Origin of the sequence: Actinomadura sp. NPDC048394 (genome assembly GCF_040651755.1) — a bacterium.
In the GTDB taxonomy this organism is placed as follows: domain Bacteria; phylum Actinomycetota; class Actinomycetes; order Streptosporangiales; family Streptosporangiaceae; genus Spirillospora; species Spirillospora montaniterrae.
On sequence record NZ_JBEZJL010000018.1, the window covers coordinates 1 to 55,993 of the forward strand.

Here is a 55,993-nt window from a genome sequence, read left to right on the forward strand (position 1 = left end):
CCCCGGCCACCGCCACGGGCAGGCCCGCGGAGCGAGTGCAGCGAGCGCAGCGGGCATGCCCGCCGGCTGGCAGGCCGTTTCGCCGCGGAGCGCCAGCGGAGCGGGGAAACGGCCTGTCAGCCGTGACGGGGGGTTCCGGGGGGTCGCTCCCCCGGGAATTTTCTGAGCGCGGCGGCCATGGCCGCGGCGGCGGCGCCGGGGTCGGGGGCGGCGGTGATGGGGCGGCCGATGACGAGGAGGTCGGCGCCGGCGGCGAGCGCGGCCTCGGGGGTGGCGACGCGGGCCTGGTCCTGGGTGTCCGCGCCGGCGGGGCGGACGCCGGGGGTGATGAGGGTGATGCCGGGGCCGACCTCGGCGCGGACGGCGGCGGCCTCCTGCGGGGAGCAGACGAGGGCCTGGGCGCCCGCGCCGACGGCGAGGGCGGCGAGGCGGCGGACGGCGTCGGGGGCGGGCCCCTCGATGCCGACGGCGCGCAGGTCGGCGTCGTCCAGGGAGGTGAGGACGGTCACCGCGGCGATCGTGGTGGCGGGGGCCGCCTCGACCGCCTCGCGGATCATGGCGGGGCCGCCGGCGGCGTGCACGGTGAGGTAGGACGGCTTGAGCCGGGCGACGGCGCGGGCGGCGCCGCGCACGGTGGCGGGGATGTCGTGCAGCTTGAGGTCGAGGAAGACCTGGACGCGGCTCGCGCCGCGGACGCTGGCGACGACGTCGGGCCCGTACCGCAGGTACAGCTCGAGGCCCACCTTGACGGTGGAGACGTGCGGCGTGACCAGGGTGGCCCAGCGCGCGGCCGTGTCCAGGTCGGGCGCGTCCAGCGCGACGGCGATGGGGGCTGCGGTCACAGCTTCTCCTTCTCGGGCTCTTGGGGCCGCACCTGGGGCGGCACGTAGCCGGCGGGCTTGTGGGCGAGCCCGACGGCGTCGGCGAGGCGCCCGATGCGGCGGGCGGCGAGGGCCTCGTCCAGCTCGCGCAGGACGCGGGGGCCGGCCGCGGGGTCGTGGAACAGGGCGGTGCCGACGGCGACGGCGGACGCGCCGGCCAGGATGAACTCGAGGGCGTCGAGGCCGGTGGCGATGCCGCCGACGCCGATGATCGGGGTGCTGGGCAGCGCGGCGTGCACCTGGTAGACGCAGCGGACGGCGATCGGCCGGATCGCGGGCCCGGACAGGCCGCCGGACACGCCGGTGAGGGCGGGCCGGAGGGTGTGCGGGTCGATGGCCATGCCGTCCATGGTGTTGATCAGGGTGAGGCCGTCGGCGCCGGCGTCGACGCAGGCGAGCGCGATCCCGACGATGTCGGTGACGTCGGGGGCGAGCTTGGCGAAGATCGGGGTGCCGGGGCGGGCGGCGGCGCGGACGGCGCGGAGCACGGAGGCGGCGGCGGACGGGTGCCAGCCGAACATGCGGCCGCGGTCCTCGACGTTGGGGCAGGCGACGTTGACCTCGATGGCGGCGACGCCGGGGACGTGGCGGAGCCGGCGGGCGAGGTCGCCGAACTCCTCGACGCTGTTGCCGGCGATGGACACGATGGTGCGGACGTCCTGCTCGATGAGCCAGGGAAGGTCGCGTTCCAGGAACGTCTCGATGCCGGGGCCGGGGAGGCCCATGGCGGTGAGGAGCCCGCTGGGGGTCTCGGTCACGCGCGGTGTGGGGCGTCCCGCGCGCGCTTGGGGCATCACCGAGGTGGTGACGAACGCGCCGAGGCGGGTGAGGTCGAAGAACTGGGCGAGTTCGCGTCCGGTGCCGCCGCATCCGGAGGCCGTCAGGACGGGGTTGGGAAGCTCCAGGGCACCGAGGGCGGTCCGCACCCGGTCGCTCGCCCGGTCGCTCACTTGGAGCCTCCTTCGGTGACGCTGAGGACGCGCGGCGCGCCGAGCGCGTCGAACGGGATGGTGCCGAGGTCGCCCCAGCGGACGCGGTCGCCGCGCAGGACGGGCCCGTCGGCGCAGGCGCGGACCATGCGGGTGACGCCGTCCTCGCCGTGGACGGGCAGCATGCAGGTCATGCAGACGCCGATGCCGCAGGCGCCGGTGCGCTGCAGGAACTCCTCGACCGACACCTGGGACGGCAGCCCGAACTCGCCGGCGATCTGGGTGACCGAGCGCAGCAGCCCGGTCGGCCCGCAGGCGTAGACGACGTCGGCGCCGGTCTCCTGGACGACGCGGGGCAGCACGTCGCGCATGGTGCCCTTCTCGCCGAGCGAGCCGTCCTCGGTGACGACGGTGGCGGAGTCGCCGATGCGCTGCGCCATCCGGGACCCGAACACCTGCTTGGCGGACGGGCCGGCGAGCACGAAGTGGACCTGGCAGCCGCGCCGCACCAGCGTGTCGGCGAGCGCGAACACCGCGGCGCCGCCGGGGCCGCCGGCGGCCAGCAGGCAGCTGACGGGGTCGCGGGGCAGCCGGAACGGGCGGCCGAGGGGGCCGAGCAGGTCGAGCTGGTCGCGGGCGCGGCGGCCGGCGAGCCAGCCGGTGCCGGGCTCGGTGTCGGCGAACACGACCTCGACGGTGCCGCCGTAGTCGGACTGGACCTGGTGGACGCCGAAGCAGCGGCGGACCAGCCGGGCGGTGTGCTCGCCGCCGACGGCGACGGCCACGAACTGGCCGGGCCGGAACCGCTCGGCGATGGCGGGCGCCACCAGCGTCATCGCGTGGTAGTCCTGCACCTGGCGGACCGTGAGGACCGTCGCCGACGTCTGCACCGGCGTGTCGGACACCCGTCTCCCTCTCCTCGTCGCGTCCGCCGCGCGGGCGGGACCGCCGGCCCCGCCCGCCGCGGCGGCTGTCACCCGGGCGCCACCGTGCCGTCACCCGCCGGGGCGACCGCGCCGGTGCGCCCGTGGGCGCCGCTGAGCCGCTCGGCGTGCTCCTGGAGGGAGCGGACGCCGACCTGGCCGCCCGCGACGGCCTCGATGCCCTGGACGGCGGCGGCGAGCCCCTGGACGGTCGTCACGCACGGTACGCCCCGCAGCACGGCCGCGGTGCGGATCTCGTACCCGTCGAGCCGCGGCCCCGACTGGCCGGGGCTTCCGAAGGGAGTATTGACGATGAGGTCGACCTCGCCGTCCAGGACGCGCCGCACGATGGTGGGCTCGCCGTCCGGGCCCGGGCCTTCGCTGTGCTTGCGCACGATCTTGGCACGCACGCCGTTGCGGCGCAGGACCTCCGCGGTCCCTTCCGTGGCAAGAATCTCAAAGCCCAGGTCAGCGAGCCGCTTGACCGGGAAGATCATGTGCCGTTTGTCGCGGTTCGCGACCGACACGAACGCGCGGCCCTTGGTGGGCAGCGAGCCGTAGGCGGCCTGCTGCGACTTGGCGAACGCGGTGCCGAACACCTCGTCGATGCCCATGACCTCGCCGGTGGAGCGCATCTCGGGGCCGAGGATGGTGTCGACGCCCTGGCCGCGCTCGTTGCGGAACCGGTCGAAGGGCAGCACGGCCTCCTTGACGGCGATCGGCGCGTCCAGCGGCAGGGTGCCGCCGTCGCCGGCCTCCGGGAGCAGCCCCTCGGCGCGCAGTTCGGCGATCGTGGCGCCCATCATGACGCGGGCGGCGGCCTTGGCGAGCTGCACCGCGGTCGCCTTCGACACGAACGGGACGGTCCGGGACGCGCGCGGGTTGGCCTCCAGGACGTACAGGACGCCCGCCGACAGCGCGTACTGGACGTTCATCAGCCCGCGGACCCCGACGCCCTTGGCGAGCGCCTCGGTGGACTCGCGGATGCGGCGGATGTCGTCGTGGCCGAGGGTGATGGGCGGCAGGGCGCACGCCGAGTCGCCGGAGTGGATGCCGGCCTCCTCGATGTGCTCCATGACGCCGCCGAGGTACAGCTCCTCGCCGTCGTAGAGGGCGTCGACGTCGATCTCGATGGCCTCGTCCAGGAACCGGTCGACGAGCACCGGGTGCTCCGGGCTGGCCTCGGTCGCCCGCGCCATGTACGACTCCAGCGTGGTGTCGTCGTACACGATCTCCATGCCGCGCCCGCCGAGCACGTAGGACGGCCGGACGAGGACGGGGTAGCCGATCTCGGCGGCGATCTCGAGGGCCTCCTCGTAGGAGGTGGCGGTGCCGTGCTTGGGCGCGAGCAGCCCGGCGCGGTGCAGGACGTGCCCGAACGCGCCGCGCTCCTCGGCGAGGTGGATGCTCTCGGGGGACGTCCCGACGATCGGCACGCCGGCGTCCTTGAGCTTCTGCGCCAGGCCGAGCGGGGTCTGCCCGCCGAGCTGGACGATGACGCCCGCGACCTCGCCGGACTGCTGCTCCGCGTACACCACCTCGAGGACGTCCTCCAGGGTGAGCGGCTCGAAGTAGAGCCGGTCGGAGGTGTCGTAGTCGGTGGAGACGGTCTCGGGGTTGCAGTTGACCATCACGGTCTCGTAGCCGGCGTCGGCGAGCGCGAACGAGGCGTGGACGCAGGAGTAGTCGAACTCGACGCCCTGGCCGATCCGGTTGGGCCCGCTGCCGAGGATGATCACCTTGGGCTTCGCGCCCGGCGGGACCTCGGTCTCCTCGTCGTAGGCGGAGTACAGGTAGGGGGTCTGCGCGGCGAACTCGGCGGCGCAGGTGTCGACGGTCAGGTAGACGGGGCGGACGCCGAGCGCGTGCCGCAGCTCCCGGACGACCTCCTCCGACAGGCCCCGCAGCTCGCCGATCTGCGCGTCGGAGAACCCGTGCCGCTTGGCGCGCAGGATCTTGTCGCGGGTGAGCGCGTCGTCGGCGGTGCGGATCTCCTCGGCGATCTCGTTGATCGCGGCGATCTGGTCGAGGAACCAGGGGTCGATCCCGGTCGCCTCGTAGACCTCCTGGATGCTCGCGCCGGCCCACAGCGCCCGCTGGACGTCGCGGAGCCGCCCGTCGTGCGGCCGCCGGGCCGACTCCAGCAGCTCCCGGTCGTCGGCGGCGCCGGCCCAGCTGAACGACGAGCCCGTGCGCTCCAGGGACCGCAGCGCCTTCTGCAGCGCCTCGGTGAAGCAGCGGCCGATCGCCATCGCCTCGCCGACCGACTTCATGTGGGTGGTGAGGGTCGGGTCGGCGCCGGGGAACTTCTCGAACGCGAACCGCGGCACCTTCACCACGACGTAGTCGAGGGTCGGCTCGAACGACGCGGGGGTCTCGCGGGTGATGTCGTTGGGGATCTCGTCGAGGGTGTAGCCGATGGCGAGCTTCGCGGCGATCTTGGCGATCGGGAAGCCGGTCGCCTTGGAGGCGAGGGCCGACGAGCGCGACACCCGCGGGTTCATCTCGATGACGATCATCCGGCCGGTGCCGGGGTGCACGGCGAACTGGATGTTGCAGCCGCCGGTGTCGACGCCGACCTCGCGGATCACCGCGATCGCGACGTCGCGCATGTTCTGGTACTCGCGGTCGGTCAGCGTCATCGCGGGCGCGACGGTGATCGAGTCGCCGGTGTGCACGCCCATCGGGTCGAGGTTCTCGATGGAGCACACGATGACCACGTTGTCGGCGCGGTCCCGCATGACCTCCAGCTCGTACTCCTTCCAGCCGAGGATGGACTCCTCGAGGAGCACCTCGTTGGTCGGCGACGCGTCGAGGCCGGCGCCGGCGATGCGGCGCAGCTCGTCCTCGTCGTGGGCGAAGCCGGAGCCGCGGCCGCCCATGGTGAACGACGGCCGGACGACGAGCGGGTAGCCGAGCTCGCCGGCCGCCGCGATGATCTCGTCCATCGTGTGGCAGATGACGGACCGGGCGGACTCGGCGTTCAGGCCCTGCTCGCGCGCGACCTTGGCGACGATCTCCTTGAACCTCTCGCGGTTCTCGCCGGCCTGGATCGCGTCCACGTCGGCGCCGATCAGCTCGACGCCGTACTTGGCGAGGACGCCGCTCTCGAACAGCGCGATGGCGGTGTTGAGGGCCGTCTGGCCGCCCAGGGTGGGCAGCAGCGCGTCCGGCCGCTCCTTGGCGATGATCTTCTCGACGACCTCGGGGGTGATCGGCTCGACGTAGGTGGCGTCGGCGAACTCCGGGTCGGTCATGATCGTGGCGGGGTTGCTGTTGACCAGCGTCACCCGCAGGCCCTCGGCCTTCAGCACCCGGCACGCCTGCGTGCCGGAGTAGTCGAACTCGCACGCCTGGCCGATGACGATCGGCCCCGAGCCGATGACCAGGACGGACTTCAGGTCTTCGCGGCGCGGCATTACTTCGACGCCTCCATGATCTCGCAGAAACGGTCGAAGAGCCCGGACGCGTCGTGCGGGCCCGCCGCGGCCTCCGGGTGGTACTGGACGCTGAACGCCGGGCGGTCCAGGAGCCGCAGCCCCTCGACGCAGCCGTCGTTGAGGTTCACGTGGCTGACCTCGGCGCGGCCGTACGGGGTGTCGAACGGGCCGTCGGTGGGCGCGTCCACGGCGAACCCGTGGTTGTGCGCGGACACGTCGACCTTGCCGGTCGCCTTGTCCTGGACGGGCTGGTTGATGCCCCGGTGCCCGAACCGCAGCTTGTAGGTGCCGAGGCCGAGCGCGCGGCCGAAGATCTGGTTGCCGAAGCAGATGCCGAAGAACGGCTTGCCGGCGTCCAGGACGCCGCGCAGCGCGTCGACCGCGTACCCGGCGGCGGCGGGGTCGCCGGGGCCGTTGGAGAAGAACACCCCGTCGGGGTTCAGCGCGAGGATGTCCTCGGCGGTGCTGCCCGCGGGCAGCACGTGCACCTCGCAGCCCCGCTCGGACATCCGGTACGGCGTCATCGCCTTGATGCCGAGGTCGACGGCGGCGACGGTGTACCGCTTCCCGCCCTGCGCCGCGACGACGTACGGCTCGGCGGCCGAGACGTCCCGGGCGAGGTCGGCGCCCTCCATCGACGGGCTCTGCCGCACGCGCTCCACCAGCGCGTCCTCGCCGGGCGCGACGGCGTCCGGGCCGCTGAAGATCGCGGCGCGCATCGCGCCCTTGTCGCGCAGGTGCCGGGTCAGCGCGCGGGTCCCGGGGATCGCGATGCCCACGATCCCCTGCTCGCGCAGCGCCGACCCGAGCGAGCCGGTCGCGCGCCAGTTGGACGCCACGCGGGCGGGCTCGCGCACCACGTACCCGGCGACCTGGATGCGCGCCGACTCCGGGTCCTCGGTGTTGACGCCGGTGTTGCCGATGTGGGGGGACGTCATCGCGACGATCTGGCGGGCGTACGAGGGGTCGGTCAGGGTCTCCTGGTAGCCGGTCATGCCGGTGTTGAAGACCATCTCGCCGAAGGTCTCCCCGGTGGCGCCGTAGGCGGTCCCGCGGAAGACCCTGCCGTCTTCCAGAACGAGCAGTGCAGGGGTCACTGAAGCTTCCCTTCCAGGACGGTCGGCTCGCCGCGCAGGAACGTCGCGACGACCCGGCCCGGCAGCTCCAGCCCCGCGAACGGGGTGTTGCGGCTCTTGGAGGTCATCGCCGACGGGTCCACCGCGCGGCGCGGCGACGGGTCGTACAGCGTGATGTTGGCGGGCGAACCTGCCTCCAGCGGACGACCCTGTCCGGTAAGGCGGCCGATCTCGGCGGGACGGTACGACATCCGGTCGGCGACGCCGGCCCAGTCCAGCAGGCCGGTCTCCACCATCGCCTCCTGGACGACCGGCAGCGCCGTCTCCAGCCCGATCATGCCCATCGCGGCGACCGCCCACTCGGTCTCCTTGGCCTCGACCGGGTGGGGGGCGTGGTCGGTGGCGACGCAGTCGATGGTGCCGTCGGCGAGCGCGTGCCGCAGCGCGGTGACGTCGTCGGCGGTGCGCAGCGGCGGGTTGACCTTGAAGATCGGGTCGTAGGTGCCGGCCTTGGCGTCGTTCAGCAGCAGGTGGTGCGGGGTGACCTCGGCGGTCACCGGGCAGCCCTTGCTCTTCGCCCAGCGGATGATCTCCACCGAGCCGGCGGTGGACACGTGGCAGACGTGCAGCCGCGACCCGACGTGCTGGGCGAGCAGCACGTCCCGGGCGATGATCGCCTCCTCGGCGACCGCGGGCCAGCCGCGCAGCCCGAGCGCGGCCGACATCTCGCCCTCGTTCATCTGCGCGCCCTCGGTGAGCCGTGGCTCCTGCGCGTGCTGCGCGACGACGCCGTCGAACGCCTTCACGTACTCCAGCGCCCGCCGCATGATCACCGCGTCGGACACGCAGTGCCCGTCGTCGGAGAACACCCGGACCGCGGCGGCGGAGTCGGCCATCGCGCCGAGCTCGGCGAGCTGCTCGCCGGCGATCCCGCGCGTCACCGCGCCGACGGGCTGGACGTCGCAGTACCCGGCCTCGCGGCCGAGCCGCCACACCTGCTCGACGACGCCGGCGGTGTCGGCGACCGGGTCGGTGTTGGCCATCGCGTGGACGGCGGTGTAGCCGCCCATCGCCGCCGCCTTCGTGCCGGACTCGACGGTCTCGGCGTCCTCGCGCCCGGGCTCGCGCAGGTGGGTGTGCAGGTCGACCAGGCCGGGCAGCGCGACGAGGCCGGCGGCGTCGATGACCTGCGCGCCCGCCTCGTCCAGCCCGGCGCCGACCTCGGCGATGACGCCGTCGCGGACCAGGATGTCGGCGGGCTCGCCGCCGAGGATCCGGGCGCCCTTGATGATGTACGTGCTCACTGGGAGACCTCCTGGCCGATCGCGGGCTCGGAGCCCCCGAGCAGCAGGTACAGGACCGCCATGCGGGCGCTGACGCCGTTGGCGACCTGCTCGACGATCGTGGAACGGACGGAGTCGGCGACCTCCGCGGCGATCTCGACGCCGCGGTTCATCGGGCCGGGGTGCATGACGATGGCGTGGTCGGGGAGCGCCGCCATGCGCTCGGCGTCGAGGCCGTAGCGGCGGCTGTACTCGCGCACCGTCGGGAAGTACGCGGCGTTCATCCGCTCCTGCTGGACCCGCAGCATCATGATCACGTCGCTCTTGGGGAGCACGCCGTCGAGGTCGTAGGAGACCGAGCAGGGCCAGGTGTCGATCGCGACCGGCAGCAGCGTCGGCGGCGCGACGACGGTGACGTCCGCGCCGAGCGTGTTGAGCAGCAGCACGTTGGATCGTGCCACCCGGCTGTGCAGGACGTCGCCGACGATCGTGACGCGGCGGCCCTCCAGGTCGCCGAGCCGCTTGCGCATCGTGAACGCGTCCAGCAGCGCCTGCGTCGGATGCTCGTGCGTGCCGTCGCCGGCGTTGACGACGCTGCCCTGCACCCAGCCGGCGAGCCGGTGCGGGGCGCCGGACGCGCCGTGCCGGATGACGACGCCGTCGGCGCCCATCGCCTCCAGGGTGAGCGCGGTGTCCTTCAGGCTCTCGCCCTTGGACACGCTCGACCCCTTCGCCGAGAAGTTGATCACGTCGGCGGATAGCCGCTTGGCGGCGGCCTCGAACGAGATCCGGGTGCGGGTGGAGTCCTCGAAGAACAGGTTGACGACCGTCCGGCCGCGCAGCGTCGGCAGCTTCTTGACGGCGCGGCTCGCGATCTGCGCGAGCTCCTCGGCCGTGTCCAGCACCAGCAGCGCGTCGTCGCGGGTCAGGTCGGCCGCCGAGATCAGATGGCGTTTCACTTGGCTCCCTCCGCGGGGACGGGCGCCCCTGCCGCGGGGCCGAGCAGGACGGCGTCGCGGCCGTCGTTCTCGGCCAGCAGCACCTTCACGTTCTCGCGCATCGAGGTGGGCAGGTTCTTGCCCACGTAGTCGGCGCGGATGGGCAGCTCCCGGTGCCCGCGGTCCACCAGGACGGCGAGCTGCACGGCGCGCGGCCGCCCGAGGTCGTTGAGCGCGTCGAGCGCGGCGCGGACCGTCCGGCCGGAGAACAGCACGTCGTCGACCAGCACGACGACGCGGTCGTCGATCCCGTCGGACGGCAGCTCGGTGCGGCCGAGCGCGCGCGCGGGACGCATGCGCAGGTCGTCGCGGTACATGGTCACGTCGAGGGAGCCCCACGGCACCGGCCGGCCCTCGACGTCGTGCAGCAGCCCGGCGAGCCGCTCGGCGAGCGTCACGCCGCGGGTCTGGATGCCGAGGAGCAGGACGTCGTGCCCGCCCTTGGTGCGTTCGAGGATCTCGTGCGCGATCCGGGTCAGCGCCCGCCTGATGTCGGGACCCTCCAGAACGGCCTTGGGCCGGGGGTCCGTGTCCGGGCGCGCCCCCGCAGGCCGGTCCGGCCTGGAGGCAGCATTCACCACCGGAACCTCCTTTCCCGCCTCACGGGACGGGTCTTAAAGGACGTCTTGTCCCCGACACGGTAGCAGCCGGGCGCGGCTGCCCCGCACCCGGGCCTCCCGCGTCTTGCCTGGTGAGAGGGGTCACACTCGGCCCGCGCGGGAGGCCGTCCGGCGCCCGCCGGCGGGCCCGCGCGGCCCTGCCCGGCAGGGGCTGCGGGGATCCGGACGGCCCGGATCGAGACCTGCGGATTCGACCGCTTTTTTCCAATCAGCTTGACCTAGGGCCCTCACCGTTTTACCGTCACTGTCCGTAACCATCCCTGGGGACAGGGTCTTGGGCCCGAAAGGCTCCGGGAATCTGTCTCCCCCCGGCATCCGCCGGGGTCCAACGACGACGAAAGTGAGCCTGGGGGGCCGCAGAATGCCGTCTGAATACGCTAAGGCTCTCGGCGCGCGCCTGCGCGCCATCCGCACCCAGCAGGGGCTGTCGCTGCACGGTGTGGAGGAGAAGTCCCGCGGCCGCTGGAAGGCCGTCGTCGTGGGTTCGTACGAGCGGGGCGACCGCGCCGTCACCGTTCAGAAGCTGGCCGAGCTCGCCGATTTCTACGGCGTGCCGGTTTCCGAGTTGCTGCCCGGCGGAGCCGCGCCGAGCCCGCTCGGGCCCACGCCCAAGCTCGTCATCGACCTTGAGCGGCTGCAGCAGCTTCCGAAGGACAAGGCCGGTCCTCTCGCCCGTTACGCCGCGACGATCCAGAGCCAGCGGGGCGACTACAACGGAAAGGTCCTGTCCATCCGCCAGGAAGACCTGCGCTCCCTGGCGGTCATCTATGACAAGTCCCCGACCGAGCTGACCGAAGAGCTCATCACCTGGGGCGTGCTCGACCCGGAGGCGCGCCGCGCCGTCGAGTCGTTCTGATCGACCGCACCACCGGTTCCACGTACCACCGGTTCCACGCACCACCGGTTCGACGCATCACCGTGACGGGGCCCGGCTCACCGCCGGGTCCCGTTCCGTTTCGCCCGCGCACGGCCGGCCGGGCGCGGGCGGAACTCGATAGCGATTCCGCCCGGATTCCCCCGGGGCAGCGAATTTCCCCGAAAAGCGCGGCGGTCCCACCCGCACGCGCGCGGTTCCCGCGGCCCGCGGGCCGCAGCCATCACTCTGCGTCCACCCCGCCGCGTCACGGCACGGGGGCGGCCCGGCGCTCCTCGCCGCAGGACGGGACGCGGCCGTCCGGGCGGCGGCCCCGGCGCGGGACGAGCAGGGCGAGCGGGAGCACGGCGACCATGACGGCGGCGCTGACCGCGAACCCCGACGAGAAGCCGCGCTCGCCCGGCAGGCCCGCCACGATCACGGCGCTGACCTGCGTGCCGAGGGACGCGCCGACGGTGCGGATGAGGGTGTTGATGCCGGTGGCGACGCCCGTCTCCCCCGCCGGGACGGCCGCGACGACGAGGTTCGCGACGGCGGCGTAGGCGAACCCGAGGCCGATGCCGCGGCCGAGCCCGCCGACGTAGAGCTGCCACATCGCCGCGTGCTCGACGACCACGAACGCGTAGCCGGCGGCGGTCAGCACCGCCCCGCCGAGCAGCACCAGGCGGGACCCGATCCGGCGGTCGAGGAGCCCGGCGGTCATCCCCGCCGCCGTCATCCCGACGCTGGCGGGCAGCTGCAGCAGGGCCGCCTGCGTGGCCGTCCCGCCGAAGCCGTACCCGGTGCTCGCGGGCAGCTGGACGAGCAGCGGGAACAGCAGCCCGCCCGCCATCAGCGCGTACCCCGACAGCAGCGACGCGGCGTTCGCCGTCCAGACCCCGCGGACGCGCATCAGCCGCAGGTCGACGAGGGGTTCGGCGACGCGGGCCTCGACCCGCAGCCACGCCGCCGCCAGCACCGCGGCGAGGCCGAGCAGGCCGAGGACGCCCGGGGACGTCCAGCCCCAGTCCATCCCCTCGGTGAGCGCGGTCAGCGCCGCGACCAGCCAGCCGGCGAACAGCGCGGCGCCCCACCAGTCGACCCCGGCGGCCTCCCGGGGCTCCGAGGCCGGAACGATCCACCAGGCGAGCAGGACGCCCGGCAGCAGCCCGGCCACCGGCACCCAGAGCAGCCAGCGCCAGCCCAGCAGGTCGATGATCGGGCCGGCCAGGCACCACGACACCGCGCCGCCGAGGCCCAGCATGGACGACATCAGGCCGACCGCCGACGCGGTCCGGGCGGGCGGGAACACGTCCCGGATGATCGTGTAGGCGAGCGGGAAGACGCCGCCGCCGATCCCGCTCAGCATCCGGCCGAACAGCATCAGCGGGAGCGACCCGGCCGCCGCCGCGATCACCATGCCGACGGTGGCGATGGCCAGGACCGCGAGCAGCACGCGGCGCGGCCCGTACAGGTCGCCGAGCCGGCCGACCACGGGCGTCGCCACGGCCGCCGACAGCGTCATCGACGTGATCGCCCAGGCGGCGCCGGCCGCCGTGGTGTGCAGGCCCTGCTGGATCAGCGCGAGCGCGGGCGTCACGACCGCCATCGACAGCGAGTACGCCATCACGCCGAGGAACGCCAGCAGCGGCACCAGCCCGCGCCCGCCCCGCGCCCGCACCGCGCCCTCCCTTACTTCGCCGCCCTAACGATCTCACATCCCCCCAAAAGCGACATCGGCGGCCCGCCGCTCCGTTGACGCGCGGCGTGTCAGCGTGGCCGGGCCTCGCCCGCTATGCCGCGGGACTGGAGGGACGCGATCTCCGCGTCGGGCAGGCCCAGCACGTCGCGGAGGATCTCGGCGGTGTGCTGGCCCAGCTCCGGGGCGGGCGCCGGGACGGGCTCCTCGTCGCCCAGCCGCATCGGGGACGCCGGGGCGAGGTGGCGGCCGATGCCCGGCTGGTCGATCTCGCCCATGAGCGGCTCGTCGTGCAGCCCCGCGGCGACCTCGGCGAAGTCGCGGTACCGGGAGCACAGCACGGATGTGCCCTTCAAGGCGTCCTCGACCTCCGCGGACGTGCGGGACGCGAACCACGGGGCGAGGACGCCGCCGAGCGCGTCCCGGTAGGCGTAGCGGTCGCCCGCGGTGCGGAAGTCGGCGCCGAGCGCGCGCTCCAGGGCGTCCGCGACCTCGGTGAGGCCGGTGGCGGCGACCAGGTCCCGCCAGTGGCGGGCGGTGAGGACGGCGACCATGACGCGCCCGTCGGCGGTGGCGAAGTCGCGGCCGAAGTCGCCGAACAGCTGGTTGCCGAGCCGCGGCCGGACCTGCCCGAGCTGCGCCTCGGCGAGCATGCCGAGGTTCCCGGCGGTGGCGAGCGCCACGTCGGACAGCGCGACGCGCAGCCGCGTCCCCTCCCCGGTCCGCAGCCGGTGCCGCTCGGCGGCCAGCAGCCCGATCGCGAGGTACAGCCCGCACGCGACGTCCCAGGCGGGCATGACGTGGTTGGACGGCTCGGCGCTCCCGGACGGCCCGGTGATCGACGGGAAGCCGACCGCGGCGTTCACCGTGTAGTCCACGGCGTTGCCGCCGTCGCGGGTGCCGAGGAGCTGGACGTGGATCAGGTCGGGCCGCGCCTCGCGCAGCGCCTCGTAGGTGAGGCCGTCGCGGGGCGGCGCGTTCGTCAGCACCACGCCAGCGTCGGCGGCCAGCCGGGCGACGAGGGCACGCCCCTCGGCCGACCGCAGGTCCGCGGTGAGGGACCGCTTGCCCTTGTTCAGCCCGGCCCAGTACAGGCTGCGGCCGGACGGGGCGAGCGGCCACCGGTCGATGTCGGGGCCGCCGCCGGTCTGGTCGACGCGGATCACGTCCGCGCCGAGCTGGGCGAGGGTCATCCCGCCGAGCGGCGAGGCGACGAAGCTGGACAGCTCGACCACCCGCAGCCCCGCGAGCGGCGGCGTCACGTCATTCTGCATTCCACGGAGTATTCCGCGCGGCCATCACGACCGGCGCGCCGGGAGGGCCCGGCTTCCCGCGCACCGAACACCTCGCCGCCGAACTCGACGGGCGGGACCGCGCCGGCACCGGTCGGCTCGGGGGTTGGCGACCGGCGCCGGCGCGATCGTCGGGGGGCGGGAGCGCCGGGCCGGGCCGCACGCTCGGTGGGAGCGGCGGCCCGGCCGCGGCAGGGCCGTGCCCTGGGGAGGGTCGGGCGGCCCTTCGAGGGGGTCTCGGGTCAGGACGTCGGCAACGTGGGCTGGCTGGTGACGCCGAGGGTGTCCTCGACGAGGGTGACGAAGACCTCCGCGTCGTGGAGGAGCTCCTCCGCCTCGCGCGGGCTGACGGCGCGCGGGAGGCCGGCCTCGGCCGCGGCGCGCTTGTCGGCGCCGGCGGCGAAGAACGCGGCCCACTCGCGCAGCGCGGGCTCGGCCTCGGGCAGCAGCACCCAGACGCTGCGCGGCCGCCCGCGGCGGTGGGTCTCCAGGGGCTCCTTGGACGCCAGCACCGCGGCGGCGGCGCGCAGCGCGGCCAGGTGGGCGCAGACGTAGCGGACGGCGGGCGAGGTGGCCTCGGCCGCCTCGGCGAGGCCCATGCGGGCGGCGTGCAGCTGGCCGACCGCCGTGTGGGCGGGGCGCGGCGCGGGGAGCGCGCGGTGGCGCGGGCCCGGCGCGGGCTGGGCGGCGGAGTGGACTCCGCGCGCGGCCGTCGTTGCGGACATGACTGCCTCCTTCCGGGGCTCGGGCCGGCCGGGCGGAGAGCTTCCCCTCACTCCGCCCGGCCGTCCGTCCCGCCGGCCACCGCTGCGCCGGTCGGGGACGTCGCCCTGGTGCGGGCCGCGAGTCCCGCACCACATCGAACATAAGTTCGACGCACTCACAGTAAAGCGCCCTGCCGCCGATTCGTCAACGTGTTCGAACGGGTGTCGCTTCCCGCAGGCCGGAGCCGTTCGCGCAGGCGAACGAGGAGGTCCGGCGGCCCGGCGCACCGTAGGGTGCAGGCATGCATCCGAATGTCGAACGGGTCGCCGCGGCGCTGCGCGCGCACGGCGCCACCGGCGAGATCGTCGAGCTGCCGGACTCGGCCCGCACCGCGCAGGCCGCCGCCGACCAGCTCGGCTGCGAGGTCGGCGCGATCGCCAACAGCCTGGTGTTCGACGCCGACGGGACGCCGCTGCTGGTGATGACCAGCGGCGCGCACCGCGTGGACACCGGCAAGGTCGCGCTGCTGGTCGGCGCGGAGAAGGTGCGGCGGGCGACGCCCGAGTTCGTCCGGGCGGCGACCGGGCAGACGATCGGCGGCGTCGCGCCGGTCGGCCACCCGGCCCCGATCCGCACGCTCGTGGACGTGTGGCTGGACAAGTACGACGAGGTCTGGGCCGCCGGCGGGCTCGCGCACACCGTGTTCCCGACCTCCTACGCGGAACTGCTGAAGATCACCGGGGGCGACCCGGCCGAAGTGGGCTGAGAGGCTGAGCATGGAGATCTGGCACAACCCGCGCTGCTCGAAGAGCCGGGCCGCCAAGGCCGCGCTGGACGAGGCGGGCGTGGAGTACACCGAGCGGCGCTACCTGGACGAGCCGCCCACGGCGGAGGAGCTGGACGCGGTGCTCGCGCGCATCGGCGCCGAGCCGTGGGACGTGGCGCGGCTCGGCGAGCCGGTCGCCAGGGAGCTGGGGCTGAAGGACCTGGAGCACGACCGCGCCCGGTGGATCGAGATCATGGTGGCGAACCCGGTGCTGATCCAGCGGCCGATCGTGCTCAACGGCGCGGACGCCGTGGTCGCCCGCGACCCCGAGTCGGTCCGGAAGGCCCTCGACAGCCGCTGATGCGGGTGTGATTCTGGGGATCGGAACGCTGCGGCGTTCCACGCCGACGATGAGTGACGTCCGGGAGGGGCGATGACCGCTCAGATGCGCACCGGCCCGGCGGCGCGCGACCCGGAGTTCCGGGGCATCGACCCGCCCGCGCTCGACCAGGTGATCAAGCAGCTGCGCGACGCGCAGGCCGCGATCGCGGGCTGGCTGAACGGGCACCGCCCGCCGGCGGGCGTCCCGGCGGCCGGCTACCGGGACGCCGACCAGGTGGCGCACTGGGTGTCCGGCCAGCTCGGGATGCTGGCGCGGCGGTACAACTTCGCGATCACCCATCCGGACCCCGGCGGCGGGGTGGACGCCCCGCCCGCGCCGAAGCCCGCGCCGGCGCCGAAGCGGACCGGCGGGGCCCCGGGCGGGACGCCCCGCCCGGTGCGCCCGCCGAGCCGGACGTCCCCCGTGCGCACGGTCGCGCCGACGCCGCGCGGCGCCGGCGACCTCGGCGGCTACCCGGACCGTCCGGCGGCGCAGAAGGCGGCCAGGGCGGACGCGCTGGCCGTCGCCGCCGCCGTCCAGGGCGGCAAGCCCGTCCCGGACGCGGTGTGGAAGCGGCTGAAGGCCGACGCCGGGGATCCCGACTACACCGAGACGCTGTACGCGCGGCTCGGGCCGGCGGGCGCGGCGGACCTGGTCAGGGCGGCGCACGGCGACGCGGCGCGGCTGAAGGCCGTCCGGGAGTCGCTCGGCACGTCCAGCCACCACCTGACGATGGACGTGAAGTGGCTGCGCGCGTACCTGGCCGAGGCCGACCGGGCCGGGGTGCGTCCGGCGGCGGTGCAGGTCGTCACCGAGGCGAACATGAGCGCCAGGACGCGCGAGGCCCTGGTCAAGCTGCATCTGGACGCGCGCATGCACGCCGAGGGCGCCCCTACCGGCGCCTCGCCGCAGCCGCAGAGCACAGCGCACCCGCAGAGCACACCGGACCCGAAGAGCACACCGCAGCCGAAGAGCACACCGAGCAACGTCGCCTGATGTGAGGTCGCCATGGCCGCTCCGCCGCCTCCCGGGAGCCTGCCTCCGCCGTACACCGCCGCGTCGGCCGCCGAGCTGTCGCCGGCGGAGCAGCCGAACCCGGAGTACGAGCGGCTGTACCACGCGTACGCCGACGCGTACGGGAGCATCGACCAGGTCCGGCGGGCCCTGGACGCGCCCGTGCGGACGCTCGGCTCGACCGACGCGTGGCTGGGCCCGGAGGCGCGCGAGTGGGGCGGGCGGCTCGACGCGCAGCGCGGGACGCTGCGGAAGGCGGCCGACCGGATCCTCTGGGACATCTACGACCGTCTGTCGTCCACGCAGCGGACCACCCCGCGGGTCTAGTCTCTGTCGGGTGAGGGACCCGAAGCTGCGCGAGATCGACGAACGCGCCTTCCTACGCCGGCTCCACCCCATGCTGGAGGTGTACCGGGCCGCGATGGAGCCGCCGGACGAGCAGCTCCCGGGCCGGCACACGATCATGGAGCGGCACGCGGCCTACCCGTCGTTCCGCGCGTTCGTCGCGGAGCGGCGCGGCGCCCTGCCGGGCCTGCCGGGCCCGGTCCACGGGTTCGCGTACGGGTTCCGGGGGGCGCGCGGGCAGTGGTGGCACGACGTGGTGTACCAGGCGCTCATCGACCTCGGCGGCGAGGCGCACGCGGCGGCGTGGATGGACGACTCGTTCGAGGTGGCGGAGCTGCACGTGCACCCGCAGGCGCAGGGCCGGGGCCTCGGCCGCGCGCTGCTGACCGCGCTGTGCGAGGGCCGCCAGGAGCGGACGGTCGTGCTGTCGACGCTGGACCGGCGGCCCGAGACCCCGGCCCGGCACCTGTACCGGTCGGTCGGCATGGTGGACCTGCTGACCGACTTCGAGTTCCCCGGCGGCGGCCCCCGCTACGCGGTCATGGGCGGGACGCTGCCCCTGGCGCCGTACCCGCCGGACTCCAGCAGCCCGTAGACCTCGCGCGTCGCGGTCGACTGGTTGAAGGTGATGAAGTGGATGCCGGGCGCGCCCTGGTCGAGCAGCTCGCGGCAGAGCTCGGCGGCGTGCTCGATGCCGAGCCGCCGCACCGCGTCGGGGTCGTCGGCGACGGCGTCGAAGCGGGCCCGGACCTCGGGCGGGAACGGCGCGCCGGACAGCTGCTCGGACCGCTCGATGGTGCTGTACTTGGTGACCGGCATGATGCCGGGGATGATCGGCGTCTCGCAGGCCGCGGCGGCGACGCGGTCGCGCAGCCGCAGGTAGTCGTCGGCGCGGAAGAACATCTGGGTGATGGCGTAGTCGGCGCCGGCGCGGCACTTCTCGACGAAGTGGCGGGTGTCGCTCTCGATGTCGGGCGAGCGCGGGTGCTTGTAGGGGAACGCGGCGACGCCGACGCTGAAGTCCCCGTAGGAGCGGATCATGCGGACGAGCTCGGCGGCGTACTCGACGCCCTCGGGGTGCTTGACCCACTCCCCCATCGGGTCGCCGGGCGGGTCGCCGCGCAGCGCGAGCACGTTGCGGACGCCGGCGGCGGCGAACCGGCCGATGAGGTTGCGCAGCTCGGCCTGGGAGTGGTTCACGGCGGTGAAGTGCGCGACCGGGGTGAGGGTGGTGTCGGTGGCGATGCGCTCGACGATGTCGACGGTCGTGTCGCGGGTGCCGCCGCCCGCCCCGTAGGTGACCGACACGAACGTCGGGTGGAGGGGCTCCAGCTCGCGGATCGTACGCCACAGGTTCCGCGCGCCCTTGTCGGTCTTGGGCGGGAAGAACTCGAAGGAGAACGACCGCTCGCCCGAGGCCAGCAGCTCGCGGACGGTGGGGGGCCGGTCGGGACGTACGGGTCGCATCCCCCAAGCCTACAGTGGGGGTCCGGCGCGGATCCCGGCCCGTGCGGGGCCGCGGGCGGCCCCGCACGCGTCCGTTACGGGTGATCCTGCACACGTCTACACCAACGTAATGCCTCTATTTCCTACGATGTACTGACATATCGCTCAATAGCTGGCCGGTGGATTCCGTCCGGCTGGATACGATCACGGGCATGCCAAGCCTGCCCGCGGGAGGACGACCCATCGCATCCCCCGGCTCGCTCCATCCGTCCTGGAGCCGCGTCCGCAAGCAGGTCGACGAGGCGCTGCTGGCCTTCGTCGACCGCCAGCGCCCCGGCCTGCTGGCGATCAGCGACGACCTCGGCCCGCTGCTGTCGGCGCTGGACGCGCTGCTGGCGGGCGGCAAGCGGCTGCGCCCGGCGTTCTGCTACTGGGGCTGGCGCGCGGCCGGCGGCGGCGTCGACGACCCGGCGATCGTGCACGCGGCGGCGTCCCTGGAGCTGCTGCAGGCGAGCGCGCTGATCCACGACGACGTGATGGACTCCAGCGACACCCGGCGCGGGCAGCCGTCGGTGCACCGCAGGTTCGAGGCGCTGCACCGCGCGCAGGGCTGGCCCGGCGCCGCCGTGCCGTTCGGCTCCGGCACCGCGATCCTGCTCGGCGACCTGTGCCTGGCCTGGTCGAGCGAGATGTTCGAGACCTGCGGGCTGGACGAGGAGCGGCGCCGCCGCGGCCGGTCCGTCTACGACCTGATGCGCACCGAGGTCATGTGCGGCCAGTACCTCGACATGCTGGAGGGCACCCGCGGCCGCGCAACGGTGGACACGGCGCTGCGGGTGGTGGAGTTCAAGAGCGCCAAGTACACGGTCGAGCGGCCGCTGCACCTCGGCGCCGCGCTGGCCGGCGCGGACCCGCGGGTGACCGCCGCGCTCACCGGCTACGGCCTGCCGCTCGGCATCGCCTTCCAGCTGCGCGACGACGTGCTCGGCGTGTTCGGCGACCCGGCCGAGACGGGCAAGCCCGCGGGCGACGACCTGCGCGAGGGCAAGCGGACGGTGCTGGTCGCGCTCGCCCTGGAGCGCGCCTCGCGGGCGCAGGCGGCCGCACTGGAGCGCCGGCTCGGCGACCCGGAGCTGGACCGTCCCGGCGTGGACGAGGCGCGCACGATCATCGAGGAGACCGGCGGGCTGGCGGCCTGCGAGGCGATGATCGACGGCTACCTGGACGAGGTGGGCCGGGCGCTGGCCGCCGCGCCGGTCGCCGAGGAGGCGCGCGACGCGCTCGCCGAGCTGGCGATCGCCGCCACCGCGCGCCGCACCTGAGCCGAATGCAACGAATTGGCAAAGTGAGGCTGGTGGGGTAGCACCATCCCACCATTTGGTGGCAGAAATGTCGCCATGTGCGCAGACATCCCCGGGAACCGCGTGCCGCGCGTCGCCCCGCTGCCCGAGGCGGAGTGGGACGACACGCTGCGGGCCGCGACCGCGTCGATCGGGCCGCTGAACGTCCTCACCACGCTCGGCCGCCACCCGAAGCTGTTCCGCAGCTGGATCGGGCTCGGCACGGCGCTGCTGATGAAGGGCCTGCTGGGCGACCGCGACCGGGAGCTCGCCATCATGCGGACCGCGTACCTGCGGGACTGCGCGTACGAGTGGGGGCACCACCGCCGGCTCGCGCTCGCCGCGGGCCTCACCGAGACCGAGGTCGCGGCGCTCCGGCTGCCGCTCGACGACCACGGCTGGGCCGACGACGACCTGATGGTGCTGACGGCGGCGGACGAGCTGAACGAGCGGAGCACCCTCACCGACGCGACGTGGACGGCGCTGTCGGCCCGGTTCGGGGAGCAGGAGCTGATCGAGCTGGTGATGCTCGTCGGACACTACCACATGGTCGCCTTCGCGCTGAACGCGCTGCGTGTCCAAGACGAGGACGTCCAGGACGGGGAGGCGCACTGATGCACCGCGCCGGACGGAGGACGGGACGGTGGACGCCGGCGGCGGGGGCGCTGGCGTCCGTGCTCGCGCTCGCGGCGCCGCTCTCCGCGGCGGCCCCGGCGGGCGCCGCGCAGACCCGGTGCGGCGACCCGGCCCAGCGGCCCTGGTGCGACACCGCCCTCGGCCCCGACAAGCGGACCGCGCTGCTGATGGCGAAGATGACCGACGACGAGAAGATCGCGATGCTCGCGTCGGACGACCCGCTCGGCGGCCCGCTCGGCGGGTTCATCGACACCGCGCACGCCGACACCAACGCCGGCATCCCCCGGCTCGGCATCCCGCCCGTCTACATGGCCGACGGCCCGGCGGGCGTCCGGCAGGGCAAGGCGACCCGGCTGCCCGCGCCGATCTCGCTGGCCGCCGGGTTCGACCCCGCGGCCGCACGGCTGTACGGCGGGACGGTCGGGTGGGAGGCCAAGCACCGCGGCAACGACCTGATCTTCGGTCCGACCGTCGACGTGCTGCGCGCGCCGCGCAACGGCCGCTCGTTCGAGGGCTTCGGCGAGGACCCGTACCTGTCGTCCGGGCTCGGGGCCGCGTGGATCCGCGGCGCGCAGGCGCAGGGCGTGATGGCGTCGGTCAAGCACATGGCCGTCTACACGCAGGAGAGCGACCGGCTGTCGCTGGACATGAAGGTCGACCCGCGGACGCTGCGGGAGATCTACCTGCCGCCGTTCGAGGCGGCGGTGAAGCAGGGCGGCGCCGCGACCGTCATGTGCGGGTTCGGGAAGCTGAACGGGCGGTGGGCCTGCCAGGACGGCGGCGTCCTCGACGGGATCCTCCGGTCGGAGTGGGGTTTCAAGGGGTTCGTGCCGTCCGACCACACCGCCGTGCAGGACACCGTCGCCGCCGCCAACGGCGGGCTCGACATGGAGCTGCCGATCGGCATGAAGTACAACGCGTTCCTGCTCAAGATGGCGGTCGCGCAGAAGCAGGTCACGCAGGCGGCGATCGACGGGCACGTCCGCAACGTGCTGCGGACGATGTTCGCGTTCGGGGTGTTCGACCGGCAGGCGTACCCGAACGACCTCGCCGCGATCGACCGGACGGCGAGCGAGACGGCCGCGCGGAGCATCGCGGAAGGCGGGATCACGCTGCTGCGCAACGCGGGCGGGATCCTGCCGCTGAAGTCACCGTCCTCGATCGCGCTGATCGGGAGGGCCGCGAAGGAGAGCCAGAGCGGGACGGGATCGGCGAACGTCGTGCCGTTCACGTCCGTCAGCGCGCAGGACGGCATCGCGCGCCGCGCCGGCTCCGGCACGAAGATCAGCTACAACGACGGCGACGACGCGGGCGCAGCCGCCGACGCCGCGCGCAAGGCCGACGTCGCGATCGTCTTCGCGACCGACAGCGAGGGCGAGTTCTTCGACCGCTCGTGCCTGACGCTCAAGTGCGGCGACCCGCTGCGCGGCGACCAGGACGCGCTGATCGGCGCCATCGCCAAGGCCAACCCCAACACGATCGTCGTGCTGGAGACCGGCGGCCCGGTGCTCACCCCCTGGCGGAACCAGGTGAAGGGCATCGTCGAGGCCTGGTACCCGGGCCAGGAGGGCGGGAACGCGCTGGCCCGCGTCCTGTACGGGGACGTGGACCCGGGCGGGCGGCTGCCCGTCACCTTCCCGGCCGCCGAGGGGGACGCGCCCCTCGCCGGGAACCCGTCGCAGTTCCCCGGCGTGAACACGACCGTCACGTTCTCCGAGGGTGTCATGGTCGGCTACCGGCACTACGACGCCAAGGGCCTCACGCCCGCGTTCCCGTTCGGGCACGGGCTGTCGTACACGACATTCCGCTACAGCGGGCTGACCGCGTCGTCCACGTCGGTGCAGGTCACGGTGACCAACACCGGTACCCGCGCGGGGACCGCCGTCCCGCAGCTGTACCTCGGGCTGCCCTCCGCGGGCGTGGACGTCCCGCAGCCGCCCCGGCAGCTCAAGGGCTACACCAAGGTCGCCCTGGCCCCCGGTCAGAGCAAGCGCGTCACGTTCCCGCTGACCTCGCGGTCCCTGGCGTACTGGAACCAGGGCGCCAAGGCCTGGAAGGTGGCGGGCGGCTGCTACAAGGCGATGGTCGGCGGCTCCGAGCGCGACATCGAGCAGACCGGGAGCTTCGGGACCTGCGCCGCGAAGTGAAGATCGGGGTTCCGCTGCCCCGGCCCGCGGTGACAGGGTACAAATGAGGAATTCTTCGTCCGTCCCCGCCGAGTCGGAGTCCCCCCTTGCCGCACGACACCTCCCGCGGGAGGACGACCCCCCACACCGCGCGTCCCGCCCAGCCACGCACCGGCCAGCAGGCCCGTTCCGGGCAGGGACGCGCGGGGCAGCCCCACGGCCGCCCGCCGGGGCCGCGCCCCGGCACGTCCGCGCAGGCGGCGGGCACGGGCGGGAAGCGTCCCGGCCCCCGCCAGGGCCGCGGCCGGCGGCACGAGCGGCCGCTGCGCTCCGGCGACCCCCGCAGCATCGGCGGCTACCGGCTGCTCGGGCGGCTCGGCGAGGGCGGCCAGGGCGTGGTCTACCTCGGCCGCGACGATGACGACCGGCTGGTCACGGTCAAGGTGCTGCGCGGCGGCCTCGACGCCGGGCAGCGCGCGCGCAGCCGGTTCGTCAAGGAGGCGGAGGCCGCGCGGAAGGTCGCCGGGCGGCACACCGCGCGGGTGCTGGACGCCGACGTCACCGGCGACCGCCCCTACATCGTCAGCGAGTTCGTCGAGGGGCCGACGCTGCAGCGGGTCGTCGACGAGGACGGGCCGCTCCCCGCGCCGCAGCTGCGCAAGGCGGCGCTGCGCACCGCCGGCGCGCTCGCCGCGATCCACCGCGCCGGGATCGTGCACCGCGACTTCAAGCCCGCGAACGTGGTCCTCGGCCCGGACGGCGCCAAGGTGATCGACTTCGGCATCGCGCGGGCCGCCGACGCGCTGGCCCGCACCGAGCCGCTCACCACGAGCCCGGTCGGCACGCCCGGCTACATGGCGCCCGAGCAGATCGAGGACGAGCCGGTCGGGCCGCCCGCCGACGTGTTCGCCTGGGGCGCCGCGATGGTGTTCGCCGCGACCGGACGGCCGCCGTTCGGCAGCGGTCCGGGCGCCGCGGTGATGCGGCGGGTGACGTCCCGGCCGCCGGACCTCGGCGACATGGACGGGCCGCTGCGCGACCTCGCCGCCCGCTGCCTGGACAAGAACCCGGCGGCGCGGCCCACCGCGCCGCAGCTCGTCCGCGCGCTGCGCGAGGGGCAGGGGCCCGCGCCGAAGCCGCGGCCGACCCGCATCCCGCGCTACCGCTGGCGGATGATGCTGGCGCTCGCCGCGGTGATCATCGCCGGGTTCGTGCTCGGCATCCTGTTCTAGCGGCGCGCGTCCCTCCGGCGCCGGCTGGGCGCGTGCTCACCAGTGGGGCGGGCGCTCGTCGAGCAGCCGCGCGTCGTCATCGCCGCCGCCGCGCCACTCGCCCCAGCCGGTGTCGGTGTCGTCGGAGGTCTGGTCCGGCAGGATCTCCAGGTCGTCGCCCAGGTCGACCGGCCGGTCGTCGTCGGGTCCCACGCTCATGATCCCCATTGTCGGCCATCGGCGGGACCGCCCGCACCGTGATCCCCGTCGCCCCCGGTCAGGCCACGGTCAGGCCGCGGCGAGGCGGCGGGCGAACTCGGCCGCGGCGGCGCCCGGGTCGGCGGCCTCGGTGATCGCCCGGACGACCACGACGCGCTCGGCGCCCGCGTCCAGCACCTCGCCGAGGTTGCCGAGGTCGACGCCGCCGATCGCGAACCACGGGCGGGACTGGCGCTGCGCCGCCACGTACTCCAGCAGCTTCGGGCCGGGCGCGGGACGTCCCGGCTTGGTCGGCGTGGGCCACACCGGGCCCGCGCAGAAGTAGTCCACGCCCGGCTCGGCGGACGCCGCGGACGCCTGCTCGTCGGAGTGCGTGGACCGGCCGATCAGCACGTCCCCGCCGACGATCTCGCGGGCGGCGGGCACCGGCAGGTCGTCCTGCCCGAGGTGCAGCACGTCGGCGCCGACCGCGCGGGCGACGTCGGCGCGGTCGTTGACCGCCAGCAGCGCGCCGTGCCGCTCGCACGCCGCCCGGAACACCTCCAGGTAGGCCATCTCCTGCCGGGCCTCCAGGCCCTTCTGGCGCAGCTGGACGATGTCGACGCCGTTGCCGAGCGCCGCGTCCAGGAACGCGGGAAGGTCCCCCTGCCGCTCCCTCGCGTCCGTGCAGAGGTAGAGGCGGGCGCGGCTGAGCCGGGCGCGCAGCGCCACGGCCCGTTCGGTCGGGATGTGCCTGGACACGGTGGGGGCGGTTTCCTTTCGCGGTGCTTGCGTCGAGCGGCCTGCCCGGCGGGCATGCGGCGCGGGGCCACGCGCGGCGGCGTGACCCCGCGGCCGGTCGCTCGGTCGGTTCGGGTCAGAATGCCAGGGCCTGGGCGCGTCGCCGCACCTCGGTCCCCCGGTTCTCGCTGAGCGCCTGGACGGGCGTGCCGGGCAGCGTGTCGTCGGCGGTGAACAGCCAGCGGAGGGTCTCGACCTCGTCGAAGCCGGCGTCCGACAGCAGCGTCAGCGTGCCGGACAGGCCCTTGATGACCTGGCCGTCGCGGATGAACGCCGCCGGCACCATCGGCTCGCCGTCGCGGCGGACCGACAGCAGCTTCCGCTCGCTGATGAGCTGCTTGATCCGGCTGGTCTTGATGCCGAGCCGCTCCGCCGCCTCCCGGAGGGAGAGCCAGTCGCCGGCGAGGGCGTCGGTGCGGGGGTCCAGTGCGCTGTCAACGGTTGCGTGCGTCTGGGTCACGCCCCCTTGCTACCACGCCTTCGGAAGCCTCAAACCCGCCCGGCCGCCGTTACCGCCGGTGAGGTTCCGCTACCCGCGAACGGCCTGGCGGACGGCCACGTCCGGGTCCGCGATCGCCTCCGGGTCGACCGGCGTCCCGGCCGCGATCACCCGCCTCGCCTGCACCAGGTCCCGGGGCCGGTCCACGGTCAGGATCGCGTCGAGCCGGTCGCCGGTCAGCCAGGCGATCGCCCACTTGCGGCCGGACGGGTCGCCGCGGTGGACGAGCCGCTCGGACCGCGCGTGGTTCCCGGCGTACTGCACCATCCGGCCGAACTGCTCGGACCAGAAGTAGGGGGCGGCGTCGTAGACCGCGTCCTGGCCGAGCAGGGCGGCCGCGGCGGTGTCGGGGGCGTTGAGGGCGGTGTCCCAGTGCTCGACGAGGAGGCGGCGCCCGTACCGGTCCGACCACCAGGCGGCGCAGTCGCCGACCGCGACGACGTCGGGGCGGACGGTGCCGGCCTCGTCGTCCATGACGGTCCGGAACGAGGCGTCGGTGACGACGCCGCGCTCCAGCAGCAGGCCGGAGCCGTCGAGCCAGCCGAGGGCGGGCCGCACGCCGATGCCGACGACGACCTCGTCGGCGTCGATCCGCTCGCCGCCGCCAGGGCCGGCGAGGGCGAGGCCGCCGTGCTCGACCGCGGCGACCTTGACGCCGGTGCGCAGCTCGACGCCCGCCTCGGCGTACCAGGGGATGGTGAGGGCGCCGATCTCCTGGCCGAGGGCGACGGCGAGGGGGGTGTCGGCGGCCTCGACGACGGTGACGGCGCAGCCCTTCTTCGCGGCGGTGGTGGCGACCTCGGCGCCGATCCAGCCCGCGCCGACGATCACGATGCGGGCGCCCTCGGTGAGGCGTCCGCGCAGGTCGCGGGAGTCGTCGATGGTGCGCAGGACGTGCTGGCGGCCGTCGCCCGGCAGCGTGACGGGCTCGGCGCCGGTGGCGATGACCAGGCCGTCGAAGGGCAGGTCGCCGGCGGTGGAGGCGACCGTGCCGCCGCGTCCGGGGCCGTCGAGGCGCAGGCCGGTGGCGCGCTCGCCGAGCAGCAGCTCGCAGCGGAGCGCGTCCCAGTCGGCGTCGACGGTGGTGTCGTCGGAGTCGCCCGCCAGCACCGCCTTCGACAGCGGCGGCCGGTCGTAGGGCATGTGCCGCTCCGCCGAGACGAGGGTCAGCGCGCCCTCGTACCCCTTGCTCCTGAGTGCCTCGGCGGCCCGCACGCCCGCCAGCCCGCCGCCCACGACGATGACCCTGTTCATGGGCGCCCACCCTAACCGGGCGCCCTTGCGCGGTTTTGGACGGGTGTCCAGACAGGTGCATCCGGGCCGTTGGCCGTATGGTGGGGGACATAACAAGACATAGCGCGGGAGTCCGGTGCGACCGGGCTGAGAGGGCGGCTGACCGGGCCGCCGACCGCCACGACCTGATCCGGATCATGCCGGCGAAGGGAGCGCGCAGTGCGGATCGTGATCATCGGGGCCGGGGTCATCGGCCTGGCCACCGCCTGGCGGGCCGCGCAGGGCGGCGCCGCCGTCACCCTCGTCGACCCGGCGCCCGCGAGCGGCGCGTCGTCGGTCGCCGCGGGGATGCTCACCCCCGTCAGCGAGCTGAGCTACGGCGAGGAGCCGCTGCTGCGGCTCGGCCTCGCCTCCCGTGACCGCTACGGCGCGTTCGCCGCCGAGCTGGCCGAGGCCACCGGGCTCGACACCGGCTACCGCGACGACGGGACGCTCCAGGTCGCGTTCGACGCCGACGACCTGAAGCTCCTGGACGACCTCCGCGCCTTCCAGGAGAGCCTCGGCATCCCCGTCGAGGCGCTCACCGGCCGCGAGTGCCGCAAGGCCGAGCCGATGCTGGCGCCCGGCGTGCGCGGCGGCCTGCTCGCCCCCGCGGACGGCTCGGTCGACCCGCGCCGCCTCGCCCCGGCGCTGCTGGCGGCGGGCGAGCGGCTCGGCGTCCGGCTGGTGCGGCGGCGCGCGGAGGGCGTGCTGGTCGAGCACGACGCCGCCGCCGGGGTCCGGCTGGACGACGGCACCGAGATCCGCGCGGACCGGGTGCTGCTGGCCGCCGGGCCGTGGTCGGGCGACCTCGGCGGCCTGCCCGCCGGGACCGTTCCACCCGTCCGCCCCGTCAAGGGCCAGGTGATCCGGCTCCGCACGCCGGTGCCGTTCCTGCGGCGCACCACCCGCGGCCTCGTGAAGGGCTCGTCGATCTACCTGGTGCCGCGCGCGGACGGCGAGATCGTCATCGGCGCCACGCAGGAGGAGCTGGGCTTCGACACGCGGGTCACCGCGGGCGGCCTGTGGGAGCTGCTGCGGGACGCCCGCGAGCTGCTCCCGGGCATCACCGAGCTGGAGTTCGCCGAGGTCACCGCGGGCCTGCGACCCGGCTCCCCGGACAACGCCCCGCTGATGGGGCCGACCGCGCTGCCCGGCTTCTACCTCGGCACCGGCCATTTCCGCAACGGGATCCTGCTCGCGCCGGTCAGCGCCGACGCCCTCGCCGCGATGCTGCTGGACGGCCCCGTGCCCGAGGTGGCCGCCCCGTTCTCCCCCGCCCGCTTCTCCCCTGAACCGCAGTGATGAAGGCCGCAGTGAAGGCCGCAGTGATGAAGGTCGTGCAGGTATGAAGATCATCGTGAACGGAGAGCCGCGCGAGCTGCCCGACGGGGCGTCCGTGGCGCAGGCGGTCGCCGCCGTGACCACCGCCGCGTCCGGCGTGGCCGCCGCGCTGAACGACGAGGTCGTCCGGCGCTCGGCGTGGGAGGCGACGGAGCTGCGCGAGGCGGACCGCCTCGAGGTGCTGACCGCGGTCCAGGGAGGCTGACCGTGACGGACGAGACGGCGAACGGCGACGGCCTGGTCATCGCCGGCGAGGAGATCGGCTCCCGGCTGATCATGGGCACCGGCGGGGCGCCCAGCATGCACGTGCTGCGCGAGGCGCTGACCGCGTCCGGGACGGCGCTGACCACGGTCGCGATGCGGCGGGTCGACCCGTCGGCGCGCGGCTCGGTGCTGGACGTCCTGACCGAGTGCGGCATCCGGGTGCTGCCGAACACCGCGGGCTGCTTCACCGCGGGCGAGGCCGTGCTGACGGCGAAGATGGCGCGCGAGGCGCTCGGCACGAACTGGGTCAAGCTCGAGGTGATCGCGGACGAGCGGACGCTGCTGCCCGACCCGATCGAGCTGGTCGAGGCCGCCGAGCAGCTCGTCGACGACGGCTTCGTCGTCCTGCCGTACACCAACGACGACCCCGTCCTCGCGCACCGGCTGGAGCAGCTCGGCTGCGCGGCGGTGATGCCGCTCGGGTCGCCGATCGGGTCGGGGCTCGGCATCCGCAACCCGCACAACATCGAGCTGATCGTCGAGCGGGCCGAGGTCCCGGTGATCCTGGACGCGGGGCTCGGCACCGCGTCCGACGCCGCGCTGGCGATGGAGCTCGGCTGCGACGCGGTGCTGCTGGCGACCGCCGTCACCCGCGCGCAGTCGCCCGCCCGGATGGCCGCGGCGATGCGGCACGCCGTCGAGGCGGGGCGGCTCGCCCGGCTGGCCGGCCGGATCCCGAAGCGCCGCTACGCCCAGGCGTCCTCGCCGTTCGAGGGCCTCGCGTCGTCCTGACCGGTCAGTGAAGCAGAGCTAAAGCTTCGACTGAAGAAATATTCGCTGGACCTGAACGGTGGACGTCCCCAGACTGAGGGCGTCCACCGGAAGGCCCGCCCGCAACCGCGCCGCACCCTTCGGTGTTCATGGAAACGTCCCGAACCTAAGGTGCGTCACATGCAACAGGGCAGTGCCCCGCGAACGGGCGTCGACCGGCTCGCCGTCGCGGCAGCGGCCGTCACGGTCGTGCTGTGGGCCTCGGCGTTCGTCTCGATCCGCAGCGCCGGCGCGGAGTACGGCCCCGGCGCCCTCGCGCTCGGCCGGCTCCTCTCCGGGACCGTCGTGCTCGCCGTCCTGTGCCTCGTCCGCCGCGAGGGCCTGCCGCCGAAGGGCGCCTGGCCCGGCATCGTGGCGGCGGGCGTGCTGTGGTTCGGCGCCTACATGGTCGCGCTGAACTGGGGCGAGCGCCTCGTGGACGCCGGGACCGCGTCCCTCGTCGTCAACATCGGCCCGATCCTCATCGCGCTGCTCGGCGGCTGGCTGCTCAAGGAGGGCTTCGCGCCGCGCCTGCTGGCCGGCATGGCCGTGTCGTTCGCGGGCGCCGCGATCGTCGGGCTGTCGATGTCCGGAGGCGGGGGCTCGTCGATCGGCGGCGTCCTGCTCTGTCTCGTCGCGGCGGTGACGTACGCGTTCGGCGTCGTCAGCCAGAAGCCCGCGCTCCGGCACGCGACGCCGCTGCAGTTCACCACCTGGGCCTGCGCGATCGGCGCGGTCGCCTGCCTGCCGTTCGCGCCGCAGCTGGTCTCGCAGGCCGCCGACGCCCCCGCCGGCGCGACCCTCAACATGGTCTATCTCGGCGTCTTCCCGACCGCGCTCGCCTTCACCACCTGGGGCTACGCGCTGGCCCGCACGTCCGCCGGGAAGATGGGCGCCACCACCTACGCCGTGCCCGCGCTCGTCGTCACGATGTCGTGGCTGTTCCTCGACGAGGTCCCCGGCCTGATCACGCTCGGCGGCGGCGTCCTCTGCCTCGCCGGCGTCGCCGTGTCCCGCAGCACCCGCGGCCTGCGCCGCGCCCGCCCGGCCTCCCCCGTGGCCGCCGCCGCGGACCCGCCCGCGCCCGCGTCCGACCCGCGGCTCATCGATGCTCATACTCACGACTGATGAGAACATCCGTCATTCGCCCGTAAACTCGCACCGATGGACACGTCGGTTGCAGATCCACTCGTCGGGCAGGTGCTCGACGGGCGCTACCGCATTGAGTCCCGGATCGCGCGCGGCGGCATGGCCACCGTGTACGTGGCCCGCGACATCCGGCTGGACCGCACGATCGCGATCAAGGTGATGCACGCCGGCCTCGCCTCCGACGAGGACTTCGTCGCCCGCTTCATCGGCGAGGCCAAGGCCGCCGCGGCGCTCTCCCACCCGAACGTCGTCGCCGTGTACGACCAGCGCTCCGACGGCGAGCACGTCTTCCTGGTGATGGAGTACGTCCCGGGCCGGACGCTCCGCGACGCGCTCACCGAGCTCGGCCGCCTCGGCCCGCGCTCCGCCCTGGAGATCATGCAGCCGGTGCTGGCCGCGCTCGGCGCCGCGCACCGGGCCGGCCTCGTGCACCGCGACGTCAAGCCGGAGAACGTGCTGATCTGCGAGGACGGCACCATCAAGGTCGCCGACTTCGGCCTCGCCCGCGCGGAGAGCGCGAGCAAGATGACCAAGACCGGCATGATCATCGGCACGGTCGGCTACCTGGCGCCCGAGCAGGTGCTGCAGGGCACCGCCGACGTCCGCTCCGACGTCTACGCCGCCGGGATCATGCTGTTCGAGCTGCTCACCGGCCACCTCCCGCACCAGGCCGACACGCCCCTCGCCGTCGCCTACAAGCACGTCAACGAGGTCGTCCCGCCGCCGTCCAGCGTCGTGCCCGGCATCCCGCGGCGCGTCGACGAGCTGGTCACCGACGCCACCAGCCACGACCCGGCGCGCCGCCCCGAGGACGCCAACCAGTACCTGGCCGAGGTCGCCGAGGTCTTCGGCGGCCTGCCGCGCGACTTCGACCGCCGCATGGAGGAGGCGTCCCGCAACGCCACCAGCATGCTGCAGTCCCCGCCCGCCGGGCCGCCGCAGGGGCACACCGCCGTCCTCGACGCGAGCACCCTGCCGCCCGAGACCCTCCCGTCCGGGTACGCCCCGCGGTCCCGCACCGACCGGGCGCTCGGCGCGCTCACCGGCAAGTACGTGCTGATCGCCATCGGCGCCATCGCCGCCGTGGTGCTCGGCTGGGCGGTCTGGTACCAGACGTCCGGCCAGTACGACCACATCCCGTCCCAGATCATCGGGATGAAGGTCGCGGACGCCCAGCGCGAGCTCGACCACGCCGGCCTCGACGTCCGCGTCGCCACCGCCGTCTACGACGACCACGTCCACAAGGGCATGGTCGCCAAGAGCGACCCGCCCGCCGGCGCCCGCATCGCCAAGGGCGAGACCGTCACGCTGACCCCGTCCAAGGGCATCACCCCCCGCGAGGTCCCGGACGTGTCCGGCAAGTCCCTCGACGACGCGAAGCGGACCCTGCAGGGCAAGGGCTTCACCATCGGCAAGACCAGCACGACCCCGTCGCAGACGGTCCCCAAGGACAAGGTCGTCGGCACCGACCCCGACGCGGGCGAGAAGCTGTCCCCCGACAAGCCCGTCGACGTCATCCTCAGCAGCGGCATGTCCATGCCGAACGTCGTCGGCACCGACGGCGACGCCGCCGCCAACCAGCTGCGCTCCATGGGCCTGAACGTCACCGTGCAGAAGAAGAAGGTCGACGGCAAGCCCGCGAACACCGTCATCAGCCAGGACCCGGCGGAGGGCACCGGCGTGTCCGACGGCGACGACGTCACCATCGTCGTCAACAAGCGCGACTGCATCGTGGACGCCGGCCCGATCCACTTCGGCTGCAACGACGGCGAGCCCCAGCAGAACATCCCCGTCCCCAACGTCACCGGCCAGAAGGTCAGCGACGCCAAGAAGGCCCTCGAGGACTCCGGCTTCAACGTCAACGTCACCGGGTTCGGCGGGAACACCGTCCGGTTCCAGAGCCCGAACAGCGGCGAGGCCCCGCGCGGCTCCACCGTCACCCTGGTGAAGGGCCCCTGACCGGGACCGGACGGTCGGACCCGGCGGCTAGGCTGAACGGGCTATGACCGCACCGCAGAGCCCCATCGGGGCGCACGTTCCCGTGGCCGGCGGGCTCGCCACCGGCGGCCTGAAGTACGCCGCCGAGATCGGCGCCGAGGCGATCCAGGTCTTCGTCGCCAACCCGCGCGGCTGGGCGCTGCCCGAGGGCAAACCCGCAGAGGACGCCAAGCTCCTCGCCCGCACCGACGTGCCCGTCTACGTGCACGCCCCGTACCTGGTCAACTTCGGCTCGCCCAGCGAGGAGACCCTCGCCAAGTCGATCGCGACCGTCCGGCACTCCCTCGTCCGCGGCCGCGCCATCGGCGCCCGCGGCGTGGTCGTCCACACCGGCTCCGCCGTCAGCCAGAGCTACGACGCGGCGATGGCCCAGATCCACGACCACGTCCTCCCCCTGCTGGAGGAGATCCCCGACGACGGCCCCGACCTGCTCCTGGAGCCGATGGCCGGGCAGGGCAAGATGCTGTGCGCCAAGGTCCAGGACCTCGGCCCGTTCTTCGAGCGCCTGGAGCACCATCCGAAGCTCGGCGTGTGCTTCGACACCTGCCACGCGTTCGCCGCGGGCCACGACCTCGCCGCGCCCGGCGGCGTCAAGAACGCCATGGACGCCCTGGTCGCCACGGTCGGCGAGGGCCGCCTCAAGCTCGTCCACGCGAACGACTCCAAGGACGTCTGCGGCTCCGCCAAGGACCGCCACGAGAACATCGGCGCGGGCCAGATTGGTGAGCAGCCCTTCGCCGACCTCTTCCGCCACCCCGCCGTCGCCGGCGTCCCCTTCATCATCGAGACCCCCGGCCGCGCCCCCGAACCCCACGCCAAGGACATCACCACCCTCAAGACCCTGAGGGCCGACTAGAAGAGCCCGAGCCGGGGCACCAGCCACAACGGACCGCAAGATGATCGTCCGTAAGCCGAGTCGGCGACGACCCGCGCGTTGCGATCGCGTGCGAAGCCAGATTCGAGCGAAGCAAGAATCTGATCGCGCAGCGAGGCCCCCAGGGCCGAGTCGGAGCGATGCTGCGATCGCCGCTTTGCCCGCCGAAGGGAGGCCCCCCAGGGCCGACCGCCAAGGGCAAAGCAATAAATAGGACTCGGGCGTCGCCGAACAACCCCCCGACTGTTCGACGACGCCCGAGCCACAGGTCGTCGGGTCCCACCCCCCCGGTACGGGACCCGGCGACTCACGATCCGGCGTTCGACTGGCGTTCGCCGGATCTCCGGGTTTGCTGTTGTGGGAGGTTTCGCGGTGGTGGACGGGGTGCCCGTCCGGTCCGTCCGCCCGCTCCTCCGAAGCGGTGTGGCGTGTGGTGCCACTGAGAACACTAGAGGTCCGATGCCTCCGATCGGCACTGGGAAAACACAAGGCTCGGTAAACGGTCAGTAGTCATAGATGTGCGGAGTGTAGTCAGACGGTGAGCGGTCGGTTTCGCGGGACGAGCGGGCGAGACGGCGTCCAGGAACGGTCCACACGGCGGTGAGCGGTCGCGTTGGAAATTCACGGAGCGGTGGGGCGTCCGGTTCGCCGGGTTCTCAGGGGGCGGGGGCGGGTTCCGGGAGGTGCAGCCGGGCCATGGCGGCGTCGGCGCGGCGGGGTGCGCGGCGGCGGGTGAGCAGCGACACCGCGATCATGACGGCGAACGCGGTGGGGGCGACGGCGAGGGAGGGCTGGGCGAGCAGCGCCGCGGTCCAGCCGGTGCCGGGGCCGGAGGCGAGGCGGGCGACGCCGGCGGCGACGGCGAGCCCGCCGCCGGTGAGGAGGCCGGTGAGGGCGCCTGCGGCGGTCAGCCCGCGCCACCAGATGCCGAGGACGAGCAGCGGGCACAGGGAGCACGCGGAGACGCACAGCGCCATGACGACGAGGTCGGCGGCGTCGCGGGGGCCGATGGCGGGGAGCACGGCGAGCGGGGCGGCGAGGGCGAGGACGACGCCGATCCGGAACGCGGTGACGCCGTCGCGGTGCCGCATCCGCTGGGTGACGGTGCCGGCGATGGCGACGACGATCCCGCAGGAGGTGGAGATGAACGCGGCGAAGGCGCCGGCGGCGACGACGCCGGCCATCAGCGCGCCGGGCAGGCCGGGGGCGGCTCTGAGCGGGAGCAGCAGGATGGTGGCGTCGATGTCGCCGGTCATCAGCAGCTCGGGGGTGTAGTGGCGGCCGAGCGTGCCGTAGAGGGCCGGGAAGAGGTAGAAGAGGGCGAGCAGGCCGGGGACGAGCGCGGCGGTGCGGCGCGCGGCGCGCCCTGAGGTGCTGGTGTAGAAGCGCATCAGGATGTGGGGCAGGCCCATCGTCCCGAGGAGGACGCCGAGCAGCGTCGAGTAGGTGGTGTAGAGGCCGAGCGGGGTGGGGCGGCCGGGCGGGACGGCCCACATCCCGTCGCCGGAGGCGGTGAGGCGTTCGGCGTGCGGGACGGCGGCGCCGCGCGGGAAGACGAGTTCGGTGCCGCCGCCGACGATGTGCCGGCCGGGGGCGAGGGGCACGGCGGCGCCGTCGTGGCGGACGCCGTCGAGGCGTCCCGTGGCGGTGACGGTCACGGCTTGCCGGACGGTCACGGCGACGCCCGTCTCCACGTGGACGCGGGTGGTGCGCTCGAAGCGCACGGGCCGGTCCTCGGCGGGGGCGTCGGCGCCGCCGGCGTGCCAGATCGCGAGCAGCGCGACGGCGGGGACGGCGACGGCGACGAGCTTGATCCAGAACTGCACGGCCTGGACGGCGGTGATGCCGCGCATGCCGCCGGACGCGACGAGGCCGACCGCGACGACGACGATCACGGCCCAGCCCGTCCAGACGGGGGCGCCGGTGAGCACCCGCAGGGTCACGCCGGCGCCCTGGAACTGGGGCAGCAGGTAGAACCAGCCGACGCAGCAGACGCAGCAGGTGACGGCGCGGCGGACGGCCGGGGAGCCGAGCCGCCACTCGGCGAAGTCGGAGATCGTGTAGGCGCCGGAGCGGCGCAGCGGGGCGGTCACGAACGCCAGCAGCAGGACGTATCCGGCGGTGGCGCCGACCGGCAGCCACAGCGTGCCGGTGCCGTAGGCGAGGACGAGGCCGGCGGTGCCGAGGTAGGCGGCGGCGGAGACGTACTCGCCGCCGATCGCGGTGGCGTTGCGGAGGGGGGTGACGCCCTGGGAGGCGACCAGGAAGTCGGAGGCGGTGCGGGCGGAGCGGCGGCCGCGCACGCCGAGGGCCGCGGTCAGGGCCAGGACCACGGCGAGGGCGGTGAGCGCGTCCGGCGCCGCCGGGGCGGTCACGAACGGCCCGCCGGCCTCGGATGGTCGCGTTCGGCGCGTTCGGCGCGGCGCAGCTGCGCGAGGGCGGCGAGCACCCACAGCGGCTGGGCGCCGAGGACCGGCAGCAGCCACGACGCCGGGAGGCCGAGCGGCCGGACGCCGTGCAGGCCCGGTGCGACTGCGAGGAGCGCGGGGATCGCCGCGATGACGGCCACGACGAGCGCTGCGGTCTGCAGCGCGATCCGTAACTGGACGCGGACGAGCGCGCGCACGTAGGCCCGCCCCGGCGCCTCCCCTCCGCCCTGCGAACGGGGCGGATCGGGATCGGGTGGGTCGGGGTCGGCCGGCTCGCCGGCGGGGGGCTCGGCGGGCATCGCGGGCGGGCCGTCGCCCGGCGGTGCCGGGACCGGTGCGCGGCGCGGGTCAGCCATGGCCGTCACCGTTCCCCGCGCCGTCCGCCGCGTGGTGGAACCGCCGCACCAGCAGGTCGCGGACCTCGCGGGTGTGCCGGCGGCTCACCGGGAGCAACGCGTCGCCGATCTGCACCGCGGCGCGCCCGCCGTCGAAGCGCAGCTCGGTGATGTGCGCGGACGCGACGAGGGTGCTGCGGTGGATGCGGATGAACCCGGCGTCCTCCCACCGCTTCGTCAGCGCCGTCAGCGGCATCCGCACCAGGTAGCCGCCGTCGGCGGTGTGCAGCCGGACGTAGTCGCCCTGCGCCTCCACGTGGGTGATGGTCCGCCGCGACACCAGCCGGGTGCGGCCGCCCAGCTCCACCGGGATCATCTCGTCGTCGGCGGCCGCGTCGGGCACGTCCTCGCCCGGCGGCCCGGTCCGGGACGCGGCCCGCGCGACCCGCCGGACCGCCTCGGCGAGCCGCTCCGGCCGGACGGGTTTCAGCAGGTAGTCGAGCGCGCCGAGCTCGTAGGCGGTGACGGCGCAGTCGTCGTGCGCGGTGACGAACACGACGTGCGGGGGCGCGGCGAAGCCGGTCAGCAGCCGGGTGAAGTCCAGGCCGTCGAGCCCGGGCATCCGGATGTCCAGGAACACCGCGTCCAGGCGCTCGCCCTCGACGAGCATCCGGCTGAGGTCGCGCAGCGCGGACGAGGCGTCCTCCGCGCCGGTGACCCGCCCGATCCTCGGGTCCTCGCGGAGCAGATGGACGAGTTCCTCCAGGGCGGGGCGTTCATCGTCGACGGCCAGGACGTGAAGCATGATGGCGACTTTGCCGCGATTACCGTCTGTCCGCAATCGGTTCCGAAAAGTGAGTGGTCCGCCGGGGCGGGCCCGCTCAGTCCGGAAAGACGCCCGGACGGTACTTCGGAACGCGCAATCTGACCTTGGTTCCGGCGCCGAGCGCTGTCTCGACGGTCAGCCCGTACTCCTCTCCGTAGACCTGCCGCATCCGCTCGTCGACGTTGGCGAGCCCGATCCCGCCGCCGCGCCGGTCGGGGGTGGCGACGCTCCCCCATCCGGTCGGGCCGGGGCGGCCGACCGGGGCGGCGAGGATCTCCTGGAGCCGTTCGGGGTCCATGCCGACGCCGTCGTCCTCGACGCTGATCGCGGCCTCGGCGCCGGAGTCGCGCGCGACGATCGAGATGTGCAGCGGGCCGCGGGTGCCCTTCATGCCGTGCCGGATCGCGTTCTCCACCAGCGGCTGCAGGGCGAGGAACGGGACGGCGACCGGCAGCACCTCGGGCGCCACCTGCACGTCGAACCGCAGCCGCTCGCCGAACCTGGCGCGCTCCAGCAGCAGGTAGCGGTCGATGGAGCGCAGCTCGTCGGCGAGGGTGGTGAAGTCGCGGGGGTTGCGGAAGGAGTAGCGGGCGAAGTCGGCGAAGTCGAGCAGCAGGCCGCGGGCGCGCTCGGGGTCGGTGCGGACGAACGAGGCGATCGTGGTCAGCGAGTTGTAGACGAAGTGGGGGGAGATCTGCGCGCGCAGCGCCCGCATCTCGGCCTCGGCGAGCCGGATCCGGGCGGTGTCGAGCCGGGCCAGCTCGAGCTGGCCGGTGACCAGCCGGGCCGCCTCGCCGACGGCGCGGACGCGCGCGGTGGACGGCCCGGTCCAGTAGGCGGCGAGGGTCGCCTCGACGCGTCCCTCGACGGTGAGCGGCGCGACCATGGCGACCCGGATGCGGCAGAGCGCGTCGCGGCAGCCGAGCAGCTCGGGGGCGATCACGCGGGGGCGGCCGGAGGCGAGGACGGGCAGCGCGTGGGCGACGGCTTCGGCGGCGTGCTCGTCGCGTCCGGCGCCGTCCCAGGCCAGCAGGCATGGGGCCAGGTCGCCTTCCGCCCCGGGCCGCGGGTCTCCGTCGCCGTCTCCGTCGTCTCCGGGGCGCAGGCCGGCGGCACGGGGATCATCGGCGGACGCGTCGCCGGCGTACGGCCCGTCGCCGTAGAGGTCGTCGCCGTAGGGGTCGTCGGCATCGGGATCGTCGGCGCCGGACGGGACGCCGACCAGCGCGACGGCCTCGGCGCCGAGCAGCGTCCGCAGGTGCCGGGCGGCCTTGCGGGCCGACCCGGGGGTCAGCCCGCCGCGCAACGGCGGCGCCACCCGGGCGATGGTGTGCAGGGTCGCGAACGCCGCCTGCTCCGCCGGGACGGCGGGGGCGCGGCGCGGGGGCCGCAGCCGCCCGCGCAGTGCGACGGCGCCCGCGGCGGCGCCCGCGGCCAGGGCGCCCGCGAGAATGTCCGCGACGGACGGTAGGACCATGACAACGTACGGTAACGGTTGTCTTCCGTCCAGGTCGGTGTGTTGCCGATTTACGACGGTGTCCGACCCGTCACATCCCCCTGCAGCACGGCGTTTCAGAGGGCGCGCCACCCTCGGAGGGCGGTGCCTCAGAGGGGCGGTGCCTCAGAGGGGCGGCGCCTCGCCCTCGTCCTCCTGGTAGGAGTACCGCTGCTCGGACCACGGATCGGCGACGTTGTGGTAGCCGCGCTCCTCCCAGAACCCGCGGCGATCCTTCACCAGGTACTCCACGCCCCGGACCCACTTCACGCTCTTCCACGCGTACAGGTGCGGGACGACGATCCGGGTCGGGAACCCGTGGTCGGGGCTGAGCCGCTCGCCGTCGTGGTGGGTGGCGAACATCGTCCCGTCGGCGAGGAAGTCGCTCATCCGGATGTTGGCGCTGTAGCCGTACTCGGCCCACACCATCACGTGCGTCACGTCCGGCGCGGGCGGCGCGAGCTCCACGATCGCCGTGCCGGGGACGCCCTCCCACTCGTTGCCGGGGATCGTGAACTTGGTGACGCAGTGGAAGTCGGAGACGGCGCGCACCCGCGGCAGCGCGTCGAACTCCTCCCAGCTCCACCGGTGCTGCTCCCCCGACGCGGTCGCGCCGAAGACCCGGAAGTCCCAGTCCTTGGGACGGAACTTGGGGACGGGGCCGTAGTGGAGGACCGGCCAGCCGCGGGGGACGTACTGGCCGGGCGGCAGGTCCCGCGGCTGCGGCGCGGACGCTTCGGGGTGGGACATGACGCCGCCATCCTGCCATCAGGCGTGAGCTGAGCCATATTCGGGGGCCTTGCGGGATTCGGCGGCGCGCATCGGCTACGCTGATGCCGTGCGCAACATCGTGTATTTCTTCTGGTTCGACCAGCCCGGGCGGCTGGTCTGCCAGGCGTTGCGCTGACAGACCACAAGGCGAGAGCCCCGGGCCCCTTCGGCCCGGGGCTCTCGTCGTTTCCAGGGGGTCGTCCGCGGGATCCGGCCCGGATCCGCGCGCGGTCCGCGTGATGAGGAGAGGCAGCACACCCATGGTCGTCGTCATGGCCCCGGAGGCCACCGAAGCCGATATCAAGGCCGTCGTCTCACTGGTCGAGACGGCGGGAGGCGACGCGTTCGTCAGCCGCGGCGTGGAACGCACCATCGTCGGGCTCGTCGGCGACGTCCAGCAGTTCGGCTCGCTGAACCTGCGGGGAATGCGCGGCGTCACCGACGTGGTGCGCATCTCGGCCCCCTACAAGCTGGTGAGCCGCGAGCACCACCGGGAGCGGACCGTGGTGCGGGTGGGCGGCGTGCCGATCGGCCCCGGCACGATGACGCTGATCGCCGGCCCGTGCGCGGTGGAGACCCCGGAGCAGACGCTCGGCGCCGCGCAGATGGCGCAGGCGGCGGGCGCGACGCTGCTGCGCGGCGGCGCGTTCAAGCCCCGCACCTCGCCGTACGCGTTCCAGGGCCTCGGCGAGGCCGGCCTGCGCATCCTCGCGGACGTGCGGGAGGAGACGGGCATGCCGATCGTCACGGAGGTGGTGGACGCCGGGGACGTGGAGCTCGTCGCGTCCTACGCCGACATGCTGCAGATCGGCACCCGCAACGCGCAGAACTTCGCGCTGCTGCAGGCGGCGGGCGAGTCCGGCAAGCCGGTGATGCTCAAGCGCGGCATGAACGGCACGATCGAGGAGTGGCTGATGGCGGCCGAGTACGTCGCGCAGCGCGGCAACCTCGACATCGTGCTGTGCGAGCGCGGCATCCGCACGTTCGAGAACGCGACCCGCAACACCCTCGACATCTCCGCGGTCCCGGTGGCGCAGCGCCTCTCCCACCTGCCGGTGATCGTGGACCCGTCGCACTCGGGCGGCAGCCGCGACCTCGTGCTGCCGCTGACCCGGGCGGCCGTCGCGGTCGGCGCGGACGGCGTGATCATCGACGTGCACCCGCACCCGGAGACCGCGCTGTGCGACGGCCCGCAGGCCCTGGTGGACGGCGACCTGCGCGAGCTCGCCAAGCTCGTGCGGGACCTGCCGCCCATCGTCGGCCGCACCCTGACCGAGGCCCCCGGCCCCGTCCCCGCCTGATCCGGCCCGACCCCGTTGATCCGTGGCGTGTCGCCCTTTATGGACGTCCCATAAGGGCGACACGCCACAAGTCAACGCATATGCGGGCTGCTGGTAGCGTCGTGGGCATGGCGTACTGGACCTCCTGCCTCGGACCGCCCCGCTCCTGACGGGGCGCGGCCACGGCACCACCCTGCGAGTCCTGACGGGCCCGGCGCGACAGCGCCCGGTCCGCGTTCTCCTGCGCCCCGGATCCGGATCCTTCCCTCCCGATTCGAGCTCAGGAGCTCTCCCCGTGTCAGTGCGCACGTTCAGAACGTCCAGGCGGGCCTCCGCGCCCGCGTCCCCGGCCGCACGGCGCGCCCTCGGAGGCGGCGCCGACATCCTGCTCGCCGCGTCCCTCTGGGGCACGACGGGCACGGCCCGCACCTTCGCCCCCGGCGCGTCCAGCGTCTCCGTCGCGGCCGCGCGGATCGTCATCGGCGGGCTGCTGCTGCTCGCCTTCGCCGCCGCCACCCGCCGCGACGGCCTGCGCCGCCTCCTGCGCGGCCGGGCCTCCCTGGCGACGCTCGCGCTCGGCGCCGCGGCGATCGCGATCTACCAGGTCGCGTTCTTCGTCGCCGTCTCACGGACGGGCGTGGCCGTCGGCACCGTCGTCACGATCGGCAGCGCGCCCGCGTTCACCGGCCTGATCGGGCTGGCGACCCGGCGGACCGTCCTCACCGGCCGCTGGACGCTCGCGACCGCGGGCGCCGTCGCCGGCTGCGCGCTGCTGATCGGCTCCGGGCACGGCTCCGGCGTCGACCCCGCCGGCATCGCGCTCGCGCTGCTGTCCGGGCTGGCCTACGCGGTGTACGCGACCGCCGCGTCCGTCCTGATCACCCGCGGCGAGGACGACCGGGCGACCGCCGGGGCGCTGTTCGGCGCGGCCGCGGTGCTGCTCGTCCCCGTCCTCGCCGCCGAGCCCGCCGGGTGGCTGCTCACCGGTGCGGGCGCGACGACCGCGCTGTACCTCGGCGCCGTCACCACCGGGCTCGGCTACGTGCTGTTCGCCCGCGGCCTGCGCGGCACCCCCGCCACGACGGCGACGACGCTGACGCTCGCCGAGCCCGCGGTCGCCGCCGTCCTCGGCACGGCGGTGCTCGGCGAGCATCTCGGCGGGACCGCCTACGCCGGTCTCGGCCTCCTCGCCGCCAGCCTCGTCGCGCTCGTCGCGCCCGTCCGCCGTGCGCGAAAGCGGCGGGGCCGCGGTAACGAATTGGTCTGAACCACTCGCCAGATCGGGGGGCGGCGAGGATGATGTCCGGCATGACGACGGGCGATGGCGACGCCGGGGGACGGCTGTTCCCGGAGGACCTGGACGGCGTCGACCCGGTCGCCGCCGTGATGCTGGCGGACGCCTGCCGCTCCCTCGCCGCCTACCCCGACCTGGTGGCGGTCGGCGCCCTGTTCACCGCGGCCGAGCGGGTCTCCGGCGGCTGGCAGGTCGTCTGCCCGCCGGACCCGCTGCCGCAGGGCGCCCGCGAGCTGCTCGCCGACCACCTCGACGACCGCGCCGCCCGCCTCGACGGGGCCGCCGCGGGCGAGTTCCGGCGGGCCGCGGACGAGCTGCGGTCCGGGCCGCGCGACACGGTGGCGGCGGCCGGGCGGCGGTTCGCGATCGTGCGGGTCGAGCAGCTCGTGCGGACCGGCCCGGACGGCCCCGAGCCGCCCCGGCCGAGCGACCCCGACCCGCGTCCCGCGTCCGTCCCGGCCTCCTACCGCCGCCCCTACGACCTGCTGTCCGGCGAGGGCACCGGGTCCGACCTCGCCACCGCGGAGCTGCTCTGCCAGGTGCTGGACGCGGCGGCGCTCAGCGGGAGCGAGCCGTCCGGGGCGTTCCTCACGCCGGTCGCGCTGGCGCCCGCGTTCACCGTCGCCGAGCGCGGCCCCGCCGCGCCGGGCGGGCCGTCCCGCGAGCGCCGCTGGCGTCCGGTCGGCCGCCTGCACGCCACCCCGCAGCAGGCCCGCGACTCGCTGATCGGCTACCTGCGGGACGTGGCGCCCGCCGTGGAGGCGCTCAGCGAGACCGACACCGATGCCCACGCGGAGGCCGCCGAGGTGCTGGCGGAGGAGCCCCGCCGCAACGGCATCACGGTCGCGGGACGCCGCTTCCGGATCGTCCGCATCGAGCGGATCACCCTGATGGGCCCGGACGGCCCGGAACCCCCGCGCCCGACGGACTTCGACAGCCACTGAGTTGATTGCATTGCCCTCGGCGGTCGGGCCCTGGGGGCCCTCCCTTCAACGGGCACTGCGGCGATCGCTGCATCGCTCCGGCTCGCCCAGGGGCTCGCTGCGCGATCGGATTCTCGCTCCGCTCGAATCCGGCTTCGCTCGCGATCGCAACGCTGAGGTCGGCGACGGTTGAGGCTACGGACGTGTGCCTGACCGTCAAGCGGGCCTCAGGACGCGGCGGGGTCGCCGTAGACCGGGCGGTGCTCCTGGACGGAGTCGGCGAGCTGGTCGGCGAGCTCGCCGACGTCGAGGCGCTTCTCGATCTGCCGCAGGTCGTCGATCTTGGCGCGGGTCTCCGCGCGGCGCGGCGCGAGCATCGTGCAGCAGTCCTCGTCGGGCAGCTCGGAGATCGACAGCGTGCGGACGCGGCGCGCCTGGTCCATGATCTCGATCTTGTCCATGCCGACGAGGGGGCGCAGGATCGGCAGCTCGACGGCGTCGTCCAGCGCGGTGATGTTCGCCAGGGTCTGGCTGGACACCTGGCCGAGCGCGTCGCCGGTGATCAGCGCGGAGCCGCGCAGGCGGCGGGCGAGGACCTCGCCGGTGCGCAGCATGAGCCGGCGCTGCGCGATCACCGCGAGCCGGTCGGCGCCGGACGACTTGATCTGCTGCTGCGCCTTGCCGAACGGCACGACGAACAGCCGCGATCCGCCCTGGAACTTGTCCAGCTCGCGGACCAGCGCGTACGCCTTGTAGATCGACTCGGGGCCGGTGAACGGCATGCCGGAGAAGTGCAGGTAGTCGACGCGCAGGCCGCGGCGCATCATCCGGTACGCGGCGACGGGCGAGTCGATGCCGCCGGACATCAGCACGAGGCCGCGGCCGGACATCCCGACGGGCAGGCCGCCCTGGCCGGGCAGGCCGCCGGAGTAGACGAACACCTCGTCCCGGTCGACCTCGATCGACAGGGTGTGCTCGGGGTCCTTGAGCTTGACGGGCTGGCCGTAGCGGCCGGCGACGAGCGCGCCGATGTGCCGGTCGAGCTCGGTGGAGGTCATCGGGAACCGCTTGTCGCGGCGCCGGGACCGGACGGCGAACGTGCCGGTGCGGCCGTCCATGAGCTCCAGGGCGGCGCGCTCGACGCTGGCGAGGTCCTTGCCGACCCGCCAGGCGCGGTGCGCCCACACGATGCCCATGACATCGGTGATCCGCTGCGCGACCCGCTCCATCGTGGCGAGGTCGGCGTCGTGCTTGCGGACGATGAACACCCCGTGCCGGCGGACGACGTCGACGCGGGCGATGGGGCGGACGGCCTGCCGGACGTTGTCGGCGAGGCGGCGCTCGAACAGCTCGCGGTTCTTGCCCTTGAGGACGACCTCGCCGAGTTTCAGCAGCACGCACGGCTCCCCGTCGACCGGGGACTGCTCCCGGACGTCCGCGGGCGCGGTCTCGAGCGTGGTCATGCGTGGTCCTCCCGGCGGAACAGGTCTAGGGGTGGTCTCCAGTGTGGCCCACAGGAAGCAACATCGCGACCTGGAAAACCTGTTCCCGCCGGGAGGGACGGGTTCAGCCGAAGAAGACCTCGGCCTCGGCGTAGCGCTCGAGCGGGACGGTCTTCAGCTCCTTGGTCGCCTCGTCGAGGCCGACGCGGACGATGTCGGTGCCCTGGAGCGCGACCATCTTGCCGTAGTCGCCGTCGCGGACCGCGTCGATGGCCTGGAGGCCGAAGCGGGTGGCGAGGACGCGGTCGAACGCGGTGGGGGTGCCGCCGCGCTGGATGTGCCCGAGCACGGTGGCGCGGGCCTCCTTGCCGGTGCGCTTCTCGATCTCGTCGGCGAGGGCCTGGCCGATGCCGCCGAGCCGGACGTGCCCGAACGCGTCGCGCTCGCCGGTCTGCAGCTGCATCTGCCCGTCCATCGGGTGGGCGCCCTCCGACACGACGATGATCGGCGCGTAGCGGGTCTTGAACCGGCTCTCGACGTACTCGACGACCTTGTCGATGTCGAACGGCCGCTCGGGGATCAGGATGACGTTGGCGCCGGCGGCCATGCCGACGTGCAGCGCGATCCACCCCGCGTGCCGGCCCATGACCTCGCAGATCAGCGCGCGGTGGTGGCTCTCGGCGGTGGTGTGCAGCCGGTCGACGGCCTCCATGCCGATGTTCACCGCGGTGTCGAACCCGAAGGTGTAGTCGGTGGCGTTGAGGTCGTTGTCGATCGTCTTCGGGACGCCGACGACGTTGACGCCGTTGGCGTACAGCTCGCGCGCGACGCCGAGGGTGTCCTCGCCGCCGATGGCGATCAGCGCGTCGACGCCGAGGCCGGCGAGGTTGTCCTTGATCCGCTCGACGCCGCCCTCGACCTTGACCGGGTTGGTCCGGGACGAGCCGAGGATCGTGCCGCCGCGCGGCAGGATCCCGCGGACGGCCTGCACGTCGAGGGCGACGGTGTCGCCTTCGAGAGGCCCGCGCCAGCCGGCCCGGAAGCCGACGAACTCGTAGCCGAAGACCTGCACGCCCTTGCGGACGACCGCGCGGATGACCGCGTTCAGGCCGGGGCAGTCCCCACCGCCGGTGAGCACTCCGACTCGCATGCCGTCTCCTTCTCCCGCCACCGGGCTCCCTCCTCGGTTCACATGGCCAGACTAGTAGTCAGGGCATGGCTACGCAGGGCATTCGCCGGGGGTCCCGGCGAGCCGTCATTGGTCTAGACCATAGCCCGCTGGGGTGCCCCGGGGCACGCCGTCCGGCGGCATGCCGGCTCAGCGCGGCCGGCCCCCGAGGATCCGGACCCTTCCCCCGAAGAGCACCGCCACTCCCCCGGGCACGCGCCGCAGCGCCGCCCGCCGGCGACGCGGCGCGGACGCGCCGTCATAGGCCCAACCGATCTCCGCGAGCGCCAGTTCCCGTGCCGCCTCCCCGGCGAGCCCTTCCCGGTGCGCCCGCGCGAAATCCCATCCGTCCCGGAAAGATCCCCGCGTCGGGCGTGCGGCCGCCCACGCGGCGAACTCCGCCTTCCAGGACGTCCCGTACGCGGCGGCGAGCGCGGGCCAGGCGCGCGCCACCTCGCCGGCCCGTTTCAGCAGGATGCCGTGCGCGGCGGCCCGCACGGCGGCGCCGTCGAACCCGGCGGGCATCGGGCCGCCCGCCGTCATCGCCCGGACGAGCGCCTCCTGCGCCGCCGCCAGCCCCGCGTCCCGGTTCGCTTCGCTCATGTGTTCGCTCATGTGATGGCCGCCAGCCCGGACGCGGCGGCGATGGCGTCCAGCTCGGCGCGCATCTCGCCGATCGGCGGGTAGTGGCCGTCGCGTTCCAGCAGAAAGCCCGGCGGGCGGTGCCGCGCGCACAGTTCGGTGATCAGGTCCAGGACGTCCGGCGGGACGGCGGCGGTGTGCGTGTCGTGGTACCGGCCGCCCTCCTCGACGCCGCCCGCGACATGGCAGTACGCGACGCGCTCCAGCGGCAGCCGGTCGAGGAGCCGGACGGGGTCCTCGCCGCGGTTGCGGGCGTTGGCGTACACGTTCGCGACGTCCAGCAGGAGCAGGGCGCCGGTGCGATCGAGCAGTTCCGTGAGGAAGTCGCCCTCGGCGTACTCGGCGTCCGGCCAGTCGAAGAGCGTCGCGATGGGCTCGACGGCCAGCGGGACGGGCAGGTCCGCCTGGGTGCGGCGGATGTTGGCGGTGAGCGCGTCCAGCGCCGCCCGGGTGCGCGGCACCGGCAGCAGGTGCCCGGCCTCGATCCCGCCCGCGCGGACGAACGCGACGTGCTCGCTGACCAGCGGCGCGCCGAGCGCCTCCGCGCAGGCGGCCAGGTGCGCGACCCGCTCGGCGGCGACCGGTTCGGCGCCGCCCAGCGACAGCCTCACCCCGTGCGGGACGACCGCCGCGCCGCGCTCGCGCAGCCCGAGGAGTTCGGGAGCGGGGTGCGCCGGGTGCACGGACTCCGCGATCACCTCGGTGAAGCGCAGGCCGGGCAGCGCGCCCACGAACCCGGCGATCTCCGGCCGCCACCCGATCCCGACGCCGAGGTCCATGTCAGCTCCCGCCACCGCAGCCGCCGCCACCGCCGCAACTGCTCCCGCACCCGCCGCCACCGCCGCAGCTGTGGTGGCCGCCGCCGGAGCCGCCGCCGCAGCCGTGGTGGTGCCCGCCGCTGGAGCCCCCGCCACCGCAGGAAGCGGACGAGCAGACGGGCGCGGACGCCGAGCAGGCCGAGCCCGTGTACCCGCCCGAGGCCGCCGCGACCCCGGTGAGCTGTAGGTAGCGGCCGAGCCCGACCGTCTGGGCGAACATCTCGTCGAACGCCATCAGCGCGGCCGTGCCGAACAGCGCGACGCCCATGACCACGTCCGGGCCGGGCAGGCCGGCGTAGGAGGCGCCCTGCGCCGGGTCGAGGTGCGGGCCGGCCGACCTGGCCTGCGCGACGGCCCGCTCGCCCTCCTTCGTCGGGCCGTGGCCGGCCGCGAGCCCGACCGCCGCCGCGGACAGGACGGCGAGCGGCGCGAACACGATCAGCGCCTTCGGGAAGTCGTCGTAGGCGTCACTGATCAGGAAGAAGTACACGAAGCCGGCGAACACCCAGGCGCGCAGGAGCCACCGGATCTCCTGCGGCCCCGGCCACCTGCCGAGGCGGATGAGCAGCCCCTGCTCGATCAGGCCGTCGCGGATTCCGTCGAGCGCGGCCGACACGCCCGTGTCGGCGGTCAGCTCGGCGAGCGTGCCGGCGCGCCCGCTCGCGACCGCTTCGAAGACCGCGCCGTCCAGCGGATGGCCGGCGGTGCGCGGCGCGCCGGACGGCGGCGGGGCCGCCGTCATGCGCCCGTCGCCGTGGGCGTCGACCGCGCCGTCCACCCGCAGCGCCGCCAGCGACGCGGCGATCGCGTGGCGCCCCCCGCCCTGCAGGTAGGCGATCTCGTACGGGTGCGGGTCGCGCGTCGGCGGCGTGCCGCGCACCAGGGCCGATCTCTGCCGCCACAGGACCGCGACCAGCGCGAGCCCGACCAGGAAGTGCACCGCGAGGAGCCAGAGCGTCTCGTCCACCGAACGTGCCCCCGTCGTATGAGCGTCGTCGTCGCGGATCAGACGCACGCGTCCGGGCGGGAGTTGAGGGCGGGCGCGGCCGGAACCGGCCTACTCCTCCTCGTCCAGGCCCTTCTCGATGGCGTAGCGGACGAGCTCGACGCGGTTGTGGAGCTGGAGCTTGCCGAGGGTGTTCTGCACGTGGTTCTGCACCGTGCGGTGCGACAGGACGAGCCGCTCCGCGATCTGCTTGTATGTCAGGCCCTTGGCGACGAGCCGCAGCACCTCGGTCTCGCGGTCGGTGAGCCGGGGCGCGTCGTCGTCCTCGCGGGCGGGCGCGGCGGCGAGCCGCCGGTACTCGCCGAGGACGAGCCCGGCGAGGCCGGGGGTGAACACCGCGTCGCCGTCGGCGGTGCGGCGGACCGCGTCCAGGAACTCCTCGCGCCCGGCGGACTTGAGCAGGTAGCCGGTGGCGCCCGCCTTCACCGCCTCCAGGACGTCCTGCTGCTCGCCGCTGGCCGACAGCACCAGCACCCGCACGGGCGGGTCGGCGGCGGCGAGGTGCCGGGTGACCTCGACGCCGCTGATGTCGGGCAGCTGCAGGTCGACCACGGCGACGCGGGGGCGCGCGGCGGCGGCGATGCGGACGGCGGTGCGCCCTTCCCCGGCGGTGGCGACGACCTCGTGCCCCGCCTCGGCGAGGTCGCGGGCGACGGCCTCGCGCCACATCGGATGGTCGTCGACGACCATGACCCTCAACGGAACCTCGCTCACGATCACACCCTAAACGCCGCCGGCTACCGCGGAACGGTCATCTCGATCTCGGTGCCCTCGCCGGGGGCGGACACGATGGCGACGGTGCCGCCGAGGTCGCGGACGCGGCCCCGGATGGACTGCGCGACGCCGAGCCGGCCGGACGCGGCGGCGTCGTCGAGGCGGCCGGGCGGCATGCCGGGGCCGTCGTCGCGGACGCTGACGGTGACCTCGCCGGGGCCGTCCTCCAGCAAAACCCAGGCGCGGGCGCCGTCGCCGCAGTGCCGCCGGACGTTGTCCAGCGCCGCCGCGACGGCCGCGGCGACCTCCTGGGCGGCGTGCTCGGGCAGCGGCACGGGCGTCGCGGGCGTCGACACGGTCACCGCCGCGGACGCCTGGCCGGTGAGCAGCGGGCGCAGGTCGGCAGCGCGTCCGGAGCCGGTGTCGGGACGCGGCGACGGGATGGAGACGGTCCCGGGGGCGGTCGCGGGGCCGGCGCCGATCAGGGCGCGCAGCGCCGCCTCCTGCTCCCCCGCCAGCCGGCCCAGCTCGGCCGCCTCGCCGCCGGCCTCGCCGCCGCGCCGCTGCACCATCGCGAGCACCTGCAGGACCGAGTCGTGGATGCGGCGCGCCAGCCGCTCCCGCTCCCGGGTCGCCGCCTCCAGCTCCACGGCCCTGGCGAGCCGCGCCTCCGCCTCGCGCGCGAGCCGCACCACCTGCCCGACGACCAGGCCGGCGAGGAGCAGCAGCACGATGCCGTTCAGGGTGGTGTTCCCGATCCCGCCGGCCGTCCCGGCGACGGCGTGCACCAGTAGGTTCGCGACGCCGAGGACGAGGGCGGCGGTGACGCCGAGCCGCCGCCCGCCCCACACGGCCCAGGCGAGCACGGACGCGGCGACCCACGACACCGGCAGCGTCGGGCGGCCCGTCGCGATGTGGTGCGGGGTCTCCACCCACGCGGTCGTGAGGATGCACCCGAACGCGACGGCGAGGTCGGCGACCAGGAGCGGCCAGCCGCGCCGGGCCCGGTCGCGGTACGCCAGCGTCGCGACGCCCGTCCAGACGGTCAGGACCGCGAGGACGGCCCAGCCGCCCAGCGGGTGCGCGTAGCCGCCGGAGTTCTTCCCGATCACGACGGCGGCGTAGACCAGCGCCAGCGCCCGGTACACCGCGACGGACCGCCACAGCGCCGCGTCCAGGCCGGCCAGGCCCCCGCCGGTGTCGTCGCGCACGGGTCAGTCCTCGGTGAAGCCCTCGTCGCCGTCCTCGACGGGACGGACGGGCTTGCCGGCCATCTCGGCCTTGACCTCGGCGGCGTACCGGTCGACGTACTCCTGCCCGGACAGCTTCTGGATCGCCTGCATGATCTCGTCGGTGACCGTGCGGAGCACCTCGCGGTCGTCCTCGCGGCCGAAGTAGCGGGAGAAGTCCATCGGCTCGCCGAACCGCACGCCCGGCCGGACGCCGAGCCGCGGGTACGGCTGCCCGGGCGGCATCAGCTTGAACGTGTTGACCATCGCCATCGGGATCACCGGGACGCGGGACTTCAGCGCCAGCCGCGCCACCCCGGTCTTGCCGCGGTAGAGCCGCTCGTCCGGCGCCCGGGTGCCCTCGGGGTAGATGCCGAGCAGCTTGCCCTCGCCGAGGATCCGCAGGCCTGTCTGCAGCGCCGCGTCCGCCTCCGGGCCGCCGGTCCGGTCGACCGGGACGACCCCGACGCCGGTGAAGAACCCCTTGCTGATCAGGCCCTTGATCCCCTTGCCGGTGAAGTACTCGCCCTTGCCGATGAAGAAGATCGGCCGCATCAGCGGCAGCGGGCCGAAGAAGTGGTCCGCGAACGACTGGTGGTTGCACGCCAGCAGCGCGGGGCCGCGCTTCGGGACGTTCCGCATCCCCCGGTTCCGCGGCCACCATGCGCCGTACATGATGGGTGAGAGTACGACCCTCAGCAGGATCCAGAACCAGAGCATGCCGACACCTTCCTCCGAGCCGCGTGCGCACGCGGCGCGCAAGACCGAGTCCCCGTCCGAGGGGGGTAATGATGGGACATCTTCGCATCCCGGCGGTCCCCCGCCCACACCACTGTCCCGGTGCCGGTGCCCGGTCCGGCACACCCCGCGGCCGGATGAACGTAGGCTCTAATCGGAAATCTCAATCGGGTGCGCCCGGGGGCTTGTCCCGGGCGGCGCAGCGAATACCGTGGGACACACGTTTCGGGTCGTCCGGGAGTGCCGCCGCGCATCGCGGCGGGCGGCCGGGCGCACACCTCAATGGGGGAGCGGAGGCCGCCATGCCGGTGCTGTCGGTCACGCCGGAGTCGTCGAAGGAGCCGGCCCCGTGAATCGCCGTGGCAATGGACTGTCCGCCGACACCTACGCGCCGCTGGTCGACCTCGCCCCGCATCTGGCCGACGCGATGCTCGCGGCGCTGGGCGAGGCGGGCGTGGCGGCCTACGCCGCGTCGCCGGACGGCCTGCCCGAGATCGCCGGGACGGCCGCCGACCCCGTCGGCGACGTCCTCGACCGGCTGTACGTGGACGTGGACATGAAGCCGGCCGCCGAGGGGATCCTGCGCGCGCATCTGGCGCGGCTGCGGGACGCCGGCGTGCGCGGCGACGGCGACGGCCGCCCCGAGACGGACCTCGCCGGCCCGGGCGCCGACGCGCCGCCCGGCCGCGACGGGGTGCACGACGGGCCGCGCGACGGCGGCCTCGACGGCTCCTTCGACGACGCGTTCGACGGCGTGTTCGACGCGACCGCGCCGGGACGCCGCGGCGACGGCGAGACCGGCGGCGGGGCGGGCGCGTCCGGCGCGTCCGGGAAGGGCGACGAGGGCGGCCAGGGCCGCGACCTCGACGAGGACGCCATCTGGGCGCAGATCGTCGCGGGGTTCGACACGGCGCCCGAAGGCGACGAGGTCCCGTGGCCCGACCAGGAGAACATCGACGAGCGGCCGGGGCCGCCGCGCGAGGGCGACGACCGCACCGGCCGGCTGCCGCGGGCCCGGGTGATCCGGCCCGCCGACGAGGCCCCCGAGTTCCCGCCGGACGACGATGACGAGGGCCACTACATCCCGCCGCCTCCGCCGCCGCTGCCGAGCGCGGACCCGCTCACCAAGGGCGCGTGGATCGCGCTGATCGGCGGCCCGGTCTACCTGCTCGTCACGGTGATCCTCGACTGGGAGGTGCCCGGCTGGGCCGCGTTCCTCGCGGTCGCCGCGTTCATCGGCGGGTTCGTGACGCTCGTCCTGCGGATGGGCGACGAGCCCCGCGACCCCGACGACGGCGCCGTCGTCTAGACGCCGGCCGGCTCGGGCAGCCGGAGGTCGGCGCGCAGCGGCCGGTGGTCGGTGGCGCGGACGTGGTCGCCGGGCTCGTCCGGCGGCACCCCGCACCCGGCCACCTCGACGCCGGGGTCGGCGAACACCCCGTCGATGCGGCGGCGCGGGTCGCGCGCGGAGAAGGTGAGCTCCTCCCCCTCCGGCGCGGTCGCGTGGCCGTCCTGGAAGTGCTCGGTGAGCAGCGTCCAGGACGGGCCGCCCGGCTCCTCGTTGATGTCACCCGCGAGCACGACCGGCGCGCCGTACCGGGCGCGGGCCCGGTCGAGATGCGCCAGCACCTCGCCGACGTGCCGCAGCCGCGGCCCGTCCGCGAGGTCGAGGTGGGTGCTCGCCGCGATCAGCCGCGCCGGCCCGGCCTCCAGCACCGCGACCGCGAGCGCCCGCCGGTGCAGGCCCTCGTCCGGCGTCAGCAGGTGGAACTCGCGGTGGACGCGGCGGACGCGCGGCGCCGCGAGGACGGCGAGGCCGCACGCCCGGCGGCCCGCCGCCACGTCCATCCCGCACGCCCGCGCCAGCCGGCGCCGCTGCGCCCGCCAGCCCCAGAACCGCGGCACCTCCTGCAGGCACAGCACGTCCGGGCCGTTCGCGCGGACGACCCGCGCCACGGCCTCCGGGTCGTCGCGCAGCGACCGGATGTTGTAGCTGAGCACCCGCACCGGCGTCGCCACGGCGGGCGTCCTAGACCGCCGCGTCCTGGAGGGGCCGGACGCGGGCGAGGTCGGCGGCGCCGACGATCCCGGCGGCCGAGCCGAGCTCGGCGATCCGGATGTCGGGCAGCGGGCGGTGCCCGCGGCCGGTCAGCGCCTCCTCGAACGCGACGCGGATCGGGTCGAGCAGCAGGTCGCCGGCGTCGGACAGGCCGCCGCCGATGATGAACGCGCCCGGGTCCAGGATCGCGGACAGGTCGGCGAGGCCCTGCCCCGCCCAGTGCGCGATCGTGCGGAAGCACTCCAGCGCGGCCTTGTCGCCCTCCCGGGCCGCCTGCGACACCTCGGGGCCGCTGATGCCCTCCGGCCGCCCGCCGCCGAGCTCCAGCAGCCGGCCCGCCATCGCCGGCGCGACCCGCGCCAGGTCGCGGGCCTCGTGCACGAGCGCGTTGCCGCTGGCGTACTGCTCCCAGCAGCCGCGGTTGCCGCAGCCGCAGCGGCGCCCGTCCGGGACGACCCGGAAGTGCCCCATCTCCGCGCCGATGCCGAACCGGCCCCGGTACAGCTCGCCGTTGATGATGATGCCGCCGCCGATGCCGGTGCCGAGCGCCACCAGCACCAGGAAGTTCTCGCCGCGTCCCGCGCCGAACTTCGCCTCGCCCCAGGCGGTGGCGTTGCCGTCGTTCTCCACCACGACCGGCAGCCCGACGAGGTGCTCGACCTTCTCCCGGATCGGCTCCTCGCGCCAGGCGAGGTTCGGCGCGAACAGCACGTGGGAGCGGGTCTCGTCGACGAACCCGGCGGCGCCGAGGCCGACCGCCGACACCTCCGCGTACTTGCCCTTCAGCAGGTCGACGACCTCGGCGATGGTCTCGGCGGTCTCCTTGGGGTTGGTCGAGGGAGTCGGCCGCCGGACCTTCTCCAGGATCGTTCCCCGGTCGTCGACGACACCGGCGGCGACCTTCGTGCCGCCCACGTCCACGCCGATGGTCAGGGCCATGTACGCTTCCTCCTCCTCGGGCGCCCCTGGCTGGAGCCCGTCCGCACCACTAGCCGATGTCGATGGGGTCGCCGCCGGTGGCGGCCGCCCACGGGTCGCCCGGCTCCTCGCGCGGCTTGCTCGCGCTCGGCTTCTCCGCGCTCGGCTTCTCCGCGCTCGGCTTCTCCGTGCGCGGCGGCTCCTCGCGCGGGGCCTCGTCGCGGGGCGACCGTCCCGACCGATCGGACCTACCCGCCCCGGGGCCCGCCGACGCATCGCGCGGCCGCGGAGGCCGGTTCCGGTTCGTCTCCGGGCGGGTGCGGTCGAAGCCCTGCACCACGTCCAGCGCGGCGGCCAGCAGCGACTGCCCGGCCTCCCGGACGTGCCGGCCCACGTCGTGCCCCGACTCGCGGGACACCGCGATGGCCCGGCAGACCGGGCAGTGGCAGCACTCGGGGGCGCCGGTGGCGTAGCGCGGCGGCTCGGCGGTCGCGGTCGCCCACACGTCGCCGTCCCCGCCGTCGCGGGCCCGGCCGCGCGGCCGGTCGCCGCGCGGGGACTCCTCTCGGTCGTCGAGGTCGTCGCGGGAGCCGCCGCCGACCACGCGCTTGAGCACCGCGTCGAAGAGCTTGCCCGCCTCGTTGATCAGGTCACCCGGCTGGTCGGTCATGACTCCATCATCCATCCGTCATCGGCGTGAAACGGTACCGCCTCCCGGGCGTCCTCAGCGCTCGACGCGGCGCTGGAGGCCCTTGAGCGCGGAGTCGATGATCCGCTTCTCGCCCTTGCGCTTCACCATGCCGATCATCGGGACGCGGACGTCCACCGCCAGCTCGTAGGTGACCTCGGTGGCGCCGCCCGCCTCGGCGAGCGCGTAGGTGCCGTGCAGGCCGGTGACGACCGTGCCCTTCTCGACCAGCTCCCAGCTCACCCGGTCGTCGCCGTCCCAGGTGTAGGCGAGGCCGACGGTGTCGCTGAACGGGCCGCCGTCGAAGGTCAGCCGGCCGCGCAGCGCCCGGCCGTCCGGGCCCGTCTCCTGGACGGTGAACTCGCGGATCCCGCTCGCCCACTCCGGATAGGCCTCCAGGTCGGCGATCACCGCCATGATGTCGGCCTTCGCGGCCTTGATCGTGATGGAAGAACTCGTGCGGTCCGCCATCTGCGTTTCCCTCCGGCTCGCCGTGAACCCGCGCCCGCGCACTCTTTGCCCGGGCCGCTGTCCTACAGCACGGTATCCGTCACACCGTCAGGACGTACGGGACCCCGCGCGCGCGGAAGTGGCCCACGTTCACGCATTCGGTGCGGCCGATGCGGATGCGGGCGGCGAGCGGCTGATGGACGTGCCCGAACAGCACGTATTTCGGCTGCGTGCGGTGGATCGCGTCGAGGATCGCCTCGCTGCCCCGCTCGAACCGGCGGGCGACGGTGTCGTAGAGCAGGTCGGGGACGGCGGGCGGGATGTGGCAGCACAGCACGTCCACCTCCCCGACCGCCTCGACCTTCGCCGCGTACGCGTCGTCGTCGAGCTCGTAGGGGGTGCGGTACTCGGTGCGGAGCCCGCCGCCGACGAACCCGAACCGCAGCCCGCCGATCTCGGTGGTCTCGCCGTCCAGGACGCGGTGCCCCTCGCGCAGGTGCGGCGCCCACATGCGCGGGACGTCGACGTTGCCGTAGGTGAGGTAGGCGGGGGTCGGCATCGCGGCGAAAAGCTCGGCGTACTGGCGGTCGACGGCCCGCTCGATGTGCGGCCACGCGTCCCCCTCCAGGGAGGCCCACAGGCCGCGGGAGAACTCGCGGGCCTCGTCGAAGCGCTTCTCGGTGCGCAGCGCGATGAACCGGTCGGCGTTCTCCTGCCCGAACAGGTCGGCGAAGATGCCCTGCCCGTGGTCGGAGTAGTCGACGAACAGGATCAGGTCGCCGAGGCAGATGAGCGCGTCCGCGCCGTCGCCCGCGCTCTTCAGCGCGTCCGCGCGGCCATGGACGTCGCTCACCACGTGGATCCTCATGAACCGACTCTAATAGGGGACCACTCCCCCGAAAACGGGCGCCCCTCCGGGGTGTCAGCCCGCGGCGGCCGACACCAGCGAGCGCCACTCCCCCACCAGCGCCGGGTCGACCGGGGCGTCCCAGGAGCCGTCCGGGCGGACGGCGGTGCCGACGTGGAACGCGGTGACGCCCGCGGCGGCGAGCACGGCGACGTGCTTGCGGCGCAGCCCGCCCCCGGCCATGATCAGCGCGGCGGAGCGAGGGTCCTCGGCGGCGCGCCGGACCAGCACGTCGACGCCGGCGTCCACGCCGCGCGCCGAGCCCGCCGTGAGCACCGCGTCCAGGCCGCCGTCGAGCGCCCGGACCGCCTCCCACGCCTGGACGGGGTCGGCGGCGTGGTCGACCGCCCGGTGGAACGTCCACGGCAGCGGCGCGCAGGCCGACGCGAGCTTGCCGGTCGCGCCGGCGTCGACGTGGCCGGAGGAGTCGAGGAAGCCGAGCACGAACCCGTCGGCGCCGGCGGCGGTGAGGTCGGCGGCGGCGCGGACGAGCCGGTCCAGCTCCGCGCCGGTGGTGCGGAACCCGGCGTTGGCCCGCAGCATGACCCGCAGCGGCAGCGCCGTCGCGGCGCGCACGGCCGCGACCATGTCCGGGTCCGGGGTGAGGCCGTCGGCGCCCATGTCGGCCACGACCTCGATCCGGTCGGCGCCGCCGTCCTGCGCGGCGCGCGCGTCCGCGGCGGTCAGCGCGATCACTTCGAGCAGGGCCATGGCTTCCCCCGACCACTTCCGTATACGACCAGGTCA

55 protein-coding genes and 1 riboswitch are annotated in these 55,993 nt (G+C 74.5%); of the genes, 20 read left to right on the forward strand and 35 right to left on the reverse strand.

The features are described from left to right. Positions 1-116: 116 nt before the first annotated feature. The 8 genes from pyrF to pyrR form a co-directional block, all read right to left on the reverse strand. Positions 117-842, reverse strand: a complete 726-nt coding sequence (gene pyrF, locus AB0C78_RS14755; protein WP_151542028.1) for an orotidine-5'-phosphate decarboxylase — start codon at positions 840-842, stop codon at positions 117-119. Further along, positions 839-1,831, reverse strand: coding sequence for a dihydroorotate dehydrogenase (locus tag AB0C78_RS14760; protein ID WP_360747083.1), 993 nt, complete (start codon positions 1,829-1,831; stop codon positions 839-841). Before AB0C78_RS14760 ends, pyrF begins: the two co-directional genes overlap by 4 nt. Beyond that, positions 1,828-2,715, reverse strand: coding sequence for a dihydroorotate dehydrogenase electron transfer subunit (locus AB0C78_RS14765; protein WP_151542030.1), 888 nt, complete (start codon positions 2,713-2,715; stop codon positions 1,828-1,830). Before AB0C78_RS14765 ends, AB0C78_RS14760 begins: the two co-directional genes overlap by 4 nt. A 68-nt stretch (positions 2,716-2,783) precedes the next feature. Beyond that, a complete protein-coding gene (carB, locus tag AB0C78_RS14770; protein WP_360747086.1) occupies positions 2,784-6,152 on the reverse strand; it encodes a carbamoyl-phosphate synthase large subunit in 3,369 nt (1,122 codons plus the stop codon). Further along, positions 6,152-7,270: a glutamine-hydrolyzing carbamoyl-phosphate synthase small subunit gene (gene carA / locus AB0C78_RS14775; protein WP_360747089.1), complete on the reverse strand. Its 1,119-nt coding sequence runs from the start codon at positions 7,268-7,270 to the stop codon at positions 6,152-6,154. Before carA ends, carB begins: the two co-directional genes overlap by 1 nt. Next, the gene (locus AB0C78_RS14780; RefSeq protein ID WP_360747092.1) at positions 7,267-8,553 is read right to left on the reverse strand and encodes a dihydroorotase; all 1,287 of its coding nucleotides are present in this window, start codon (positions 8,551-8,553) and stop codon (positions 7,267-7,269) included. Before AB0C78_RS14780 ends, carA begins: the two co-directional genes overlap by 4 nt. Continuing rightward, entirely contained in the window at positions 8,550-9,491 is a 942-nt protein-coding gene (locus tag AB0C78_RS14785; protein WP_190861828.1) for an aspartate carbamoyltransferase catalytic subunit, read from the reverse strand. The genes AB0C78_RS14780 and AB0C78_RS14785 overlap by 4 nt, the downstream gene beginning before the upstream one ends. Continuing rightward, on the reverse strand, positions 9,488-10,036 hold the full coding sequence (gene pyrR, locus AB0C78_RS14790; RefSeq protein ID WP_264159757.1) for a bifunctional pyr operon transcriptional regulator/uracil phosphoribosyltransferase PyrR: 549 nt from the start codon (positions 10,034-10,036) through the stop codon (positions 9,488-9,490). Before pyrR ends, AB0C78_RS14785 begins: the two co-directional genes overlap by 4 nt. 475 nt (positions 10,037-10,511) lie before the next feature. On the opposite strand from pyrR, the gene AB0C78_RS14795 reads away from it, so the two are divergent. Then, complete coding sequence (locus AB0C78_RS14795; protein ID WP_030145002.1) at positions 10,512-11,006, forward strand: transcriptional regulator; 495 nt, start codon at positions 10,512-10,514, stop codon at positions 11,004-11,006. A gap of 265 nt (positions 11,007-11,271) precedes the next feature. On the opposite strand, the gene AB0C78_RS14800 is transcribed toward AB0C78_RS14795, so the two are convergent. The 3 genes from AB0C78_RS14800 to AB0C78_RS14810 all read right to left on the reverse strand — a co-directional run bounded on the left by AB0C78_RS14800 (position 11,272) and on the right by AB0C78_RS14810 (position 14,719). Further along, positions 11,272-12,684, reverse strand: a complete 1,413-nt coding sequence (locus AB0C78_RS14800) for an MFS transporter (RefSeq protein WP_360747097.1) — start codon at positions 12,682-12,684, stop codon at positions 11,272-11,274. Between the two features lie 89 nt (positions 12,685-12,773). After that, on the reverse strand, positions 12,774-13,976 hold the full coding sequence (locus AB0C78_RS14805) for a CoA transferase (RefSeq protein WP_360747100.1): 1,203 nt from the start codon (positions 13,974-13,976) through the stop codon (positions 12,774-12,776). 260 nt (positions 13,977-14,236) lie between these two features. Next, on the reverse strand, positions 14,237-14,719 hold the full coding sequence (locus AB0C78_RS14810; RefSeq protein WP_151542036.1) for an SAV_6107 family HEPN domain-containing protein: 483 nt from the start codon (positions 14,717-14,719) through the stop codon (positions 14,237-14,239). Positions 14,720-15,000: 281 nt separating this feature from the next. Here AB0C78_RS14810 and AB0C78_RS14815 point away from each other — a divergent pair, with 281 nt between their 5' ends. The 5 genes from AB0C78_RS14815 to AB0C78_RS14835 all read left to right on the forward strand — a co-directional run bounded on the left by AB0C78_RS14815 (position 15,001) and on the right by AB0C78_RS14835 (position 17,801). Next, positions 15,001-15,465, forward strand: coding sequence for a YbaK/EbsC family protein (locus AB0C78_RS14815; RefSeq protein ID WP_360747103.1), 465 nt, complete (start codon positions 15,001-15,003; stop codon positions 15,463-15,465). 10 nt (positions 15,466-15,475) lie between these two features. Then, entirely contained in the window at positions 15,476-15,826 is a 351-nt protein-coding gene (locus AB0C78_RS14820; RefSeq protein WP_360747106.1) for an arsenate reductase family protein, read from the forward strand. Positions 15,827-15,898: 72 nt separating this feature from the next. Continuing rightward, complete coding sequence (locus AB0C78_RS14825) at positions 15,899-16,843, forward strand: hypothetical protein (protein WP_360747109.1); 945 nt, start codon at positions 15,899-15,901, stop codon at positions 16,841-16,843. Between the two features lie 12 nt (positions 16,844-16,855). Next, complete coding sequence (locus AB0C78_RS14830; RefSeq protein ID WP_151545406.1) at positions 16,856-17,188, forward strand: hypothetical protein; 333 nt, start codon at positions 16,856-16,858, stop codon at positions 17,186-17,188. 10 nt (positions 17,189-17,198) lie between these two features. Next, complete coding sequence (locus tag AB0C78_RS14835) at positions 17,199-17,801, forward strand: GNAT family N-acetyltransferase (protein WP_360747112.1); 603 nt, start codon at positions 17,199-17,201, stop codon at positions 17,799-17,801. Here the strand turns inward: AB0C78_RS14835 and metF are convergent. After that, entirely contained in the window at positions 17,738-18,673 is a 936-nt protein-coding gene (gene metF, locus AB0C78_RS14840; RefSeq protein ID WP_360747115.1) for a methylenetetrahydrofolate reductase [NAD(P)H], read from the reverse strand. The genes AB0C78_RS14835 and metF overlap by 64 nt on opposite strands. A gap of 191 nt (positions 18,674-18,864) precedes the next feature. Between metF and AB0C78_RS14845 the strand changes: the two genes are divergently transcribed. From AB0C78_RS14845 to AB0C78_RS14860, 4 genes are all read left to right on the forward strand, one after another. Next, on the forward strand, positions 18,865-19,974 hold the full coding sequence (locus tag AB0C78_RS14845) for a polyprenyl synthetase family protein (protein WP_360747118.1): 1,110 nt from the start codon (positions 18,865-18,867) through the stop codon (positions 19,972-19,974). Positions 19,975-20,049: 75 nt separating this feature from the next. Beyond that, positions 20,050-20,607 carry a carboxymuconolactone decarboxylase family protein gene (locus AB0C78_RS14850; protein ID WP_360747121.1) on the forward strand — a complete coding sequence of 186 codons (558 nt, stop codon included), beginning with the start codon at positions 20,050-20,052 and terminating at the stop codon, positions 20,605-20,607. After that, positions 20,607-22,775 carry a glycoside hydrolase family 3 C-terminal domain-containing protein gene (locus AB0C78_RS14855; RefSeq protein WP_360747124.1) on the forward strand — a complete coding sequence of 723 codons (2,169 nt, stop codon included), beginning with the start codon at positions 20,607-20,609 and terminating at the stop codon, positions 22,773-22,775. Before AB0C78_RS14850 ends, AB0C78_RS14855 begins: the two co-directional genes overlap by 1 nt. An 86-nt stretch (positions 22,776-22,861) precedes the next feature. Next, complete coding sequence (locus AB0C78_RS14860) at positions 22,862-23,986, forward strand: serine/threonine-protein kinase (RefSeq protein WP_360747127.1); 1,125 nt, start codon at positions 22,862-22,864, stop codon at positions 23,984-23,986. 36 nt (positions 23,987-24,022) lie between these two features. Here the strand turns inward: AB0C78_RS14860 and AB0C78_RS14865 are convergent, their stop codons facing one another. The 4 genes from AB0C78_RS14865 to AB0C78_RS14880 form a co-directional block, all read right to left on the reverse strand. Then, the gene (locus tag AB0C78_RS14865) at positions 24,023-24,184 is read right to left on the reverse strand and encodes a hypothetical protein (RefSeq protein ID WP_192809213.1); all 162 of its coding nucleotides are present in this window, start codon (positions 24,182-24,184) and stop codon (positions 24,023-24,025) included. A gap of 69 nt (positions 24,185-24,253) precedes the next feature. Beyond that, on the reverse strand, positions 24,254-24,925 hold the full coding sequence (gene thiE, locus AB0C78_RS14870) for a thiamine phosphate synthase (protein ID WP_360747130.1): 672 nt from the start codon (positions 24,923-24,925) through the stop codon (positions 24,254-24,256). Positions 24,926-25,040: 115 nt separating this feature from the next. Further along, positions 25,041-25,424: an Rv2175c family DNA-binding protein gene (locus AB0C78_RS14875; protein ID WP_360747133.1), complete on the reverse strand. Its 384-nt coding sequence runs from the start codon at positions 25,422-25,424 to the stop codon at positions 25,041-25,043. Between the two features lie 69 nt (positions 25,425-25,493). Further along, positions 25,494-26,717 (reverse strand): FAD-dependent oxidoreductase, encoded by a 1,224-nt coding sequence (locus AB0C78_RS14880; RefSeq protein ID WP_360747136.1) that lies wholly within the window; start codon positions 26,715-26,717, stop codon positions 25,494-25,496. A 94-nt stretch (positions 26,718-26,811) separates the two neighbouring features. After that, positions 26,812-26,925, forward strand: a riboswitch (TPP riboswitch). On the opposite strand from AB0C78_RS14880, the gene thiO reads away from it, so the two are divergent. From thiO to AB0C78_RS14910, 6 genes are all read left to right on the forward strand, one after another. After that, positions 26,916-28,040, forward strand: coding sequence for a glycine oxidase ThiO (thiO, locus tag AB0C78_RS14885; RefSeq protein ID WP_360747139.1), 1,125 nt, complete (start codon positions 26,916-26,918; stop codon positions 28,038-28,040). It overlaps the preceding riboswitch by 10 nt. A gap of 43 nt (positions 28,041-28,083) precedes the next feature. After that, positions 28,084-28,284 carry a sulfur carrier protein ThiS gene (thiS, locus tag AB0C78_RS14890; RefSeq protein WP_151545422.1) on the forward strand — a complete coding sequence of 67 codons (201 nt, stop codon included), beginning with the start codon at positions 28,084-28,086 and terminating at the stop codon, positions 28,282-28,284. After that, positions 28,281-29,075: a thiazole synthase gene (locus AB0C78_RS14895; protein WP_360747410.1), complete on the forward strand. Its 795-nt coding sequence runs from the start codon at positions 28,281-28,283 to the stop codon at positions 29,073-29,075. Before thiS ends, AB0C78_RS14895 begins: the two co-directional genes overlap by 4 nt. A gap of 159 nt (positions 29,076-29,234) precedes the next feature. Further along, complete coding sequence (locus AB0C78_RS14900) at positions 29,235-30,221, forward strand: DMT family transporter (RefSeq protein WP_360747142.1); 987 nt, start codon at positions 29,235-29,237, stop codon at positions 30,219-30,221. A 36-nt stretch (positions 30,222-30,257) separates the two neighbouring features. After that, positions 30,258-32,201: a Stk1 family PASTA domain-containing Ser/Thr kinase gene (gene pknB / locus AB0C78_RS14905; RefSeq protein WP_360747145.1), complete on the forward strand. Its 1,944-nt coding sequence runs from the start codon at positions 30,258-30,260 to the stop codon at positions 32,199-32,201. 43 nt (positions 32,202-32,244) lie between these two features. After that, entirely contained in the window at positions 32,245-33,096 is an 852-nt protein-coding gene (locus tag AB0C78_RS14910; RefSeq protein ID WP_360747148.1) for a deoxyribonuclease IV, read from the forward strand. Between the two features lie 674 nt (positions 33,097-33,770). On the opposite strand, the gene AB0C78_RS14915 is transcribed toward AB0C78_RS14910, so the two are convergent. From AB0C78_RS14915 to AB0C78_RS14935, 5 genes are all read right to left on the reverse strand, one after another. Next, the gene (locus AB0C78_RS14915) at positions 33,771-35,489 is read right to left on the reverse strand and encodes a cation acetate symporter (RefSeq protein ID WP_360747151.1); all 1,719 of its coding nucleotides are present in this window, start codon (positions 35,487-35,489) and stop codon (positions 33,771-33,773) included. Next, positions 35,486-35,899 carry a hypothetical protein gene (locus AB0C78_RS14920; RefSeq protein ID WP_360747154.1) on the reverse strand — a complete coding sequence of 138 codons (414 nt, stop codon included), beginning with the start codon at positions 35,897-35,899 and terminating at the stop codon, positions 35,486-35,488. The genes AB0C78_RS14915 and AB0C78_RS14920 overlap by 4 nt, the downstream gene beginning before the upstream one ends. Further along, on the reverse strand, positions 35,892-36,683 hold the full coding sequence (locus tag AB0C78_RS14925; protein WP_360747157.1) for a LytTR family DNA-binding domain-containing protein: 792 nt from the start codon (positions 36,681-36,683) through the stop codon (positions 35,892-35,894). Before AB0C78_RS14925 ends, AB0C78_RS14920 begins: the two co-directional genes overlap by 8 nt. A gap of 76 nt (positions 36,684-36,759) precedes the next feature. Next, a complete protein-coding gene (locus tag AB0C78_RS14930) occupies positions 36,760-38,181 on the reverse strand; it encodes a histidine kinase (protein WP_360747160.1) in 1,422 nt (473 codons plus the stop codon). A 144-nt stretch (positions 38,182-38,325) separates the two neighbouring features. Beyond that, the gene (locus AB0C78_RS14935; protein WP_151593742.1) at positions 38,326-38,949 is read right to left on the reverse strand and encodes a sulfite oxidase-like oxidoreductase; all 624 of its coding nucleotides are present in this window, start codon (positions 38,947-38,949) and stop codon (positions 38,326-38,328) included. Between the two features lie 281 nt (positions 38,950-39,230). On the opposite strand from AB0C78_RS14935, the gene aroF reads away from it, so the two are divergent. The 3 genes from aroF (at position 39,231) to AB0C78_RS14950 (ending at position 42,488) form a co-directional block, all read left to right on the forward strand. Continuing rightward, entirely contained in the window at positions 39,231-40,271 is a 1,041-nt protein-coding gene (gene aroF, locus AB0C78_RS14940) for a 3-deoxy-7-phosphoheptulonate synthase (RefSeq protein ID WP_151545666.1), read from the forward strand. Positions 40,272-40,551: 280 nt separating this feature from the next. Next, a complete protein-coding gene (locus tag AB0C78_RS14945) occupies positions 40,552-41,517 on the forward strand; it encodes an EamA family transporter (RefSeq protein WP_360747165.1) in 966 nt (321 codons plus the stop codon). A 41-nt stretch (positions 41,518-41,558) separates the two neighbouring features. After that, entirely contained in the window at positions 41,559-42,488 is a 930-nt protein-coding gene (locus AB0C78_RS14950; protein ID WP_360747168.1) for a DUF5954 family protein, read from the forward strand. Between the two features lie 206 nt (positions 42,489-42,694). Here the strand turns inward: AB0C78_RS14950 and thiI are convergent, their stop codons facing one another. The 8 genes from thiI to AB0C78_RS14990 form a co-directional block, all read right to left on the reverse strand. Next, complete coding sequence (gene thiI, locus AB0C78_RS14955; RefSeq protein WP_360747170.1) at positions 42,695-43,930, reverse strand: tRNA uracil 4-sulfurtransferase ThiI; 1,236 nt, start codon at positions 43,928-43,930, stop codon at positions 42,695-42,697. Between the two features lie 103 nt (positions 43,931-44,033). Further along, a complete protein-coding gene (locus AB0C78_RS14960; protein WP_151593738.1) occupies positions 44,034-45,059 on the reverse strand; it encodes a 6-phosphofructokinase in 1,026 nt (341 codons plus the stop codon). Positions 45,060-45,227: 168 nt separating this feature from the next. Then, entirely contained in the window at positions 45,228-45,680 is a 453-nt protein-coding gene (locus tag AB0C78_RS14965; protein ID WP_360747174.1) for a hypothetical protein, read from the reverse strand. Positions 45,681-45,688: 8 nt separating this feature from the next. Next, positions 45,689-46,498, reverse strand: a complete 810-nt coding sequence (locus AB0C78_RS14970) for a DUF692 domain-containing protein (protein ID WP_360747177.1) — start codon at positions 46,496-46,498, stop codon at positions 45,689-45,691. A gap of 1 nt (position 46,499) precedes the next feature. Next, positions 46,500-47,504, reverse strand: a complete 1,005-nt coding sequence (locus tag AB0C78_RS14975; protein WP_360747180.1) for a TIGR04222 domain-containing membrane protein — start codon at positions 47,502-47,504, stop codon at positions 46,500-46,502. 90 nt (positions 47,505-47,594) lie between these two features. Continuing rightward, on the reverse strand, positions 47,595-48,233 hold the full coding sequence (locus tag AB0C78_RS14980) for a response regulator transcription factor (protein WP_192809235.1): 639 nt from the start codon (positions 48,231-48,233) through the stop codon (positions 47,595-47,597). A gap of 47 nt (positions 48,234-48,280) precedes the next feature. Continuing rightward, positions 48,281-49,468, reverse strand: a complete 1,188-nt coding sequence (locus AB0C78_RS14985; RefSeq protein WP_360747182.1) for a DUF5931 domain-containing protein — start codon at positions 49,466-49,468, stop codon at positions 48,281-48,283. Between the two features lie 3 nt (positions 49,469-49,471). Then, the gene (locus AB0C78_RS14990; RefSeq protein ID WP_151547147.1) at positions 49,472-50,206 is read right to left on the reverse strand and encodes a lysophospholipid acyltransferase family protein; all 735 of its coding nucleotides are present in this window, start codon (positions 50,204-50,206) and stop codon (positions 49,472-49,474) included. 367 nt (positions 50,207-50,573) lie between these two features. Here AB0C78_RS14990 and AB0C78_RS14995 point away from each other — a divergent pair, with 367 nt between their 5' ends. After that, entirely contained in the window at positions 50,574-51,533 is a 960-nt protein-coding gene (locus AB0C78_RS14995; protein WP_360747187.1) for a hypothetical protein, read from the forward strand. On the opposite strand, the gene AB0C78_RS15000 is transcribed toward AB0C78_RS14995, so the two are convergent. The 6 genes from AB0C78_RS15000 to AB0C78_RS15025 all read right to left on the reverse strand — a co-directional run bounded on the left by AB0C78_RS15000 (position 51,530) and on the right by AB0C78_RS15025 (position 55,957). Further along, entirely contained in the window at positions 51,530-52,243 is a 714-nt protein-coding gene (locus AB0C78_RS15000) for an endonuclease/exonuclease/phosphatase family protein (protein WP_360747190.1), read from the reverse strand. The genes AB0C78_RS14995 and AB0C78_RS15000 overlap by 4 nt on opposite strands. A 10-nt stretch (positions 52,244-52,253) precedes the next feature. Further along, positions 52,254-53,222: an ROK family glucokinase gene (locus AB0C78_RS15005; protein ID WP_151547150.1), complete on the reverse strand. Its 969-nt coding sequence runs from the start codon at positions 53,220-53,222 to the stop codon at positions 52,254-52,256. 49 nt (positions 53,223-53,271) lie between these two features. Next, positions 53,272-53,871, reverse strand: coding sequence for a hypothetical protein (locus AB0C78_RS15010; RefSeq protein ID WP_360747193.1), 600 nt, complete (start codon positions 53,869-53,871; stop codon positions 53,272-53,274). Between the two features lie 54 nt (positions 53,872-53,925). After that, positions 53,926-54,360, reverse strand: coding sequence for an SRPBCC family protein (locus AB0C78_RS15015; RefSeq protein ID WP_360747196.1), 435 nt, complete (start codon positions 54,358-54,360; stop codon positions 53,926-53,928). Between the two features lie 79 nt (positions 54,361-54,439). Further along, positions 54,440-55,207, reverse strand: coding sequence for a metallophosphoesterase (locus tag AB0C78_RS15020; protein WP_360747199.1), 768 nt, complete (start codon positions 55,205-55,207; stop codon positions 54,440-54,442). A gap of 54 nt (positions 55,208-55,261) precedes the next feature. Then, positions 55,262-55,957, reverse strand: a complete 696-nt coding sequence (locus tag AB0C78_RS15025) for a copper homeostasis protein CutC (protein ID WP_151546646.1) — start codon at positions 55,955-55,957, stop codon at positions 55,262-55,264. Positions 55,958-55,993: the final 36 nt, after the last annotated feature.

Bases quoted from the DNA above. Each gene is read 5' to 3' on its own strand.
- AB0C78_RS14920 (WP_360747154.1), bottom strand. From the start codon at position 35,899: ATGGCTGACCCGCGCCGCGCACCGGTCCCGGCACCGCCGGGCGACGGC.
- AB0C78_RS14815 (WP_360747103.1), top strand. From the start codon at position 15,001: ATGCATCCGAATGTCGAACGGGTCGCCGCGGCGCTGCGCGCGCACGGC.
- AB0C78_RS14950 (WP_360747168.1), top strand. From the start codon at position 41,559: ATGACGACGGGCGATGGCGACGCCGGGGGACGGCTGTTCCCGGAGGAC.
- AB0C78_RS15025 (WP_151546646.1), bottom strand. From the start codon at position 55,957: ATGGCCCTGCTCGAAGTGATCGCGCTGACCGCCGCGGACGCGCGCGCC.
- AB0C78_RS14965 (WP_360747174.1), bottom strand. From the start codon at position 45,680: ATGAGCGAAGCGAACCGGGACGCGGGGCTGGCGGCGGCGCAGGAGGCG.
- AB0C78_RS14865 (WP_192809213.1), bottom strand. From the start codon at position 24,184: ATGAGCGTGGGACCCGACGACGACCGGCCGGTCGACCTGGGCGACGAC.
- AB0C78_RS14845 (WP_360747118.1), top strand. From the start codon at position 18,865: ATGCCAAGCCTGCCCGCGGGAGGACGACCCATCGCATCCCCCGGCTCG.
- AB0C78_RS15020 (WP_360747199.1), bottom strand. From the start codon at position 55,207: ATGAGGATCCACGTGGTGAGCGACGTCCATGGCCGCGCGGACGCGCTG.
- AB0C78_RS14910 (WP_360747148.1), top strand. From the start codon at position 32,245: ATGACCGCACCGCAGAGCCCCATCGGGGCGCACGTTCCCGTGGCCGGC.
- pknB (WP_360747145.1), top strand. From the start codon at position 30,258: ATGGACACGTCGGTTGCAGATCCACTCGTCGGGCAGGTGCTCGACGGG.
- AB0C78_RS14935 (WP_151593742.1), bottom strand. From the start codon at position 38,949: ATGTCCCACCCCGAAGCGTCCGCGCCGCAGCCGCGGGACCTGCCGCCC.
- AB0C78_RS14960 (WP_151593738.1), bottom strand. From the start codon at position 45,059: ATGCGAGTCGGAGTGCTCACCGGCGGTGGGGACTGCCCCGGCCTGAAC.
- AB0C78_RS14930 (WP_360747160.1), bottom strand. From the start codon at position 38,181: ATGGTCCTACCGTCCGTCGCGGACATTCTCGCGGGCGCCCTGGCCGCG.
- carB (WP_360747086.1), bottom strand. From the start codon at position 6,152: ATGCCGCGCCGCGAAGACCTGAAGTCCGTCCTGGTCATCGGCTCGGGG.
- AB0C78_RS15010 (WP_360747193.1), bottom strand. From the start codon at position 53,871: ATGACCGACCAGCCGGGTGACCTGATCAACGAGGCGGGCAAGCTCTTC.
- AB0C78_RS14795 (WP_030145002.1), top strand. From the start codon at position 10,512: ATGCCGTCTGAATACGCTAAGGCTCTCGGCGCGCGCCTGCGCGCCATC.
- thiS (WP_151545422.1), top strand. From the start codon at position 28,084: ATGAAGATCATCGTGAACGGAGAGCCGCGCGAGCTGCCCGACGGGGCG.
- AB0C78_RS15005 (WP_151547150.1), bottom strand. From the start codon at position 53,222: ATGGCCCTGACCATCGGCGTGGACGTGGGCGGCACGAAGGTCGCCGCC.
- AB0C78_RS14990 (WP_151547147.1), bottom strand. From the start codon at position 50,206: ATGCTCTGGTTCTGGATCCTGCTGAGGGTCGTACTCTCACCCATCATG.
- AB0C78_RS14830 (WP_151545406.1), top strand. From the start codon at position 16,856: ATGGCCGCTCCGCCGCCTCCCGGGAGCCTGCCTCCGCCGTACACCGCC.
- AB0C78_RS14900 (WP_360747142.1), top strand. From the start codon at position 29,235: ATGCAACAGGGCAGTGCCCCGCGAACGGGCGTCGACCGGCTCGCCGTC.
- AB0C78_RS14925 (WP_360747157.1), bottom strand. From the start codon at position 36,683: ATGCTTCACGTCCTGGCCGTCGACGATGAACGCCCCGCCCTGGAGGAA.
- AB0C78_RS14970 (WP_360747177.1), bottom strand. From the start codon at position 46,498: ATGGACCTCGGCGTCGGGATCGGGTGGCGGCCGGAGATCGCCGGGTTC.
- AB0C78_RS14805 (WP_360747100.1), bottom strand. From the start codon at position 13,976: ATGCAGAATGACGTGACGCCGCCGCTCGCGGGGCTGCGGGTGGTCGAG.
- AB0C78_RS14825 (WP_360747109.1), top strand. From the start codon at position 15,899: ATGACCGCTCAGATGCGCACCGGCCCGGCGGCGCGCGACCCGGAGTTC.
- AB0C78_RS14810 (WP_151542036.1), bottom strand. From the start codon at position 14,719: ATGTCCGCAACGACGGCCGCGCGCGGAGTCCACTCCGCCGCCCAGCCC.
- AB0C78_RS15015 (WP_360747196.1), bottom strand. From the start codon at position 54,360: ATGGCGGACCGCACGAGTTCTTCCATCACGATCAAGGCCGCGAAGGCC.
- thiI (WP_360747170.1), bottom strand. From the start codon at position 43,930: ATGACCACGCTCGAGACCGCGCCCGCGGACGTCCGGGAGCAGTCCCCG.
- AB0C78_RS14980 (WP_192809235.1), bottom strand. From the start codon at position 48,233: ATGGTCGTCGACGACCATCCGATGTGGCGCGAGGCCGTCGCCCGCGAC.
- AB0C78_RS14850 (WP_360747121.1), top strand. From the start codon at position 20,050: ATGTGCGCAGACATCCCCGGGAACCGCGTGCCGCGCGTCGCCCCGCTG.
- metF (WP_360747115.1), bottom strand. From the start codon at position 18,673: ATGCGACCCGTACGTCCCGACCGGCCCCCCACCGTCCGCGAGCTGCTG.
- AB0C78_RS14820 (WP_360747106.1), top strand. From the start codon at position 15,476: ATGGAGATCTGGCACAACCCGCGCTGCTCGAAGAGCCGGGCCGCCAAG.
- AB0C78_RS14880 (WP_360747136.1), bottom strand. From the start codon at position 26,717: ATGAACAGGGTCATCGTCGTGGGCGGCGGGCTGGCGGGCGTGCGGGCC.
- AB0C78_RS14855 (WP_360747124.1), top strand. From the start codon at position 20,607: ATGCACCGCGCCGGACGGAGGACGGGACGGTGGACGCCGGCGGCGGGG.
- aroF (WP_151545666.1), top strand. From the start codon at position 39,231: ATGGTCGTCGTCATGGCCCCGGAGGCCACCGAAGCCGATATCAAGGCC.